This is a genomic window from Streptomyces atratus (assembly GCF_040655115.1).
GTDB classification, from domain to species: domain Bacteria; phylum Actinomycetota; class Actinomycetes; order Streptomycetales; family Streptomycetaceae; genus Streptomyces; species Streptomyces atratus_D.
The window spans coordinates 1-55797 of sequence record NZ_JBFAJH010000036.1 but is presented as its reverse complement, the minus strand read 5'-3'; the positions used below and the strand labels follow the sequence as shown (position 1 = coordinate 55797).

The following is a 55797-nucleotide window of genomic DNA, read 5'->3' as shown; positions in this document are numbered from 1 at the left end:
GTACGCACGGTTGAAAGCGGCGAGGTACGACTGAGTGGCCTGGGTGCGCCATTCCGGATAGCGCGACGGCATTCCCCGGGTGGTGTTCTGTGACTGGTTCGCGAGGATGTTGTAGTCCATCGACAGCACTTCGAAGGTGTGCCCGGGGAACGGCATGCCCTGCAGCGGAAGATCCCATATGCCCTGGCGCTTCGTGGGCCAGATCTGGGTGCCGCCGGGCGAGCTCGCGTCGTAGCGCCAGCCCAGTCGGCGCGCGGTGGGCAGCAGATTGTTCTGGCCGAGCAGACAGGGGGTGCGGCCGCCGACGAGTTCCTTGCGGTAGTCGAAGGGCAGCGGGTCGAGATCGGTCCAGCCGGTGTTGGTGCGCCATTCGGTGACGAAGGAGACCGCCTGATCGATTTCGCTCCGCCACTGATCGGCCGTCCAGTTGGCAACCGATCCGGACCCGGTGCAGAAGTGTCCGTTGAAGTGCGTGCCGATCTCATGGCCTTCGAGCCAGGCCCGACGGACGTTCTTCAGTGTCTCCCTTATGTGACCGTCGGTGAGATAGCCGATGTCGGAGGCGCCGATGCCGTTGTTCGGCGGCCGGTACAGGAATTTCTTCGACTCGGGCAGCAGATAGAGCCCGGAGAGGAAGAAGGTCATCGCCGCGTCGTGTTCCTTGGCGAGTTCGAGAAAACGCGGAAAGAGCCCTGTGCCGAGCTCGCCCGCCCCGTCCCAGGAGAAGATCACGAACTGCGGCGGGGTCTGTCCGGGTTCGAGCGGGACCGGCGCGGAAGGCTGGTGCGGCTGCTCCCCGGTGTCCGCGGTGGAACCGTCACCGATCTCCCCGGCGTCCTTCTCCCCGCCGCCCTTGGCTTTCCCGTCCGCCCCCACGTCCCCCCTGCCAGGGCCCGGCCGACCCCTAGTGGAGCGGTCGGACGAGCTGCAGCCGGCCACCCCGATGGCAGCTGCTGCAGCCCCGAGTCCTGCTCCGAGCAGACTCCTTCGGCTGATGTCGCGCATGGCGTCTCCATCTGCGCTCGTTGTGACTCAGGCCCATACAAACTGACGAATGCTTAGATGGACGAAACACCACGACGGTTCCGCCTAATACCACAAGATTCTTTACATGACCAGACCCCGTTCTTGACTTGACCTTGTCCCTGACCCGAACGCACCACGGGCCCCGGCCGACACATCGGCAGGGGCCCGTGCGGGTCGAGAAGTCCTCGGCTACGCGCCGAACGCCTTGGACTTCCCCTTCACCGGCTTCGCGCCGGCCAGCAGATGCGCGGGGACCAGATCGCGGGCCGGCTCGGTGTAGCCGACCGAGACGATCTTGTCGCCCTGGTACGTGAAGCTGGTCAGCGAGGCCAGCGTGCACTGCCGCTTGCGCGGGTCGTGCCAGAGCCGCCGCCGCTCGACGAAGCTCCGGACGATCCAGATCGGCAGCTGATGGCTGACGCAGACCGCCTCGTGCCCGCGGGCCGCGTCGCGCGCGGCGTCGAGGGCGCCCATCATCCGTACGACCTGCTCGATGTACGGCTCGCCCCAGGACGGTCGGAAGGGGTTGGTGAGGTGCTTCCAGTTGTCCGGCTTGCGCAGCGCGCCGTCGCCGACCCCGAAGGACTTGCCCTCGAAGACATTGGCCGCCTCGATCAGCCGCTCGTCGGTGGCCAGGTCGACGCCGTGCGACGTGGCGATCGGCGTCGCCGTCTCCTGGGCGCGCTCCAGCGGGGAGGCGACGACATGGGTGATGTCGCGCTTCTCCAGGTGCTCGGCCACCCGGTCGGCCATCTTCCGGCCGAGCTCGGAGAGGTGGTAGCCGGGACGGCGTCCGTAGAGCACGCCCTCGGGGTTGTGCACCTCCCCGTGCCGCATCAGATGAACGACCGTGATGTCCTTGCGCGCACTGTCTGTGGTGTCGGCACTGCTGGTCTCGCTCATGCGGTGGCCTCCGAGGCGGCGCGGGCGGCGGCGGGCAGGGCGGCTGCGATCCGCTCGACGGCCTGCGTGTCGTGGGCGGTGGAGACGAACCAGGACTCGAACGCGGACGGCGGCAGATAGACGCCCTGCGACAGCATCGAGTGGAAGAAGGCGTTGAAGCGGAAAGCTTCCTGCTTCTTGGCGTCCTCGTAGTTCCGCACCGGCTGGTCGGTGAAGAACACCGAGAACATGTTGCTCGCCGCCGACACCGTGTGTGCGACGCCCTCCTTGATGAACACGTCGCTCACCAGGGACCGGATCTCCGCGGAGACCGCGTCGACCTTCGCGTACGCCGCGTCGTCGAGCAGCCGCAGCTGGGCGAGGCCGGCGGCGGTGGCGATCGGGTTTCCGGAGAGGGTGCCCGCCTGGTAGACGGGGCCGACGGGGGCGAGGTGCGCCATCACATCGGCGCGCCCGCCGAAGGCAGCGGCCGGGAAGCCGCCGCCCATGACCTTGCCGAAGGTCATCAGATCGGGCCGCACACCGTCGATGCCGAACCAGCCGGCCTTCGAGGTACGGAATCCGGTCATGACCTCGTCGGAGATGTACAGCGCACCACCCTCGGCGCAGAGCTCCTTGAGCCCGGCGTTGAAACCGTCCAGCGGCGGCACCACGCCCATGTTGCCGGGCGAGGCCTCGGTGATCACACAGGCGATCTCACCGGGGTGCGCGGCGAACGCGGCCCGCACGGCCTCCAGGTCGTTGTACGGCAGCACGATCGTGTCGCCGGCCTGCGCGCCGGTGACCCCCGGGGTGTCCGGCAGACCGAAGGTGGCGACCCCGGATCCGGCGGCGGCAAGCAGCGCGTCGACGTGCCCGTGGTAGCAGCCGGCGAACTTCACGACCTTCGCCCGGCCGGTGAACCCGCGGGCCAGCCGGATCGCGGACATGGTCGCCTCGGTGCCGGAGGAGACCAGCCGCACCTGCTCCACGGGCTCGATCCGGGCCACGATCTCCTCGGCGAGCGCGACCTCGCCCTCACCGGGTGTACCGAACGAGGTGCCGCGGGCGACAGCCTCCTGGACTGCGGCGATGACCTCGGGGTGGGAGTGGCCGAGGATCATCGGCCCCCACGAGCACACGAGGTCGACGTACTCACGGCCGTCGGCGTCGGTGAGGTACGGACCGGTACCGGACACCATGAAGCGGGGCGTACCGCCCACGGCCCGGAAGGCACGTACGGGAGAGTTCACGCCGCCGGGCGTCACGAGGGACGCGCGGTCGAAAAGCGTCTGCGAAACTGGGGCTTCATATCGATAAGGCAGTTCGGTCATGACCTGCGACTTCTCCGACTCCGGGGGCTAGTGACCTCCCCAGGGTAGGACAGCGCCCCCGCGCGGACAGGAGCGGAAGATCCCGGCCACCGAAAGCCCCGCGAGCACATCCATCGCGCGACGACCGGGCATCAGCCCCCTCGCGTCTGCGAAACTGGGGCGTCATTGGGAAAGCTCACACAAACCATGGTGTCAGAGCCACCGGCGGTCTTGCGGACAGGTGTTTCACACCACGTCCGTGGGGGAGGTCACTGACACGATGATCGGGTTGCGCGGCGGGGCCTGCGTCTCCTCAGTAGTAGTCGGATGGATGAAATATGCATCGCGGTGGCGAAGTGGGCGAAGGGACCGACGACCTGGGGCCCGAGCCTGCCCGCCGAGGTCGGCACCGGCGTGAGGCCGAGCGTCGGCAGGGCATTCAGGCCGGCAGTGCGCAGTCCGGGAGCGGGAGTGGTGGCCGGGTGGGGGTGACGTACAAATACTTCGGGGCCCCCGACGGGGCCACGGCCGCACGGGTGCCCATTTCCATGCGTCCCGAGGAGCTCGGCGGCGACGAGCTGGGCATGGGCGGCATGTTCACCAAGATCAAGCCGGAGACGGTGGCGGCCATGGTCCTCACCGGCATCCAGGGCATACCCCTGCACAAGGTCCCCCCGCTGGAACTGGTCGTCCTGCACCCCGACTACGCGGTGGTCAAACTCCCCATGACGGTCGTCGACCCGCTGCGCGGCGTCGGCGAGGAGTCGGTCGGCGCCGCGGCCTTCATCTGGTCCACGGTCCCGGACCGCGGCGGCCCGCGCGACGCGTTCAACGTCTACCAACTGCTGCACGAGTGGCAGGATTTCAGCCATCGTCTGCATGATGCGGGGCATCAGGCGTACTGCCTGGTCTGGCCCTGAGCCGGGGCCCGCACGTCCTGACCGCCCCGAGCCGGTTCCGACCCCACCCCGCAGCGCGGCTGTCACCCGTGGGCTCTACGGTTCTCCCCGTGATCCGGTGCACGCCGCAGGCTGCACGTTCGGGAGGGGAACCATGATCACCAGCGCCGTGACCGCGCGTCTTGTCGCCACATTCGCCGCGCCCCTGGACCGGGAGCGCGACGCCGCGTACGCCCCGTCCGTTCTGCGGTGGCCGGACCGGCGCCTGCTGATACAGCGGGGCGATTCCGAGGCGGTCGCCGTCGGCCTGGACGACGGGTCCGTCCCGCGGACCCGCTTCCCTGCGCCGTGGCCTCGCCGTTTCGGTACGTTCACGGTGGCGCCGGGCGGGGATCTCGCGGTCTTCTCGGGGGTCCATGCGGTGCGCGCCGTCGATCCGGCGGGCGTGGTGCGCTGGGAGGTGCGACACGGCTGCTGGGAGGGCAGCTGCCGCATCCTGCACGAGTCGTACGAGGAGTACGCGGACGACAAGGCGCATCTGTACGCGGACAGCGGTTCGGCGGTGTTCTCGGCGGACGGGTCGCTCGTATGGGCCCATGTCCGCGGCCCCGTCGCCTCGGCCGGGCCGGACCCTGAGGCGCTCGACGAGTGGCTGGTCATCGACGCCGCCGACGGTCGGGTGCTGGGGCGGGCGGACGCGGAGACCGTGGCCGCGGGCTCGGAGCACGTACCGCACCCGGATCCGGCGCAGATGGGGCTGAGCGTCGGCGAGGGCCAGGACGGGGCGCCGCTGCTGTGGGGGCGATGGGACGGGGTGGAGCTCTCCGTGGAGCAGTTCGGCGAGCAGGAGCGGATCCTGACGTCGGTGAGCCCCACGGGTGAGTACTTCCTGACCGTGGCCCACGACCTGGACTCGCTCGCCCTGCACCGGGTCGCGGACGGCGAGGTGGTGGCCGAGTTGCAGGCGGAGGACGCCGTGCCCCGTCATCCCGACGCGGATCCGGACGACTGTGACGCCGACGACGTGATGTGGGACTACGAGTGCGGCTTCCTGGACCGGGAGACCGCGATCACCAGCACGGACCAGGAGGAGGAGTTCGGCCCGGTCCGGCACTGGCTGCTGGAGACGGCGGGAATGCGACCGGTCGGGCAGATCGCCTACCCCTTTCCGGTCGCCGGCACGCCCACGGCGCTCGGCGACGGCACCTGGTACACGGTGTCCGCGGACGGGGATGCCCTGCACGTGTGGACTCCGGACAACCGGAGGGCGTCTGATTGACACCCACATCCAGCCATTCATTGGCCGAGGAATGATCTTCAGCCGACCTGCCGGACATGCCGATGCAGCCCATACAGCCCACACAGCTCACATGGTCGCGTACGGGGCATCGACATCGAGGAGGCTGCCATGGGTGACACACTGCCGGCCCTGTCCATCCCCCTGCTGGTCTTCGCCGGCGGGATCTACGCAGGCTGCGAGAGCTGGTGGCGGCGCAGGCACCCTGCGCCGCCGTCGCCGTACACCCATCAGGCGGCCCGCCTCGCCGAGCGCGAGACGGCCGAGGCGGCGAGGGAGATCGTCGATGAGGCGTACGCGACGCTCGCCGAGTTCTACGGCGCCGCGGGAACACCGGAACCGTCCGCGCAGAAGCCGATGCCTACAAAAACCATCAGCACCGCAGGCGACACGGGCCGCCCGGGGGTCACGCCCGGGGCGGCTGCCAGCCCGGGTCGCGGCCAGTCGTACCCAGCAGCCGCTCAAAGGGGCCGGCACTGTCCGGTACGGGAAAGGGTTCGCCGTACACCTTCGCCTTCCGCGCGTTCGGAGCCATGTCGGCGACACCAGGCCCCAGTTCGCTCACCACGGCCTCGTCCGGAACGAATGCCTGCCCGGTGGCGCGCGCCAGGTCCCATGCGTGCACGGTCAGATCGCCCAGCACCATCTGCGCGACCCTTCTGGCGGGGAACCCCATGGAACCCGCGGTCCCCTCGTCCGCACCCGGCGCGCCCCACGCCGCCACCAGCTTGGCCGTCTCCTCGCCGAAGCGGCTGCGCCAGTCGCCGGTGACCGCGGTCGGCTTCGCGCCGAAGTCCGGCTCCTCCCTGGCCGCCAGGGCCTGGAAGTTGACGACCACCTGGAAGAGATGGTCGACCAGGGCCCGCACGTCGTACTCCGTGCACGGCGTGGGGTCGCCCAGCCGGCCGTCGTCGATCCCGCGCACCACAGGAATCGCCCGCTCCGCGGCCATGTCCAGCAATTCACCGATCTTCTTCATGCTTCAACCGTGCATCCGGCAATCGCCCACGTCTTGAAGAAACACGACATGGATGATTCGAACTGTTGTACGTCATAGGATCGCTGTCATGTCAGGTCCTCGACGCGACAACCGGGGCATCGTCGACGCCCGCGAACTCTTCTCGCACGTGCATTTCCGCCGCCGCGAGCCCGCCCCCGGGCTGCGGACGCAGGTGGCCTTCTACTGGCTGATCGACTGGGATCTGCCGGAGCCGTACATCTCGCACGTGGTGCCGCACCCTTCGGTGAACCTGGTCTTCCAGCACTACGAGAGCACCGGCGAGCCCGCCTTCTCGGAGGTCGCGGGCATCGGGCTCGAGCTCTTCAGCCAGAAGCTGGAGGGCCGGGGACGGGTCTGTGGGGTGAAGTTCCAGCCGGGCGGCTTCCGGCCGTTCGCACCGGACCACCCGGTGTCTCGGTGGTCGGGCCGACGGCTCATGGCGGACGAGGTCCTCGCCGTACCCGCGCCCGTGGCGGCCGTGCTGGACCCGGCCGAGGAGGACGCACGGGTCGCGGCGCTGGACGCGTACCTGCTGGCGCTCGCCCCGGAACCCGACCCGCAGGCCGAACGCGCGATGGCGCTGGTCGAGCGTGTCCGCACCGATCGCACGATCCGCCGTGTCGACGAACTCGCCCGCACCGAAGGGCTGTCGGCACGGTCGCTGCAGCGGCTCTTCGCCGCCTATGTGGGTGTCGGCCCCAAGTGGGTCATCCTGCGCTTCCGCATCCACGAGGCACTGGAACGCGCCGAGACCGACCCCGGGGTGGCCTGGGCCACGCTCGCGGCGGAACTCGGATACAGCGACCAGGCGCACCTGGTCAGGGACTTCACAGCGACGCTCGGAGTACCGCCGACGGCACTCGCCGGGCGCTGATTGTCAGTGCCGCGTCCTACTGTTGTCGCATGGAGCGCACCCGCTCGTCATCGGCGTCCCCCGTACGGATCGTGCCCTGGTCGGACGGCGACCTGGACCTCCTCCGCCGGGTCAACGCGCCGGAACTGATGGATCATCTGGGCGGTCCCGAGTCGGAGGAGCAGCTCATGGTGCGCCATGGCCGCTATGTGGAGCTGAGCGCGGACCGGACGGGCCGGGGCAGGATGTTCCGGATCGCCCTTGCCGACGGAAGCGGGGACGGCGGCGGGGGCGAGGCCGTGGGGACGATCGGGTTCTGGGAGCGGACCTGGCAGGGCCGGGAGGTGTACGAGACGGGGTGGGCCGTCCTCGTCGGCCACCAGGGGCGGGGCATCGCCACGGCCGCGACCAGGGCCGTCGTCGAGCAGGCGCGGGCCGAGCGCAAGCACCGCCATCTGCACGCCTACCCGTCCGTCGACAACAGCGCGTCGAACGCGGTGTGCCGAAGGGCGGGCTTCATCCTGGTCGGCGAGTGCGACTTCGAGTACCCGCCGGGCCATGCGCTGCTGACGAACGACTGGCGACTGGACCTCACTCCGGAGCTCGGTTCCGAGCCCGGCCCCGGGGTCAGTCCGAATCCCGGGCCAGCCGCTTGTTGAAGCTGAAGGCGACGATGTCCAGCCGCTCCCGCAGATAGAAGCGGTGGGCATCGGTGCGATGGGTGCCCGAGTCCAGACTCAGGTCCAGGCAGCCGGCCTCCCGGGCGCGCTGCTCCAGATACCCCAGCAGCAGGTGGCCGACACCCGTGGACCGGGCGTGCGCGGCGGTGACCAGATCGTCGACGTACAGCTTGCGGATCTGGCTGGTGTTGTCGACGATCCGCCATCCGGCCGCGCCCACGCACGCGCCGTCGCCGTCATGGACGGCGGTGAAGCGGAGCCCCTGCGGGTACCCCTTGCCGTACACCTCGTGGAAGAGGTCCTCCGTCAGATGCGGACGGAGTTCACGCAGCACGGGAAGAAGGTCCGTGGTCAGTCGGGGGTCGCCGGGTTCGAGGTCGGTGATCTTCATGCGGGAACTGTAGGTGCAGCCCGTAGCCGGGAGCCCTCAGCCGGCGTGACCCGCGGGCCCGCCCACAACGTTTGACAGGCGGGCCCTCGTCATATTCATCTGCACGACGCAGTTTATGTGTTGCACAGCCACCTGGCCGGTTTCCGAAGCGCTCACCGCCGCCGAACAGATCGGCCTGCCGGCGGCGGCTTCGGGGCGGCCCGTCACGGTCAACGCGGCGAGCCGGGGGCCTGGAAGGAGTCCGTGGCCCCGTACGTCTCCGAGGGCATCGCCGAGGGACTGCTCGGTTACTGGGCATCCACGGACGGTTCACCGGCCGAGGTGACCGGCGAGACCGAGAATCTGACCGGCCACCGCGCCCGTACGTTCGCCGCCCGGGGCCGCGGAACACGCGGACGCGTTCCGCGCCTGACCCGCCCACCCGCCCCGGCTGCCCCTCCCCCGTGAATCCCCTGGCTCACGCGGACCACCCAGTGGCATGCTGACGACGTGAACGGACCGGAGATCCACCTCGAAGTCGCCCCTGAACTGCGGCTCTTCGTCGCCCATGAACGCCGCGACGGACGCACGTCCGTGACCACCGACGGCGCCTCGACGCTCGGCCATGTCGTGGAATCGCTCGGCGTCCCGCTCACCGAGGCCGGCCAACTGCTCGTCGACGGCCGCCCCGTCCCCGTCTCGCACATCCCGGGCGCGGGCGAGCTGGTGGAGGTGCGTGCGGTGGCGCGCCCCCAGCTCGTCGAGGGCGCGCCGCTGCGCTTCCTGCTCGACGTCCACCTCGGCACGCTCGCCCGGCGGCTGCGCCTGCTGGGTGTCGACGCAGCGTACGAGAGCGAGGACCTCGGCGACCCGGCACTGGCCGCCCTGTCGGCGAAGGAACAGCGGGTACTGCTCTCCCGGGACCGGGGACTGCTGCGGCGACGGGAGATCTGGGCGGGGGCGTACGTCTACAGCGACCGTCCGGACGACCAGCTGCGGGACGTGCTGGAGCGGTTCGCACCGGAGCTGGCCCCGTGGACCCGGTGCACGGCCTGCAACGGGCCGCTGACCGACGCGGACAAGGAATCCGTCCGGGAACGGCTGGAGCACGGCACACAGCAGTCGTACGACGTCTTCGCGCAGTGCACGGCATGCGGCCGGGTGTACTGGCGCGGCGCCCACCACTCCCACCTGGAGACGATCGTCGCCGACGCGCTGCACGAGTTCGGCGCCCCGGATCAGGCCGACACGGTCCGGTAGGGCTGTCCGGCGGGTCACGGCCGCCACGATCCGCACGACACACCCGACGACTCGCCCTACGGCGCGCCTTGCGCCACGTCGAGGTCCCCGCTCCGCAGCCGCGCGATCCGGCCCGCAGCGAGCTCGACCGTCCGTCGCACATGGGCGATGAGGAGCGCCACCTCGTCGTCGTCATACGCCTCGAACATCGCCGCCCGGTCCCCGTTCAGCCTCTCCCAGACCGCGCCGACCTCCGCCATCCGCTCCGGCACGGTCGCGACGAGCACCCGCCGCCGGTCCGCCGTGTCGCGCTCGCGCGTCACATACCCGGACCGTTCCAACCGGTCGACGAGCCGGGTCGCCGACCCGGTGGTGAGTCCGGTCAGCTCCGCGATGCGTCCTGTGGTGACGGGTTCCGCTTCGAGGCTGAGCAGGTTGAGGCACTGCAGATCGGTGGGGTGGATCCGCAGATGGTCGGCGACGGCTTGGTTGAAGAGGGCGTACGCGGCCATGCAGCGGCGCGACTCGGTGGACAGTTCGGCCAGCAGGGCGCTGCGCCGGGCCGGGTACTTCTGCGGCATGCGGAAAGTGTACGAAGCAGACACTGCCCCGGCGTCATCCCCACGGGGCTCGGCTCCCCGCGCTCACTACGGCTGCCCGGCGGTCAGACAGCGCTGGACGGTGGGCGCGAGCCGGGCGCTCACCTCGTCGCGGGACATCGCGGCAGCGGGCGAGACGCGCAGGACGTAGCGGGTGAGCGCCATCCCCAGGATCTGGGACGCGACGAGTGCCGCGCGGCGCGGGGCCTCGGCGGGGACGGGGCAGACACCCGCTGCTATCGGCCCGAGCTGCTCCGCGAAGACGGCCCGCATGCGCTCGGCCCCCGCGTCATTGGTGACGCCGACCCTGAGCAGCCCCGCCGGCGCGTCGTCCTGCTCCCAGCGGTCCGGGAAGTGCGCGACCAGCACGGCCCCGATGTGCTTCCCGGGCAGCGCCCCGAGCTCCGGCAGCCGCAGACGCGCGCCGTACACGCCGCGCGCCCACCGCGCTCGCGGCCCCCACCGCACCGGTCTCTCGCACCGGGCGTCAGAAGACGTACTCGTCGCCGGTGGCGGGTGCCAGCACCTCGTGCCGGTTGTTGTCGGGGTTCCGGTCGGTCGCACCACCGTTCCAGACGGTGTCGATCCGTACGACCACCTCGTCCGGCCGCTCCGCAAGCTGCAGTTCGAGCGCGAGCTGTCGGCCCGCCGACCCGTCCGTCCGCAGCGGACCCGTCCGGCACAGCACGGTTCGGGCGCTCGCCTGCAGACACGCGACCGGCATCTCCTGCCGACCGCGGAGTGGCACCGAGAAGCGGAACCGTACGGTCACGCTCGCCAGGCTCGACGGGCCGTGGTTCTCGCTGTGCAGCCAGACCCCGAGCCCCCTGCCCCACAGCGAGACATGCCCGTGGTGCGAGACGTCCGCCTCCGGCGCCACCCGCCGGTCCACCGGCACGGGCACAGGCACCATCGCGACCGCCTGCCCCGCCCCCCATGTCCCTGTCCACACCATTGCCGCCATCACCGCTGCGGCAAAGACCGCCGGCCGAACCCTACGCGTGACTACCATGCGCCGAAGATACCGATCACCCTGAATTATCCGTATTTACACACCGGTTCCGCACCCGACTCCACCCGCTTGCCCCACCCGCCCGAACCCACCCGACCCGCATGAAACGCTGCTCCCATGGTCGTCGCCCGCTCTGTCGCACTCTTCGTCGTTGCCGCGCTCTTCGAGATCGGCGGTGCCTGGCTCGTCTGGCAGGGCGTGCGGGAGCACCGGGGCTGGATCTGGATCGGTGCCGGAGTCATCGCCCTGGGTGCGTACGGCTTCGTCGCCACGCTGCAGCCGGACGGCGAGTTCGGCCGCATCCTCGCCGCGTACGGCGGTGTCTTCGTCGCGGGCTCGATCGCCTGGGGCATGATCGCCGACGGCTACCGCCCCGACCGCTGGGACGTCACCGGCGCGCTGATCTGCCTGGCCGGCATGGCCGTGATCATGTACGCCCCTCGCAACCACTGAGAACAGCACCCCACCGACACGCCGACACCCGCAAGGCTCCGGCCGCGCCGGTCCGCAACCCACGTAACCGGTGGGAACCGAAGAGGCGGGAAACCGTGCACTTCTCGCCGAACTCCGACATGTCGAGGGAAATCAGCCGCCTCGGGAAACACGGCCGCCGGCCCCCGTACAGCACGGTCGCCGAACGGAACCTCGGGCCGCCTGCCTATCCTGACCCCGTACCGATCAGATGTCCGAGGAGTCGAGTCCGCATGGCCGCCACCCCCATCGCCGTCATCACCGGAGCGAGCAGCGGCATCGGCGCCGCGACCGCCCGGCAGCTGGCCGCCGCCGGCTACCGCGTCGTCCTGACCGCCCGCCGCAAGGACCGCATCGAGGCGCTCGCCGCCGAGATCAACGAGGCGGGCCACGAGGCCACGGCGTACGCCCTGGACGTCACGGACCGCGAGGCGGTCGACGCGTTCACCACTGCCTTCCGCTCCCTCGCCGTCCTCGTCAACAACGCGGGCGGCGCGCTCGGCGCGGACCCCGTCGCCACCGGCGACCCGGCCGACTGGCGCCAGATGTACGAGACGAACGTCATCGGCACGCTCAACGTCACCCAGGCCCTGCTCCCCGCCCTCACCGCGAGCGGCGACGGCACGATCGTGATCCTCTCCTCGACGGCGGGCCTGTCCACGTACGAGGGCGGCGGGGGCTACGTGGCCGCCAAGCACGGCGAACACGTCCTCGCCGAGACCCTCCGCCTGGAGATCGTCGGCACGCCGGTGCGGGTCATCGAGGTCGCCCCCGGCATGGTCAAGACGGAGGAGTTCGCCACCACCCGCTTCCGCGGCGACACCGAGAAGGCCGCCAAGGTCTACGCCGGGGTCGACGCCCCCCTCACCGCCGACGACGTGGCCGACACGATCACCTGGGCCGTCACCCGCCCCAGCCACGTCAACATCGATCTCCTGGTGGTCCGCCCCCGTGCCCAGGCGTCCAACTCCAAGGTCCACCGCACACTCTGAAGCCATCGGCACGCACGGAAGAGCCCCGGACCACCACCACAGGGTCCGGGGCTCGTCTTCGTAGCGGCGCCAAGGGCACTCAGCCCTTCACGCACACCACCTGCTTCAGCTTCGCGACGACCTCCACCAGGTCCCGCTGCCGCTCGATGACCTGCTCGATCGGCTTGTAGGCACCCGGGATCTCGTCCACGACGCCGGAGTCCTTACGACACTCCACACCCCGCGTCTGCTCCTCCAGGTCCCGGGTCGAGAAGCGCCGCTTGGCCGCGTTACGGCTCATCTTCCGGCCGGCGCCGTGTGAGGCCGAGTTGAACGACTTCGCGTTCCCGAGCCCCTTCACGATGTACGAGCCGGTGCCCATCGAACCCGGGATGATGCCGAAGTCGCCCGAACCCGCACGAATCGCCCCCTTACGGGTGATCAGCAGGTCCATGCCCTCGTACCTCTCCTCCGACACATAGTTGTGGTGGCAGGAGATGACCGGTTCGAAGGTGACCCGGGCCTTCTTGAACTCCTTGCGGACGACGTCCTGGAAGAGCCCCATCATGATCGCGCGATTGTGCTTCGCGTACTCCTGGGCCCAGAACAGGTCGTTCCGGTACGCCGCCATCTGCGGGGTGTCCGCGATGAAGACCGCCAGGTCACGGTCGATCAGACCCTGGTTGTGCGACAGCTTCTGCGCCACCCCGATGTGGTATTCGGCAAGCTCCTTGCCGATGTTCCGGGACCCGGAGTGCAGCATCAGCCAGACCGAACCCGACTCGTCGAGACAGAACTCAATGAAATGGTTTCCGGACCCAAGCGTTCCCATCTGCTTCGAGGCACGTTCGTGACGGAATTTGACCGCATCCGCAATCCCGTCGAACCGCCCCCAGAAGTCGTCCCAGCCCGCGGTCGGGAAGCCGTGCAGCCGGCCGGGGTCCACGACGTGGTCATGCATGCCGCGGCCCACCGGAATGGCCTGCTCGATCTTCGACCGAAGGCGCGACAGGTCGCCCGGAAGGTCATTGGCCGTCAGGGATGTCCTCACCGCGGACATCCCGCACCCGATGTCCACCCCCACCGCCGCCGGGCAGACCGCACCGCTCATCGCGATCACCGAACCAACGGTCGCGCCCTTGCCGTAATGCACGTCGGGCATGACGGCCAGCCCCTTGATCCAGGGCAGCGTGGCAACGTTCCGCAGCTGCTGCATCGCACCGTCCTCGACCGAAGCCGGGTCGGCCCACATGCGGATGGGGACCTTCGCCCCCGGTACCTCTACGTACGACATAGTTCCTCGATTCCCCCGAAAAGTCCGAAAGCGCAAAACCGGTGCCAAGGTCGGCAAAAGAGTCGGCTGACCGGCAATCACAGCGGCGCGTGCGATACACATTGTGTCCACCGGCCGCCATCGAGCGGCAACTTCTTTTCGCTCGAAGGGAGCCCGGACCGTGCGACGAATGGCGTACGTACCCGGCGTCGCACTCCTCGCAGTGCTGACCGCCGGCTGCACCGGTGGCACCGGTACCGAAAGCCACGCCACCGACAGCAAACCCGGCAGCCCGAGCATCGCCGCCGCCCCGGCGGGCAAGTACCGCACGCTCCCCGCACCCTGCAGCTCCATCACGCGCTCCACGCTGAAGGACCTGCTTCCGGGAATCGCCGAACTGCCGGAGAACCAGCAGGAGAAGGCGTACACGGGCACGGCCGCCCTCACCTTTGACACCGACCGCCGGGTCGGCTGCCAGTGGAAGTCGGAGGACCGGTCCTCGTCCCGCTCCGTCGTGCTCGACTTCGAGCGCGTCGTCTCGTACGACACCTCGGTGAGCGACGAGGACCGTACCCGTGAGGTGTACGGGAAGAAGGAGACCGCCGCCCACCTCCCGTCCGGCACCTCCGCCCCCGACGACGCGGGGAAGGGGACCGCCCCACCCTCGGACTCCCCGTCGGGCTCACCCCCCGGCTCGGCACAGGGCGCCGACGGCGACACGGCCGCGGGCTCCGAGGACCTCCGTCCGCGCCCGCTCGACGACCTCGGAGATGCCGCATTTCTGGACGATCTGCTCACTCGGGCAGGTTCCAGTGCACAACACCGGACGGTGAGCGTGGTATTCCGCACATCGAACGTCATCGTGACCGTCCGGTACTCCGAGCAGCCCGCCCTCGCGAGCCAGGTCCCGGACAGCAAGGAACTGCAGGAGAAAGCCCAGTCGCTGGCGCGGAAGCTGGTCGACAAGTTCAGCGAATAGCCGGCTGCCGGGCGCCCCGGACCGGCACGGTCCCGGTCGGCGGGGTGTCCGGCCGAGGCGGCATCCGGCCGCCGTCCGTCGTACCGTGGCCCTCCGGAACACCTGCACCATGCCACCCGCCCGTCGCGCCACCCGAGTGAAGGAACCATGCACCGATCAGCTCCGCGACTCACCCGCATACTCGCCTGCGCCGCCGTTCCGGTGATGCTCGTCGTCGCCGGCTGCTCGTCGGACTCCGGCAGCAAGAAGAAGTCGGGCTCGTCCTCGGCCTCCGCTCCGGGCACGCAGAAGACGGAGGCGACGGTCGCGCCGGCGAAGTTCGCCGAGCTTCCCGACCCGTGTGACGCGATCTCCGCGAAGACGATCACCTCGCTGGTGCCCAAGGCCAAGAGCAAGGCCGGTACGTCGGCCCGGTCCAGCGACACCTCGGCGCGCGCCGGCTGTTCCTGGAACGGCCTCGACGACAACGGCGTCAAGGGCTCGCAGTACCGCTGGCTCGATGTCGGCTTCACCCGCTTCGACTCGGACCAGGCGCTCGGCAGCGGCACCGAGCGCGCCCAGGAGGACCTCGCGAACCAGGTCGCCAAGACCAAGGCGACCGAGGGCGCCAAGAAGGTCGTCGAAGCCCCCGTCAGCGGTATCGGCGACCAGGCGACCACGGTCACGTACGACCTCACCAAGACGAAAGAGGACTTCAAGTACGCGACGGTCGTGGCCCGTACGGGAAACGTCGTCGTCACCCTGACCTACAACGGCGCGGGTTACGCGGGCGCGAAGACGCCGTCCGGCGACGACATCCTGAAGGACGCCGAGAAGGCCGTCAAGGAGGCCGTCGCGGCGGTGGCCGATGCCAACGGGAAGAAGTCGAGCCCGTCCGCGGGCACGTCGAAGTCCCCGACGGCGACGAAGTCTCCGACGGCAACGAAGTCCGCGGCGTCCGCGAAGTCCGGGTCGTCCCCGAAGTCGACGAAGTCGGCGAGCTCCCCCACATCGACGAAGTCCGCGTCGCGCACGGCGTAACACCGCACCACCGCCCGCCGGGCATTCCCGCAAAACCCACGGCAGGTACCTGAACAACCCTGCACAGAAGCGGTTTCACGAAGTCCGGCCCTCTCCCGGGAGCCGGGCTTCGCCCCTCCCCGCGCACCGCACCTCACGCGCATGTGCCAGGCTGTGCCCGCCAGAAGTCGAAGTCGGGAACGCAGGGAGGGGATCGCGGGTGGCCGCGATGCAGCTGACACGCACGCACCGGATACTCATCGGGGTCGTCGTCGCCGGCGCGACACTCATCGCCGCGATCGGCTTCGCGGGCTCGTACGCCGCGGTGCGCGCGCTCGCGGAACAGAAGGGCTTCGGGAACTTCTCCCTGGTCTTCCCGATCGGCATCGACGCGGGCATCTGCGTACTGCTGGCGCTGGACCTGCTGCTGACCTGGATGCGGATCCCGTTCCCGCTGCTGCGTCAGACGGCCTGGCTGCTGACCGCCGCGACGATCGCCTTCAACGGCGCCGCGGCCTGGCCGGATCCGCTGGGCGTCGGCATGCACGCGGTGATCCCGGTGCTGTTCGTGGTCGCCGTCGAGGCCGCCCGGCACGCGGTCGGCCGGATCGCCGACCTCACGGCTGACAGGCACATGGAGGGCGTCCGCCTCACCCGCTGGCTGCTCTCCCCGGTCCCCACGTTCAAACTGTGGCGCCGGATGAAGCTGTGGGAGCTGCGTTCGTACGAGCAGGTCATCAAACTCGAACAGGACCGGCTGATCTACCAGGCGCGGCTCCAGGCCCGCTTCGGACGCAGCTGGCGCCGCAAGGCGCCGGTCGAGTCCCTGATGCCGCTGCGGCTGGCGAAGTTCGGTGTCCCGCTGGCCGACACCGGCCCGGCCGGGCTGGCCGCCGCGGGCATCGAGCCGGCCCTGCTGCCGCCGGCTCCGGCGGCCGTCGAAACGGTCCAGCCTCAGCCCGAGCTGCCGTATGCCGCACAACAACAGCAGTACGCCGAGCCCCGGCAGCACCCGCGGCAGCCCCCACAGCAGTACGCCGCCCATCCCTCCGACCCGGCCGCCGAGGAGTGGCCCCCGGAGGGCCCCGGTTCGCACGAGAGCCCCTGGTTCGCGGCGCCGCAGGTCCCGGAGGGCGCGTACGAGGGTGCGTACAACCCCACGTACGTCGAAGGTCTGGAGCCCACCCCGGTCAAGATCCCGTCGGGCCCGGGCGGCCGCACCCGCCCCCTGGGCAACGTGGGCACGATCGGCGCGGTCCCTCACCCCCGCAGCGCGGAACCCCTGCCGGAACGGCTGGAGCAGCCGCAGGGCCTGCCCCAGGAGGAGCCGCAGCCCCAGCAGGAAGCGGAACCGGCGGAGTGGGCCGAGGCGGAGATCGAGTTCGGCAACATCGCGTACGAGGTGTTCTCCGACCTCACGCACGAGCAGCAGGTCCATCCGAGCGCCGAGGTCCTCGACATAACGCTCTCGGACGTCCACGGCGTCAGCCACCCGCGCAGCACGGCCCTGCTCCGGCGCCTGATCCCCGGCTTCAAGCAGCGCTTCGACAACGAGATGGCCGAGAACCACATCGCGTAACCACCCGGAGTCCGTCCGCCGCACGGGAGCGGACCCGGACCGGCAGAACAAAGGGCCGTCACCCGCATCACCGGGTGACGGCCCTCCGTACGACCGACTCCTACGCGCCCAGCAGCTTCCGCACCCGGTCCGCGCCGACGGCCAGCAGCAGCGTGGGCAGCCGCGGACCGGTGTCACGGCCGACCAGGAGCTGGTACAGCAGCACGAAGAACGACCGCTGCGCGGCCTTCAGCTCGGGCGTCGGCTTGGCGTCCGGCCCCAGCCCCGCGAGGACCTTCGGCACCCCGTAGACGAGCGTCGTGAGCCCGTCCAGCGACCAGTGCGTGTCCAGCCCGTCCAGGAGCAGCCGCAGCGACCGGCGCCCCTGGTCGTCCAGCGAGCCGAGCAGTTCCTTGTCCGGCTCGCTGCGGACGATGGTGCGGGCGTCGGCGGGGACCTGGTTGGTGATCCAGTTCTCCGCGCGGTCGAGGCGCGGCCGCGCCTCGTCGAGCGAGCCGATCGGGTTCTCCGGGTCCAGCTCGCTCAGGATGCGCAGCGTCTGCTCGTCGTGGCCGGCGGTGATGTCGACGACGGACGCGAGCGTGCGGTACGGCAGCGGGCGCGGCGTGCTCGGCAGCTCACCGGCGGCCGTGCCGATGGCACGCGCGTACGCGGCGGCGTCGGCGGGCAGCGCGGAGCCGTCGGCGACCTTGCGCGCCAGCGAGTCCCACTCGTCGTAGAGCCGCTGGATCTCCTGGTCGAAGGCGATCTTGAAGGACTGGTTGGGCTTGCGGCGCGCGTACAGCCAGCGCAGCAGCGGTGCCTCCATGATCTTCAGCGCGTCGGCCGGGGTCGGTACGCCGCCCTTACTGGAGGACATCTTCGCCATGCCGGAGATGCCGACGAAGGCGTACATCGGGCCGATCGGCTGCACGCCGTCGAAGACCTCGCGGACGATCTGGCCGCCGACGACGAACGACGAGCCGGGCGAGGAGTGGTCCACGCCGCTGGGCTCGAAGATCACTCCTTCGTATGCCCAGCGCATCGGCCAGTCGACCTTCCAGACCAGCTTGCCGCGGTTGAACTCGCTGAGCCGGACGGTCTCGGCGAAGCCGCAGGCGGTGCAGGTGTAGTTCAGCTCGGTCGTGTCGTTGTCGTACGACGTGACCGTGGTCAGGTCCTTCTCGCAGTTGCCGCAGTACGGCTTGTACGGGAAGTAGCCGGCCGAGCCGCCGCTGCCGTCGTCCTCGCTCGCCGCGCCGGAGCCCGCCTCGGCCTCCAGCTCGGCCTCGTCGACCTTCTTCTGCTGCTGCGGCTTCTTGCCCTTGCCCGCGGCCGCCGGGTCCTTCTTCGTGCGGTACCGGTCGAGGACGGCGTCGATGTCGGCGCGGTGCCTCATCGCGTGCAGGATCTGCTCGCGGTACACCCCCATCGTGTACTGCTCGGTCTGACTGATGCCGTCGTACTCGACACCCAGCTCGTCCAGCGCGGCCGTCATGGCGGCCTTGAAGTGCTCCGCCCAGTTCGGGTACACGGACCCGGCCGGTGCGGGCACGGACGTCAGCGGCTTGCCGATGTGCTCGGCCCACGACTCGTCGACACCGGGGACGCCTGCCGGGACCTTCCGGTACCGGTCGTAGTCGTCCCACGAGATGAGGTGCCGGACCTGGTGCCCCCGGCGGCGGATCTCGTCCGCGACCAGGTGCGGGGTCATGACCTCGCGGAGGTTGCCCAGGTGGATCGGGCCCGACGGCGAAAGACCGGACGCGACGACGACCGGTTTGCCAGGCGCACGACGCTCCGATTCGGCGATGACCTCGTCCGCGAAGCGGGAGACCCAGTCGGCCTCGGTGCTGCTCTGACTCTGAGCCACGGTCGGCACGTCCTTCTCTCTGGTAGGGCCGTAGGGGCACCACCCATTCTCCCAGGTCCCACCGGCAGCGCGAAAACGGCTTTACAGTGCGTGGGATACTGGGCGTGATCTCTTGTACCCCTACGGAAACGGCAGCCATCCCATGGCCTCGGTCAATTCCCTCGCTTCCACGCTCCAGCAGCAGCTCGCGGACGCCCTGACGGCAGCACTGCCGGATGCCGGCACCGCGGACCCGCTGCTGCGCCGAAGCGACCGGGCCGACTTCCAGGCCAACGGGATCCTGGCCCTCGCCAAGAAGCTGAAGGGCAACCCGCGCGAGCTGGCGTCCCGGGTGACGGCCGCGATCCCGGCGGGCGACCTGATCGAGGAGATCGAGGTCTCCGGCCCCGGCTTCCTGAACATCACGCTCAGCGACAAGGCCATCATCGAGACCCTCGCCGCGCGCGCCGCGGACGACGAGGGCCGGCTCGGTGTGCCGTACGCGCAGAACGCCGGCACGACGGTCGTCGACTACGCGCAGCCGAACGTGGCGAAGGAGATGCACGTCGGGCACCTCCGCTCCGCGGTGATCGGTGACGCGATGGTGCAGATCCTGGAGTTCACGGGCGGGACCGTGGTCCGGCGGCACCACATCGGCGACTGGGGCACCCAGTTCGGCATGCTCATCCAGTACCTGATCGAGCACCCGGGCGAACTGAACCACGAGGGCGACGGCGGCGCGGCGGACGGCGAAGCCGCCATGTCCTCCCTGAACCGGCTCTACAAGGCCTCGCGGGCGCTCTTCGACTCCGACGAGGAGTTCAAGGCCCGCTCCCGGGACCGGGTCGTCGCGCTCCAAGCCGGTGACGAGGAGACGCTGGCCATGTGGCAGCGCTTCGTCGACGAGTCGAAGATCTACTTCTACTCGGTCTTCAACAAGCTCGACATGGAGATCCGCGACCCCGACATCGTCGGCGAGTCCGGCTACAACGACATGCTGGAGGAGACCTGCCGCATCCTGGAGGAGTCGGGCGTCGCCGTCCGCTCCGAAGGTGCGCTGTGCGTGTTCTTCGACGACGTGAAGGGCCCGGACGGCAACCTGGTGCCGCTGATCGTCAAGAAGTCGAACGGCGGCTACGGCTACGCGGCGACGGACCTTTCCGCGATCCGCGACCGGGTCCAGAACCTCAAGGCGAACACCCTGCTGTACGTGGTGGACGCGCGGCAGTCCCTGCACTTCAAGATGGTCTTCGAGACGGCCCGCCGCGCCGGCTGGCTGAACGAGGACGTCAAGGCCGTGCAGCTCGCCTTCGGCACGGTGCTCGGCAAGGACGGCAAGCCGTTCAAGACCCGTGAGGGCGAGACGGTCCGGCTGCAGGACCTGCTGGACGAGGCGATCGGCCGGGCGTCCACCGTCGTGCGCGAAAAGGCGAAGGACCTCACCGACGAGGAGATCACCGAGCGCGCCACGCAGGTCGGTATCGGCGCGGTGAAGTACGCGGACCTGTCGACGTCGGCCGCCCGCGATTACAAGTTCGACCTGGACCAGATGGTGTCGCTGACCGGCGACACGAGCGTGTATATCCAGTACGCGCACGCCCGGTCCCGCTCCATCAAGCGCAAGGCGGGCGAGCTGAAGTCCCAGCCGCACCCGGAGCTGGAGCTGGCCCCGGCCGAGCGCGCGCTGGGCCTGCACCTGGACCTGTTCGGCGAGGTCGTGGCCGAGGTCGCCGCCGCGTACGAGCCGCACAAGCTGGCCTCGTACCTCTACCAGCTGTCGTCGCTCTTCACGACGTTCTACGACCAGTGCCCGGTGCTGAAGCCCGAGGTTCCGGGCGATGTGGCCGAGAACCGCCTCTTCCTCTCGGACCTCACCGCCCGCACCCTGCACCAGGGCATGGAGCTGCTCGGCATCAGGACCCCCGAGCGCCTCTGACCCCCGAGCTCCTCCGAGCCCCGTCCGCACGCGCAGGCACCGGCCCAGTGGCCGTGACCGTTACTCCTTGGTCACCCACTGGGCCGTGTCGTGCCGGTACAGGTACTGCGGCCGCGTCTTGATGCTGCTGGTACGAAACGGCTTCCCGCCGTCGTCGATGCGCAGCGTCCCCTCACGGCCGCCGCTGCTCCACTCCAGCTCCAAGTACCAGCTGACGTCGTGCCCGTCGACGTGTGCATCGAGGTCGAACACCTCCACATCGGTGGAGGACACCCGGAACGGGAAGTCCTTCGGCGGCACCCGCTTGTCCCCCTGCCGCCCCGCAACCGGGGTGAGGGTCGGCCGACTGTCGTCGAGGCCGATATCGAAGGACTGCGGTGTGATACCACTCCCGCAGCCTTCCCCCATCGAGTACGCCGACCACGCCAGCGGTTCCTTGCGGGACAGCGTCCGCACATGCAGCCCCTGGAGCACGACGGCCTGATCGGACTTTCCCTGCACGGTGAGTTCGAGCAGCAGGCTGCCGCCGTCCACCCCGCCGAGCGCCCTGGCCCAGCCACGGGTGTCCTGCGGCGCGGGCGGCGGGGGCACCTCGTTCGGTTTCTGGTCCAGCACGTAGTACTGGCCGCAGGGCGCATCCCAGTTGTAAGAGCTGATGGTGGCGTTCAGGGGTACGCCCCCGCCCGCCTGCGCATCCGGCCCTGCTCCCGCTCCCGCGCTGTGGCCGGTGGACGCGGAGGCGGAGGCGGCACCTGACCCCGGGGACGGGGCGGTCGCCGCGCCGGACTTGCCGGGCTTGGCAGGCTTGCCCGACGGATCCGGCGTGCCGGGTGACGCGGGCGCGCTCTCGTCGTCGGGCAGTGCGGGTACGCCGTCCACGGCGGGAACATCGCTGAGGCTGCCGCTGTCCGTGCCCGAGAGATTGCTGACGATGATCGTGGTGGGCACGGTGAGCGCGACGACGGCGACGGCCGCGAGCAGGACGCGCGCCCGCGGGGAGGACCAGAACCGCCGGGGCCGGCTCGCCCCGGCCGTCGCGACCTCGGGCCGAGCGCGTCGCCGTCCTTGTCCTCGGGCGAAGCCACAGCCTCAGCCACAGCTCCCGGCTCGGGAACGGACTCGGAATCAGAAACGGGAGCAGGAACCGGAACGGAATCGGGAACGGCAACAGGACGCCGTCTCGCCGCATCGGCCACGATCCACCGCCGGTGCAGCTCCACCAGCTCGTCGGGGCTCGCCCCGCACAGCCGCCCCAGCCGCTCCACCGGCGCGTACTCATTGGGCACGGCGTCACCGTTGCAGTACCGGTGGAGCGTCGAAGTGCTGACGTGCAGTCTTCCGGCGAGAACCCCGTAGCTGTGCCCCGAACGGCCCTTCAGTTCCTTCAGCAGAGCCGCGAATTCCTCAGCCTCCGGCGTCGCCACTGCGGCGTTCCCCCTCCTGGTTCGTCCCGGAACACCGTTCCAGGGACGTTCAAACTGCCCAGGTCACAGTACGCGCAAGCATTCCAGCTTCCCCCATGGGCCATTCGGCGTTGCGGCCGGAATCCGCCGTCCCGCAGTCTGTGACCACACCGCAGAGACCACCGGGACGACGCAGTGCGCACCCGTTTCCGCATCGAGCTGATCGATGCCGCGGCAATCGGCGTAGTGATCGTGTCGACCACGATCGTCACGGTCCTGATCTGCCATCACTGACTGAACGACCTCACCCACACATACGGGGAGTACCACCACCATGCGCAACAACCGCGTCCGCACCACCGCCCTCGCCGCGACCGCCCTCCTGGCCGCCCTCTCGCTCACCGCCTGCAGCGACAACGGCAGCGGTGACAACGGCAAGGCGGGAGCGGCGGCTCCGGCAGGGAGCACCGCCGACCAGCAGTCCCCGGCGGCCACCGCGCCGGACTCGGGCAAGGACGCCAAGGACACCGACAGCACGTCCAACGCCCCTGCCGAGAACACGGCGGACCGCTCCAAGGGCTCCACCTCCGGCGCGGGCGGCCAGAAGAGCAACACCGGCGCCACCGGCAACAAGGGCACCGGCAACAGCTCCCCCGTCACCTGCACCGGCGAGAACACCAAGGTCACCGTCAGCAAGGTGAGCCGCCCCATCAACCACCTGCTGCTCACCGCGACCAACACGGGCAACCGCCCCTGCTACGCGTACCACGCGCCGGCGCTCCGCTTCGACGAAGCCCAGGCCGCCTTCCCGGTCCTCCGCGACAGCATCCCGCAGGCCGTGGTCACCCTTGAGCCGGGTCAGTCCGCCTACGCCTCCATCGGGCTGTTCGGTGAGTCCGACGGCAAGGACCTGAACAAGAGCACGCACCTGACGGTGTACTTCACCTCGAAGAGCAACTCGGGCTCCACGGGCTCCCCGGCAGAACTGACGCTCCCGGCCGACACGTACTGGGGCAGCAACGGCTTCGTCACCTACTGGCAGAGCGACATGGCCGACGCCCTCACCCACTGATCCCTCTCGCGCAGCAAGCGCCAACCCGCCTTCCCCCAAGGGCAGTAGATCGTAGAATCCCACCTACCGGATGGAGTCCGGCAAGGCCTGGCCGTTCTCGGCCACCACCTGCTCGGAGACCACCGACTTCGCGATCGATGTGCCGATCAGCCTCGCCGTGCTGGAGGGCACACAGGCGACCGGCGAAGGCTACGCCTGCATGCGCAACCTGAAGCCGCCACACCCCGGAGACCCGGGCGGGGGCGGCGGCCCCAGGATCGAGGTCGGCGACTGCGTGCACAGCGGCCCGAAGAAGAACGACACCATCGAGGAGGTCGCCTGCCGGACCAAGGGCAAGAAGAACGGCGCGACCCACAAGATCACGGAGATTCTTGAGGACAGGTTCGTGGGCGGTTTCAGCGACCCGTGCGAGGGCAAGGCCGACGCGGTCTTCAGCGAGAACCCGCTCTTCGACTCCGACCCGGCCAAGAACGACCGCGTCTCTGCGGCAAGAAGCTCTGACTCAAGCGACGGCGGGCAGCCCCGCCACCGGATCAGTCCCGGTAGTCCGGCGCCACCCGGTCCAGCAGACGCAGCATCGCCGCCCAGGCCAGGTCGTACGCCCCGTCGTCCTGGAAGTCCGCGTCCGCCTCGCCCGCGAGCTGGCGGGCGGTGTACTCGCAGGTCTCGGGAGGGGGGACGATCAGCGGTCCGCCGCCCGCCTGGGCGGTGACCTGGATCTCGCATGCCTTCTCCAGGTAGTACATGCGCAGGAATGCCTGGGCGGCGCTCTCTCCCACCGTCAGCAGACCGTGGTTGCGCAGGATCAGCGCCGGATGGGTGCCGATGTCGTCGACCAGGCGCTTCTGCTCGTCGAGGTTGAGAGCGACGCCCTCGTAGTCGTGGTAGCCGACGCGGTTGTAGAACTCCATCGACATCTGGTTGAGCGGCAGCAGCCCGTCGCGCTGCGCGGCCACTGCGCAGCCGGCCCTGGTGTGGGTGTGCAGCACGCAGTGGGCGTCCTCACGCGCGGCGTGGATCGCGCTGTGGATGACGAAGCCTGCGGGGTTGACCGGATACGGGGTGGGCTCGACCGGGTTGCCCGCCAAATCGATCTTGACCAGGTTGGAGGCGGTGATCTCCTCGAAGAGGAGACCGTAGGGGTTGATGAGGAAGTGGTGATCGGGCCCCGGAAGCCGCAGCGAGATGTGCGTGAAGATCAGGTCGGTCATCCGGAAGTGCGCCACGAGCCGGTATACCGCGGCGAGTTCGCGCCGCAGTCGCGTCTCCTCGTCGGCAGTTGCGTCGGCGGTCTGCACGTCGGTCATGAGGAGGCTCCTTCGAGGGTCGGGTCGACCACGGGGGTGAGGGGTCGCCCGGTGCGGTGCCAGGCGATGACGTTCTCGGCGGGTGCGCACACGTACGCCCGCTGCGACGCGTCGGACAGATAGGCACTGTGCGGGGACAGCTGGATGCGCGGGTGGCTGCGCAACGGGTCGTCGAGCGGCGGGGGTTCGACCGGGAACACGTCCAGTGCCGCCGCCCCGAGCCGTCCGCTGTCCAGGGCGGCCAGCAGGGCCGCTGTGTCGACGAGTTCGCCGCGGGCGACGTTCACGAGGAAGGCGCCGGGCCGCATCCGGGCGAGCAGCGCCGTGTCGACCATGCCGCGGGTCTGCGGAGTCAGCGGTGTGTGCAGGGAGAGTACGTCGGAGCCGGCGACCAGTTCGTCCAGGCCGAGCCGCTCGACACCGTCGGGCCACCCGGCCGCGTCGGCGTGCGGGTCGTACGCGGCGACGCGGCCGAAGACGGGGGCCGCGATCCGGGCCAGGACCCGCGCGATGCGTCCGAATCCCCACAGTCCGAGTGTCAACTCCCCCGCCCTGCGCGGCAGTGCGGCGAATTCGGTGTTCCAGCCGCCACCGCGCACGGTGGCGTCTGCCTGGGGCAGCGCGCGCACCAGGCTGAGCGCACTGGCGAGCGCATGCACCGCGACGTCCTCGGTCGCGGCGTGCGGAAGGTTGCTCACCCACAGCCCGCGGCGCCGCGCCTGCGCCGTGTCGATCATGTCGTACCCGGCGGACATGGTGGCCAGCATCCCGACACCGGGGAGGCGGTCGAGCAGCGCGGCGTCCACGGGCGCGTAGCCGACGATCAGCGCGACGGCGTCACGCGCGGCTACGGCGATCGCGTCCGGGTCGCGGCTGCCGACGACGCGCGTGTCGAATCCCGCGTCGGTCAGCAGCCGTACGCCGGGACCGACGTCGAGCTCCTCGGGGTCCGTGAACACCACCAGGGGCCGGCTCATCCCATCCTCCTCAAGTTGCACAGAGCGTCACGCAATGATGATTCGTTCGCCACGCTCGCGCAGAACCTACGTTTCATCCGAGAGAATTGTCCAGCGATGGTGATGCGATCGTCAGCGATGCGCACCGTCCGGGTCCGGACCCCGAACCCCAGTGTTCGAGAATGGACCCCGCCCCGGGCGCACCCGCCCCGGGCTGTCGAGCCGAGGGGAACCGCTCAGGTGGAGCTGGACCACACCGATCTGGCCGTCGTCCGCGAACTGCAGACGGACGGCCGCCTGACGTACGAGACGCTGGCGCAGCGCGTCGGCCTCTCCCGGCCCGCCACCCGCGCCCGGGTACAGCGACTGCTCGCGGGTGGCGGTGTGCGGGTGGTGGCCGTCGTGCATCCCGCCGTACGGGAGCTGACGGCATCGGCCCACCTGTCGATCGGCGTGAGCGGCCCGGCCGGGCCGGTGGCCCGCGCGATCGCCGCCATGTCGCAGGCACCGTTCGTCACGCTCACCGCGGGCAGCCGCGCCATCATGGCGGAGCTGCGCACCAAGGGACTGGCCGAGCTGGACCGGGCCGTGGAGTCCATCCGCTCCCTGAAGGGTGTGGATGTGGTGGATCCACTGATCTCCCTGGAGCATCTCAAGGATCCGTATCTGCTGGCAGGCCGTCCCGAGGTGCCGGAACTGGACGAGACGGACCGGCTGATCCTGGACGAGCTGGAGCGCGACGGGCGGCTGCCCTTCGCGGAACTCGCCGAGCGCGTGGGCCTCTCACCCGGCGCCGCCCGCGCCCGCACGCTGCGCCTCCTCGACGGCGGCGTCGCCAAAGTGCTCGCACTGGTCCGCCCGGAGTTGCTGGGGCTGGGCTTCCTGTGCGGGTTCGCCGTACGGCTGGACGGCGAGCGGGACCCGGTCGCCCGACACCTGGCGGCCTGGGACCGGGTCTCGTTCCTCTCCGCCTGCGTGGGGCGCGCGGAGCTCGTCGGAACGATCAGCGCGGAGTCGCTCGCGGCGGTGCGCGACACGCTGGAGGACATGCGGGCCTGTACGGGCGTACGGGCGGTGGAGAGCTGGATCCATCTGGAACTGATCAAGGAGCGCTACGACCTCACCAACCACCCGTCCTGACGAGAAACCCCTCCCCCTGCGACCACGCGCCGGACGATACGTAAGTGAAACTCGCCATAACATTCCGAAAAATTTGTGAGTGAAGGGTCTAGGCAAGTCATCGTCTGCTGCATATCGTCCATGCGAACGAATCAGCCGTTGCGGACTCTCCGCGCGTACGGCTCCTCATGGACGTCCCCCGGTCGAAAGCAGGCCCCCTCATGCACCACCCCCTCGACGACGCCGACCGCACGCTCCTGGTGACCGGCGCGGCCGTCGCCGCGCCCGGCACCTCCGTACGCGCCGAGGCGCTGGCCGTCCGCGGCGGCCGGGTCGTCCACGTCGGCACCGCCGACGACGCCCGCGCCGCGCTCGGCGGCCGCGCCGACGACGTCCTCGACCTCGACGGCGGCCTCGTCCACCCCGGATTCGTCGACGCCCACTGCCACCCGGTCATGTACGGGCAGGCACTCGCCTGGGTGGACTGCCGCCCCGAACGCGTACCCGACATCGAGACGCTCGTCGCCGTTCTCACCGACGCCGCCCGCGAACTGCCCGCCGGAGTCCCGGTGCGCGGCTTCGGCTACGAGCACCGCCGGCTCGCCGAGCGCCGCCACCCCACCTGCCACGACCTGGACCGCGTCGCCACCGAACGCGAGGTGTACGTGATGAACGCCTCCGGCCACGGCGGCGTCGTCAACTCCCACACCCTGCGCACCTGCGGTGTCACCGCAGGCACTCCCGACCCCGAGGGCGGCAGTATCGGCCGCTTCACCTCCGGCGAGCCCGACGGCCAGCTCTGGGACGCCGCCTGCGACCTGCTCACCGGCCCCGGCGGCGTGAAGATCGGCAACCACGGCCCGAACTTCCATCTCTCCGAGCCCGACGCCATCATGGCCGACCACCTCCAGCGCGCCCAGGACGTCTTCCTCGCCGCCGGAGTCACCACCGTCGGCGACGCCCAGGCGTCCCGCCGCGAGATGGAGACGTACCTGCGCGCCCGCGCCGACGGCTCCCTGCGCATGCGCGTCTCCGCCTACCTCACCTCCGCCCTTCTCGACACCGCGCTCGACCTGGGCGTGGTGAACGGCTTCGGTGACGACCTGTTCCGCGTCCAGGGCGTCAAGTTCTACGCCGACGGGACGCTCGGCGGCTGGACCGCGTACTTCCCCGAGGGGTACGCCGCCGACTGCTGCCACCACGGGCAGCTGTACCACTCGGCGGAGGAGTACGCCGAGATCGTCGCCCGCGCCCACCGCGCCGGACTCCAGACCGCGACGCACGCCCAGTCCCCGTACGCCATCGGCATGGTCCTCGACGCCATCGAGAAGGCACAGGCCAACCGGGAGCGCCCCGACATGCGCCACCGGATCGAGCACTCGGGCCTGCCCACCGACGAACAGATCGCCCGCATGGGCCGGTTGGGCGCCATCCCGGTCATGCAGCCCCAGCACCACCTGCGCACCGGCGACGGCACCCTGACCGCCGTCGGCGACCTCGGCCACCGCTACAACCCGGCCGGCACCTGCCTCGCCGCCGGAGTCCCCGTCGTCTTCAGCTCGGACGCCCCCGTCGCCCCGCCCGCCCCGCTGGAGGCCGTCTCCGCCGCCGCGACCCGGCGCACCGTCCTCGGCACCGTCCTCGGCGACGCCTCGCTGCGGATGCCGGTGGCGGACGGTCTCCTCGCGCACACCGAGTCGGCCGCCCGGGCCCTGCACCGCGAACACGCCGTGGGCGCCCTGGCCCCGGGCATGCTCGCCGACTTCGTCGTCCTGGACAGCGACCCGCTCACCGCGGACCCGGCCGAACTCGCCTCCGTCGGCGTACGCGAGACATGGATCGGCGGCACCCGCGCCTGGTCCGCCCCCGGCCGCTGACCCACCCCTCCCGCTCTCCACTCTCCGCTCTCCCGCTCGCACCACCCCCCTTCCCCGCCGCCCCTCCCGCCCCCGGAGGCCCCATGTCCCCGCAGCCCAGCACCGGAAAGAGCCCGTACAGAGCCGCCTTCGCGGCACTGGCCGGAACCTCCATCGAGTGGTACGACTTCTACGCGTTCGCCACCGCAGCGGCGATCGTCTTCAACGACGTGTTCTTCCCGCCGGACATGTCGCCGTATCTCAGGACCCTGTCCGCCTTCGCGACCTTCGCCATCGGCTTCCTGCTGCGCCCGCTCGGCGGCATCGTCTTCGGACACATCGGTGACCGCGTCGGGCGCAAGAAGACCCTGGTCATCACGCTGGTGATGATGGGCGTCGCGTCCTTCGCCATCGGCCTGCTGCCCACGTACGCCCAGGTCGGCGCGCTCGCCCCGATCCTGCTGATCGTGCTGCGCCTGGTCCAGGGCATCGCGATCGGCGGGGAGTGGGGCGGCGCGGTACTGATCGCCGTGGAGAACGCCCCGCGCGGCAAGGCCGCCTTCTTCGGATCGTTCGCCCAACTCGGATCGTCCGTCGGCGCACTGCTCTCCACGGGCGCCTTCAGCCTGATGAACCTCTTCGGCGACGACGCGTTCATGAGCTGGGGCTGGCGCGTGCCCTTCCTGGCCTCCGCCGTGCTGGTGATCGTGGGGCTGATCGTCCGGGTCAAGCTGGAGGAGTCCCCGGTCATGGAGGAGGTGCGCAAGGAACAGGAGGCGAAGGAGGACGGGGCGGCCAAGCTGCCCGTCGTGGAGGTCTTCCAGAAGGCCTGGCGGACGGTCCTCATCGGCGTCTTCGCACTGGCCACCGCGACCGGCGGCTACTACGTCGTCACCAGCTTCCTGCTCTCGTACGGCACCGGGGACCTCCACCTGTCGGAGTCCATGCTGCTGAACGGCCTCACCCTGGCGGCCTTCCTGGAACTCCTCGTCACGCCCTGGCTGTCCTGGCTCGCCGACCGGGTCGGACCGCACAAGGTCGTGATCGCCGGCCTCGCGGGCGTCATCGTCCTCTCCGTACCGCAGTTCATGGTGCTGGGCACCGGCAGCGTCTTCCTCATCTGGCTGATGATGCTGGCCATGCGCCTGGTGATGTCCGCGCTGTACGGGCCCATCGCCTCGATCCTCGTCGAGGGCTTCGCCCCGCACGTCCGCTACACCGGCATCTCCCTCTCCTACCAGATCTGCAACATGATCTTCGGCGGCCTCGCACCGCTGGCCGCGGTCTCCCTCGCCGCGGCCGCGGGCGGCCACTACTGGCCCCCGGCCGTCATGCTGATGGTGATCTCGGCGGTCGGCATCGTCTGCACGGCGCGCCTGCGCCGACTCGGCACACCGTCGGCCGGCGAGCAGACGCCGGACCCGACCCGGCAGGCGGTACAGGCCGCCTCGTAAAGGCCTGCGGCCACGCCGTGTCCTCGATCGCCGGACGGGCTTGAATTTCAAGCCCGTCCGGCGATCGAGGCACAACGGCAACCGGACGGACCCGGTCGAGCCATGCGGCCACAGCGCTGGCATCGGCCTCATGGCGATGTTCGTGCACCTGACCCACGCAGCGAATGCGGCCCGCCTCCGCCACCGGCTCGGACAGGACCCGCACCCGGACGTCCGCGAGGCCGTCGAGTTCACCCGGCCCGATCAGCCCTGACCGAACTCGCACCACACCACCTTGCCGGGCTCCCGTTCCCCCACGCCCCACAGATCCGCCAGCGCCTCCACGATCAGCAGCCCCCGCCCCGACTCCCCCTCCGGCTCCCGAACCCCCGGCTCACCGTCACCGCTGTCGTGGACCTCGACCCGCACCTGCTCCTGCTCCCCCAGCCACAGCCGCACCCGGTACCCGCGCCCCGGCGGCACCCCGTGCAACACCGCATTGGTCGCCAGCTCACTCATGCACAGCAGCACGTCGTCCGTCCGCTCCTCGCCGAACCCCCAGTCGGCAAGCGCGGTGCGTACGAACTCCCTCGCCTCCCGGACCGAACGCCGCTCACGCCGGTAGAACCGTTCGCGCAGCAACGGGAGTTCCATCGTCTCGTTCATGAGACGAGAGTCACACTCCGTGACTACGGTGATGCAGTAAGTGCACCCATACAAATTTGTTGTACGGGTCGTACGCGCGTGAAGTACGGACGAGGGTGGGAGTTCGAACCGTATGCACCCCAGGAAGCGGCAGCGCAAGAACGCGTCCTCCATGAAACTCGTGGGCAAACTGGTCGGCGTGTTCCGCACAGCGGCAGACCTGACCCAGACACAGCTCGCGGACCGGGTGGGCCACCAGGTGGAGACGATCGCCTCCATCGAACAGGGCAGGCGCACACTACTGCCGGACCTGGCACGCCAGTTGGACCATCTGCTGGAGACGAAGGGGGCGCTGGAGACGGCGGTGGAGAACATGCCGGAGGTCGATCTGATCCCGGCGTGGGCGGAGCAGTTCTTGGACTTGGAGCGGGACGCACTTGCTTTGTCCTTCTACGAGAACCAAGTGATTCCGGGCCTGCTCCAGACACCGAACTACGCCCGCGCAGTCTTTGAGAGCAGGGTTCCGACCTTCGCTGAGGAGGAGGTCCAAACACTGACCGCAATGCGTCTGAAGCGGCAGGACAGACTGCACCGCAAGACCCCGCCCTGTATTAGCTTCGTAGTCTCCGAAGCCACGGTGCTTGCCCACCTCGGTGGGGCCGAAGTGCGTATGGAGATGCTTCGCCATCTGCGTCACTGCGCCGGCCTGCCGGGAATCACCATCCAAGTCATGCCCCTCGGCCGTCATACCCACGCAGCCCTCGACGGCCCGTTCGTGCTCCTGGAGACGCCGGACCACCAGCACCTTGCCTATGCCGAGACGCAACGTGGCAGCCAGCTCATCGCGGAACCAAACGAGGTCAGCATCCTGGCCCAAAGGTATGCGATGCTGCGGACGCAGGCCCTCAACCCCGAGGACACGAAGGGCCTGTTGGACCGGCTGCTAGGAGAGCAATGAGCACCGCACGTAAGTGGTTCAAGTCCAGCTACAGCGGTAGCGACGGCGGCAACTGCCTGGAAGTCGCATACGACTGGCAGACGTCGAGCTACAGCGGCAGCGAAGGTGGCGCCTGCGTCGAGGTCGCCGCCCACCCCACCGACGTCCACGTCCGCGACTCCAAGAACCCCGACGGCCCCACCCTCACCGTCGCGCCCACCACCTGGACGGCCTTCACCGCGCACATCGGCGCCTGAATCCCGGGCCGGAGGGCCGACTGTCAGTGGCGGCCCTTAGGGTCACCGACATGGCGACGCTTCCGAACCCGCTCCCGTCACTGGCAACCTCCGGGCTCCAGCTCCCGCCCGGCACACTGGTCGACACAACGAACGACGGCCCGTGGCACGAACCCCTGCTCTGGTACGCCGACGGGCCCGCGTCCCCCGGGACGTGGGCCGGGCTGCGCGTCTCGGGGCGGACCGTCGGGCTCCTTCCCGTGCTGATTGACGGCGGGATGCGCGACCAGTGGCCGGAGGACTGGGATCTCGACCCGGCGGGGACCTCGTACCCCGGCGACCACGACGCCGAGGATGTACTGAGTGAGTTCTGGGAGTCGTACGCACCCGACGAACTCGACGCCGCCGACGACGAGTGGCCGGGACTCGCGCCCACCCCGTCCGCGGACGGACCGGACGCCCCCGACGACCTGGCCACCGAGATCGCCAACGAACTCACCGATCCGGACGGTCCGATGGCCGGACTTCGGCCGGCGCTCGTCCCCGCACGGCGCAGTGCGGACATCCCGGCGGCGATCGGCTGGTCGGGCCCGCTCAACCACGAGAACGACGTGGCCCGGCTCTGCGCGGTGCTGCGTTCCTGGGAGGACCGGTTCGGCATACGGGTCGTGGCGCTCGGCTTCGACACCCTGATCGTCTCGGTGGGGCGGCCGCCCACCACCGAGGCGGAGGCTCGGGCACTCGCCGCCGAACACTTCGCGTTCTGCCCGGACAACATCGCCCACAACACCCCGGACACCCTGGGCGCCTACGCGGACCAGTGCGTGCTGGGCAAGGAGTCCTGGTCGTTCTGGTGGGACTGAGAGCCGGGGCCGGGACCTCACCCCAGGTCCCGGCCCCCTCTCCCGCTAGTGGATCCTGAAACTGTCGACGATCATGTAGTCGCCCGTCTTCATGACGCCCTTGAGGGTGTGGATTCCGGGTGTCAGCCCGGTCCTGCTGAAGACGGTCTTCTGGTGCACGCGAGTGGCGTTGTAGTTGTCGATCGTGCCGACGGACCGGCCGTCGAGGAAGAGCTCGACCTCGCCCTCGTCGGTGTTGACCTGGGTGATGAGGTCGATCGCGGTGCCGTTGAAGGCGAGCTCGAAGGAGTCGCCCGGGGCCTGCGTGGCATGCACGTCGTCGGCCCATCCACCGGCCCCGCCCCGGGACCTGTTCTTCCAGTCCCATCCGGTGCCCGTGTACGCAACCCCTGAGGTGTTGTTGATCTGCTCGCCGTCGGCGGGCTTGCGCAGGGTCACGTCGACCGATGCCTGGTTGCGCCAGACCTTCAGTGGAACGTCGGTGCCGGGAGCCGCCTGGTTGTACACGAGCCAGAAGCTGTTGCGGTCGGTGACCTGGCGGCCTCCGATCTCTCTGATGACGTCATTGGCGCGCAGTCCTTGCCGGTACGCCTCCGAGGTGTCGGGCACAGAGGTCAGGTGCAGACCGTTGGTGTCGGTCAGGCCCGTGGCGGACTTGATCGCGTCGGAGTGGATCCGCGTCACCGGTGCGCCCAGCAGCGGTTCCGGGAAGGCGTCGAGGGTGTCGGTGGCGGGAGGCACGGTGGGCCAGGTGAGCGGCGGCGGCGTCGGGGAACCGGCCTTGCCGAAGCCGTCCATCGCGATGTTGCGGAAGCCGAGCGCCAGCGCGGGCGAATCGGACCCGACGGTGTAGTCGAGCTTCTTCGGGTCGTCGAAGGGGGAGACACCCGTGAACTTCGGGTCGGCGATCACCGACCGGGTGTCCAGCCCCTGGGCGCGCCAGGCCTCGCCGAGCCCCTGGACGGTCTTCCCGTTGTTCCAGAACAGGTTGTCGTTGATGACGGGCTTGCTCCTGGCCATGTCGACCTGGATCAGGCTGTAGGGGGTGTCGGTGACGAAGACGTTCTTCTCGACGACATCGCCACTGTCCGCGAACCAGACATGGAAGTGCGCGCCGCCGTTGACGAACACGTTGTTGCGTACGGTCCGGTGGAAGCCTTCGCGCAGCTTGACCCCGCCGTTGAGCAGCAGATTGTCCTCGATGAGGTAGTTGGAGCTGCCGTCGTCGAGGTCGATGTCCCAGTGCGACGAGTGCCGGATCCGGTTGTGGCGGATGACGGTGGTCTCCATGGCGTCCAGTCCTGCGTACGACTTCTTCGTCGCGTCGTCGGCGGTCAGCGGCCAGAAGCGGTCGCGGCCCCAGGAGTTGAACGGCCCGTGGTCGGACGTCTCCTTCACGCAGTTGAAGATGTCGTTGTTCTCGATGAGGTGCCCGCCCCACGTGCCGTCGTTGATGTCGACGCATGCACGGGGACCGTCGTGGATGGTGTTGCCGTCGACGGTGACGCGGCGGCTCATCGATATCTGCACGCCGGAGGTCTGCTTCTCGAACTGACCGTTGTCGTGCATGTAGTTGTCGCGGATGCTGATGTCGCGGGGGTAGTTCTCGGTCTTCGGTCCCGGCTGGGTGTCGCTGATGGTCCTGCGCATGCTGTCCCAGGTGGACGGCTCGCGGACCGCGTCAGGACTGCCGATGACAGCGACATCGGAGGCTCCGGAGTGGCTGAACTCATTGCCCGAGACGGCGTCACGGCTGTTGTACCCGTCGACGAGGACCGCGTTGCCGCCCACCTGGTCGAAGTGCGAGTCGCTCACCACGACGTTCTCGGTGTTCTTCAGATGGACCGCAGCCGCTCGCACGAATGCCCAGTCGCCGAGCTGGAGCTTCTCGTACGGCTGGTTGAACAGCGTGCGATGGGTCTGGGTGAAGGTGAAGCCGGAGAAGGTCAGATGGTGGACGGCATCGCCCGGACCGTTGCCCTCCACTCGGATCAACTCGTTCTGCTCTGCCGTCTCGACACGCGTCTTCGCGGGATCGACGCCCTCGGGGGGATAGAAGTAGAGCTTCCCGGCAGGCTTGTCGTAGAACCACTCGCCGGGCGCGTCGAGCTCCTCGAAGACGTTCTCGACCATGCGGTACGTACCGTGCAGACCGCTGCCCCGGTTGTTGTCACCGACCCAGGCAAGCTCCGGCGTGCCGTCCGCCTTCACGCCCGTGACCTTGAAGGAGTTCCCGCCCCACATGCCGTCGTGCAGACCACGCACGAGAGCCGTCGTCGGATTCTTCCAACCGGCCACGCGTTGCGCGGAGATGGCGTCGGATGCGTACCCACCGAGGATCGCCGTGTCCGGGTCGTGGTTCGGGTACCTGGCAAGCGTCTGCCGCTCCCCGTCGAGGAAGAGCCCGTCGAAGTCGAGACCGGCTCCGATGTCGGCGACCTCGACGGCGCCCGAGTAGGAGCGCCACTGCGGTGCGAGAGAGCGGCCGCCACTGATGACGACGCGCTCGCCGGGCGCCGCGACATAGCGGACCGGGGCTTTCGCGGTACCCGAGTCGGCAACGCCGAATCTCAGCGCGGACTGCACCCGGTACGTACCGCCGTGCACCACGACATCGACCGGTCTCCCCTGACGCACCGCCGTACGAAGCGATGTGCGGACGGCCTTCTGAACCCGCTCCAGCGTCTGGAACGGCTCGGCCGCCGACCCCTTGGCCTTGTCACTGCCGGTGGGTGAGACATGAAAGACGATCGGCGCCCCGCTCCGGGCGGCGGCCGGGGCGACGGGCAGTACAACCAGCCCGACGCCCATCGCGGCGACGGCCACGACGGAAGTCAGCGCTGAGGCCGGGGTTCGGCGGCCGGGACACAGGCCTGGGGCGGTGCGCATGGGCACTCCTCATCGACGGTCACGCGGGTCGGCTTTCCTTGAGTCAGGCATCCAATGTCTGCGCCCAACTTCTGCGAGTTGTACAGGGATTGCCGCACCGAAGCTATAAATACATCGGATGATCGTCAAGAGGTTGGGACGCCCCGGATCGCGACAGAGCCTCCGGAAGAGCTCCGCCCGAACGCACGAAGGCCCGGCCCACGGGGATTCCGTGGGCAGGGCCGCTTCGAGAACGCGTCCGCCCAGCCTGGACCACCCCAAGGGCGAGGTGGGGATCGAGTTCATGGCGGTCACCGACACGTCGGGAGACCAGCCGGTCACGTACCAGGTGCCGTTCAGCTGTCGCGGCGCACCGATCGCGGGCTCCGACGCAGCGCTCATCGGCACCACCTGGACGTCTACGCCGAGAAGATGGTGCTGAACCAGGAGACCTGGTCGTTCCGGTGGGACCGAGCAGGACGTCACGGGACTGAGTACGACAACTCATGCGGCTTTCCCGGAACTCGAGTTGACTCGTACGCATGCCCGAAGACGTCATGAACGCCCGTCCCCAGCGTGCCTGGATCGCGTCGCTGATCTCCACGATCGTGACGCTCCCGCTCGCGTTCCTCGCCCTGGCTTTCGGCGGGATCTCGCCGATGGCCTGCGACTCCTGCTCGCAGGACGATTCCGACCGGTTCGACAGCAGCTTCGGTCCCGCCTGGACCGTTCTCTGCTGCGGTCTGGTTCTGGCACTCGTCGTACTGGTAGCGAGCTGGGTGTTCTGCCGTCGCAAGCCTCCGGCCGGTGTCGTCCTCGCCGTGTCCGCACCCGGAACCGTGTTCTTCGCGTGGGTGACGTTCATGGCCCTGGTCGACTGGCCCTGAGTCTTCGGGAGCCCCCGTCACCGCGCCTGTCGCAACTCCTGTCCAGGGCTCGGCCCCCGCCCCGGGCACAGCCCCCGTACCGAGCCCCGCCCCTACCCCGGGCTCGCCACCGTCCTTTGGTTCGGCCACGGCCCGGTGGTCCTCCGCGTCCAGGTAGGCGTTCCACCATTCGTTGTCGCGCGCGGTACGGGACCAGAACGTGCGGAAGACCCAGCGGACCTGTGGCCTTCGCCAAGGAGCCGTGACCTCCGCCTGGCAGGTGATTGACTACGCCGCATGGACCTCGCGCGAGCGTTGCCTGCGTGGACGGACGTGTTGACGAGCTGTTCCGGTCGGGATGCCGGCCGGTATTCCCTCGCCCGACGGGATGGCCTGTCATGAATGCCGGCGGCATGCCGTCGGAACCCGGCCCCGTCCCGATGGCTTGGGATGCGCCCCCTTTCGACCCCGAACTGAGTGTGGCGCTGGCGGCTTTGGCGGACGAGACGAGGGAGCCGTTCACCCTGGAGAACCTTGCGGCCCGGCAGGAGCGGGATGCTGCGGCCCGGCCCAGGCCGACGGTCCGGGATCTCCAGGCCGACGGCCGCTTCGAGGTGGATGAGCTGCGTGTGCCGGGAGCGTCGGGCGGGCAGGACGTCACACTCGTGAGCGCACGGCCTGCCGGGATCGCCGGGCCGCTGCCGCTGTTGTACTACATGCACGGCGGCGGAATGATCACGGGCAACGCGTGGTCCGTACTTCCGCAGCTGCTTCGCGAATGGGCTCTCACGCTGGAGTTGGCCATCATCTCCGTCGAGTACCGGTTGGCACCGCAGACGCAGTACCCCGGACCGGTGGAGGACTGTTACGCCGGATTCGTCTGGGTGGCTGTGCACGCGGCCGGACTGGGCATCGACACGGACCGCATCATTGTCGGAGGAAAGAGTGCCGGCGGCGGACTCGCCGCGGCGCTCGCCCTGCTCGCCCGTGACCGAGGCGGGCCCACACCGATCGGGCAACTGCTCCTGTGCCCGATGCTCGACGACCGCAACAACACCTTCTCCAGCCACCAGATGGCCGGCATCGACACCTGGGACCGAACCTCCAACGCAACCGCGTGGCAGGCGCTGCTGGGCGACCGGTACGGCGCTGCGGACCTGTCGCCCTACGCAGCTCCCGCCCGTGCTACGGATCTGTCCGAGCTACCCCCGGCCTACATCGAGGTCGGGTCGGCCGAGACCTTCAGGGACGAGGATGTGGCCTATGCCCATGCGATCTGGCGGGCCGGTGGCCAAGCCGAACTGCACGTATGGCCCGGAGCCTTCCACGGCTTCGACACCCTCGCACCACGGGCAGCTCTCAGCCAGGACGCCCGCAACGCCCGTTCCCGCTGGCTTCGGCGCATCCTCACACCGTCCGATGCGAGCAGCGGACCTGCCTGCTGAGCACGTACGGCGGCCGGGCGATCGAAGTCCACCGCTCTGCTTGCCGGGCAATAGGTGACCCCGTACTCCTGGCAAGTACTCCGGTGCTGTCACATGCGACCGCGATGGCGGGGCGTCACGGAGACGCCCCGGCGGCAGGCCCTACGCGCGCCCCAGCCGCTGCGCGACCTCCGTCGACCAGTACGTCAGGATCATCTGCGCACCCGCGCGCCGGATCCCGGTCAGACTCTCCATGATCGCTGCGTCGCGGTCGATCCAGCCCTTCTCGGCGGCGGCCTCGATCATCGCGTACTCTCCGCTGATCTGGTACGCCGCGACCGGCACGTCCACCGAGTCGGCGACCTTCGCCAGGACGTCCAGGTACGGTCCGGCCGGCTTGACCATGACCATGTCGGCGCCCTCTTGGAGGTCGAGCGCCAGCTCGCGCAGGGACTCACGGGCGTTCGCCGGGTCCTGCTGATACGTCTTGCGGTCGCCCTTGAGCGAGGAGCCGACCGCCTCACGGAACGGCCCGTAGAACGCCGACGAGTACTTCGCCGTGTAGGCGAGGATCGAGACGTCCTCGTGGCCCGTCCGGTCGAGCGCGTCACGGACGACGCCGACCTGGCCGTCCATCATGCCGCTGGGTCCGACCACATGGGCGCCCGCGTCCGCCTGGACCTGAGCCATCTCGGCGTACCGCTCCAGCGTGGCGTCGTTGTCGACGCGGCCGTCGGCGGTCAGGACGCCGCAGTGACCATGGTCCGTGTACTCGTCCAGGCACAGGTCCGACATGACGACGAGGTCGTCACCGACCTCTTCGCGCACCGCGCGCAGACCGACCTGGAGGATGCCGTCCGGGTCGGTACCCGCGGTGCCCCGGGCGTCCTTCTTCTCGTCCGCGGGGACACCGAAGAGCATGATCCCGGAGACCCCGGCCGAGACCGCGTCGACCGCGGCCTTCCGGAGGGTGTCCAGAGTGTGCTGCTGGACACCGGGCATGGCCGAGATCGCGACGGGCGCCGTGATGCCCTCGCGTACGAACGCGGGCAGGATCAGGTCCGCCGGGTCGAGCCGTGTCTCGGCGACCATCCGTCGCATCGCCGGGGTCGTCCGCAGCCGCCGGGGGCGGGAGCCGGGGAAGTTTCCGTACACAGTCATTCTTCGACGATAGACCCGTACACATCACCGTCTTACCGACACCCGTGCCGGAAAAACGGACCGGAGAACGGGCAGGGGCCCGGCTGCCGAAGCAACCGGACCCCTGAACACCCCCGAACGGGCCGGTCAGGTCGTCGTACGACGCCTGCGCGCACCCGGACGCCGCTCGCTCGGCCGCGTCACCGGGTCACCGGCCTCCTTCGCCGCCTCCCGGCGCTGCGCGCCGAACTCGGCGAGCGCCGCGGTCAGCTTGTGCACCGACGGCTCCGGGGAGAGCACGTCGACCCGCAGGCCGTGCTCCTCCGCGGTCTTCGCCGTGGCGGGGCCGATACAGGCGATGACAGTCACGTTGTGCGGCTTGCCCGCGATACCGACCAGGTTCCGGACGGTCGACGACGAGGTGAAGAGCACCGCGTCGAACCCACCGCCCTTGATCGCCTCACGGGTGTCGGACGGCGGCGGCGAGGCACGGACCGTGCGGTACGCGGTGACGTCGTCGACCTCCCAGCCCAGCTCGATGAGGCCGGCGACGAGCGTCTCCGTGGCGATGTCGGCGCGCGGCAGGAAGACGCGGTCGATCGGGTCGAAGACCGGGTCGTACGGCGGCCAGTCCTCCAGCAGACCGGCGGCGGACTGCTCGCCGGACGGCACCAGGTCCGGCTTCACACCGAAATCGATCAGTGCGGCGGCGGTCTGTTCGCCGACCGCGGCAACCTTGATCCCGGCGAAGGCACGGGCGTCGAGCCCGTATTCCTCGAACTTCTCCCGGACCGCCTTGACCGCGTTGACGCTGGTGAAGGCGATCCACTCGTAGCGGCCCGTGACGAGGCCCTTGACCGCGCGCTCCATCTGCTGGGGCGTACGCGGCGGCTCGACGGCGATCGTCGGGACCTCGTGCGGCACGGCGCCGTACGAACGAAGCTGGTCGGAGAGCGACGCCGCCTGCTCCTTCGTCCGCGGCACGAGCACCTTCCAGCCGAAGAGCGGCTTGGACTCGAACCACGAGAGCTGGTCGCGCTGGACGGCGAAGCTGCGCTCACCGACCACGGCTATGACCGGCTGGTGCCCGTCCGGCGACGGCAGCACCTTCGCCTGCTTCAGGACCTGGGCGATCGTCCCGAGGGTCGCCGTCCAGGTGCGCTGGCGCGTCGTCGTGCCGGCGACCGTCACGGTCAGCGGGGTGTCGGGCTTGCGGCCCGCAGAGACCAGCTCGCCCGCGGCGGCCGCGACCGAGTCCAGCGTCGTCGAGACGACCGCCGTGGCATCACTCGCTCCGACCTCGGTCCAGCAGCGGTCCGATGCGGTCCGGGCATCGACGAACCGGACGTCGGCGCCCTGCGCGTCACGCAGCGGCACACCGGCGTACGCGGGCACGCCCACGGCGTTCGCCACACCTGGCACGACCTCGAAGGGAATGCCGGCGGCGGCACAGGCGAGCATCTCCGCGCCCGCGTTCCCGTCCAGGCCCGGGTCCCCGGAGACGGCACGGACGACCCGCCTGCCGCCCTTCGCGGCCTCCATGACAAGATTGACCGCGTCCCTGAGAACGGGCACTCCGGCGGTTGTTGACGTCACGTCAACAACCGCCAGCTCAGGCGTGCTCACGCCTGCCCGCGCATGGCCGCGGACAACGCCGAGAACGTCCGGCTCGGCGACAAGGACGTCCGCGCTCGCGAGCGCCTCGACAGCGCGCAGAGTCAGCAGTCCCGGATCGCCGGGACCGGCGCCGAGGAAGGTGACGTGCCCTGCGGACAGGACCGGAAAGTCGGATGCGGCGGGGCCGGTGGGGCTCAAAGTGCTCGCTCCCCCATAAGACCGGCCGCACCCTTGGCAAGCATCTCGGTCGCGAGCTCGCGACCGAGGGCCGCCGCGTCGTCGGGCGACGTGGGGACGGGACCGGTGGTGGACATCTGTACCAGCGAGGAACCGTCGGTGGAACCGACGACACCGCGCAGGCGCAGTTCGTTGACAACCTGTCCGTCGACCAGGAGGTCGGCCAGCGCACCCACAGGTGCGGAGCAGCCGGCCTCCAGGGCGGCGAGCAGGGCGCGCTCGGCGGTCACGGCGGCCCGGGTGTACGGGTCGTCGAGCTCGGCGAGTGCTGCGGCGAGGTCCGCGCTGCTTGCAGCGCATTCGATCGCCAGTGCTCCCTGGCCGGGAGCGGGCAGAACGGTGTCGACCGACAGGAAGTCGGTCGCCTCACCGGTCCGGCCGAGGCGGCTGAGCCCGGCCGCGGCGAGAACCACCGCGTCCAGTTCACCGCTTCGTACAAATCCGATACGCGTATCGACGTTGCCGCGGATCGGCACGGTCTCGATGTCGAGGCCGTGGCTGCGGGCGTACGCGTTGAGCTGCGCCATGCGGCGCGGCGAACCGGTGCCGATGCGGGCACCGGACGGCAGCTGCTCGAAGGTCAGCCCATCCCTCGCCACCAGCACGTCGCGCGGGTCCTCGCGCACCGGCACGGCGGCAAGGACGAGGCCCTCGGGCTGCGCGGTCGGCAGGTCCTTCAGCGAGTGGACGGCGAAGTCCACGTCGCCGCGCAGCAGCGCCTCGCGCAGCGCCGCGACGAACACGCCGGTGCCGCCGATCTGCGCGAGGTGCTCGCGGGAGACATCTCCGTACGTGGTGATCTCGACGAGCTCCACGGCGCGCCCGGTCACCTCGCTGACCGCGTCGGCGACGAGGCCGGACTGCGCCATGGCGAGCTTGCTGCGCCGGGTGCCCAGCCGGAGCGGCGCGTCGGCCTGCGCACGCTGGGATGAGTTGTCGGTCATGACCGCCCTCGATTCGGGTCGTTCAGGTCTGCCCGGGAGACGGCGGCAACCGTCTGCGGGTCGAGGTCGAAGAGTTCCCGCAGCGCATCGGCGTACCCGGCGCCGCCGGGCTCGCTGGCGAGCTGCTTGACCCGCACGGTGGGCGCGTGCAGGAGCTTGTCGACGACGCGGCGCACGGTCTGCGTGATCTCGGCGCGCTGCTTCTCGTCCAGGTCGGGGAGGCGTCCGTCGAGCCGTGCGATCTCGCCGGCTACCACATCGGCGGCCATCGTGCGCAGGGCGACGACGGTCGGGGTGATGTGGGCGGCGCGCTGGGCGGCACCGAACGCGGCGACCTCGTCGGCGACGATGGTGCGCACCTGGTCCACGTCGGCGGCCATCGGGGCGTCCGCGGACGCCTCGGCGAGCGACTCGATGTCGACGAGGCGTACACCGTCGAGGCGCGTCGAGGCGCCGTCGATGTCGCGCGGCATGGCGAGGTCGAGCAGCGCGAGCCTGACCGGTCCGGCGGACCGGTCCTGCGCGGGCACGGTCGCCCGGCGGACGGCCTGTGCCTGCGCGGTCGCGGTGGCGGAGCCGTTCTCCACCCAGGCGGCGTGCTGGTCCAGGTCGGCGGCGGGCACGGCGGGCGCCGGGGGTTCGGCGACGGCCGCGTCGAACGCCAGCCCGAGCGCTCCGGCGACGGCTTCGGCGGTCAGCACGAGACCGGTCGCACCGGTGCAGGAGACGACGACGTCGGCACGTGTCAGTTCGTCGGAGACCGCGGCCATCTCCACGGCGCGGGCCGTCACTCCCGTACCGCCGGGCTGATTGAGGATCTCGACGAGCCGGTCGGCGCGGGCCCGGGTCCGGTTGGCGACGACGATCTCGGCGACACCGGTACGGGCCAGCGTGGCAGCGGCCAGCGAGGACATCGAACCGGCGCCGATCACCAGGGCGCGCTTGCCCTTCGCCCAGACGGCGACATCGGCGCCGTCGGCGAGCTGCTGCAGACCGAAGGTGACGAGCGACTGCCCGGCCCGGTCGATCCCGGTCTCGCTGTGGGCGCGCTTGCCGACCCGCAGGGCCTGCTGGAACAGGTCGTTCAACAGCCGGCCCGCGGTGTGGAGCTCCTGCCCCAGTGCCAGCGCGTCCTTGATCTGGCCGAGGATCTGACCCTCGCCGACGACCATCGAGTCCAGCCCGCACGCCACCGAGAAGAGGTGGTGGACGGCCCGGTCCTCGTAGTGCACATAGAGATACGGAGTGAGCTCGTCCAGCCCGACCCCGCTGTGCTGGGCGAGGAGCGTGGACAGCTCGGCGACACCGGCGTGGAACTTGTCCACGTCGGCGTACAGCTCGATGCGGTTGCAGGTGGCCAGGACGGCGGCCTCGGCCGCGGGCTCCGCGGCGAGGACGTCCTGCAGCAGCTTGGCCTGCGTCCCGGCAGTCAGCGAGGCCCGCTCCAGTACGGAGACGGGGGCGCTGCGGTGACTCAGTCCGACAACAAGAAGGCTCATGCCGGCATCACGGCGGGAACGTCCCCGTCGGGTCCCTTCCGGCTGCTGCCCGTGGCGGCGCGCACGGGCGGCGCGGCCTGGTCGACGCCGGTCCCGCCGACGGTTTCCTCGCCCGCCTTCCGCTGCTCGTGGAAGGCAAGGATCTGGAGCTCGATCGAGAGGTCGACCTTGCGGACGTCGACGCCGTCGGGCACGGAGAGCACCGTCGGCGCGAAGTTCAGGATGGAGGTCACGCCCGCGGCGACGAGCCGGTCGCAGACCTGCTGTGCGGCGCCGGCCGGGGTGGAGATGACACCGATCGACACGCCGTTGTCGCTGACGATCTTCTCCAGCTCGTCGACGTGCTGGACGGGGATCCCGGCGACGGGCGTACCGGCCATCGCGGGGTCGGCGTCGATCAGCGCGGCGACCCGGAAGCCACGGGAGGCGAAGCCGCCGTAGTTGGCGAGCGCGGCGCCGAGGTTACCGATACCGACGATGACGACCGGCCAGTCCTGGGTGAGCCCGAGTTCGCGGGAGATCTGGTAGACGAGATACTCGACGTCGTACCCGACACCACGCGTCCCGTACGACCCGAGGTAGCTGAAGTCCTTGCGCAGCTTGGCAGAGTTGACCCCCGCCGCCGCGGCGAGTTCCTCGGACGAGACCGTGGGGACCGAGCGCTCGGAGAGCGCGGTCAGTGCGCGGAGATACAGCGGAAGCCGGGCGACGGTGGCCTCGGGAATTCCTCGGCTACGGGTCGCCGGTCGGTGAGTTCGGCCAGTTGCCACGGTGCTCCTGCGGGATGAGCGGGGCTGCAGGCGGCCGTATGTTCCAAGACCGCCCCGTCGAATGCAGGCTATGTCTTTGTGAACGTGTGCACAAAGATGGTGTCCGTTTTGTCCGGTCAAAGTGACGGGGGTCACGCACATCCGTCGCGCGATCACGGAACCATGGATCGCATCAGCCCGTTGCGGGCCCGAAGGGGGCAAAGCCGCACACACTCCTCACAACTACGCCCCCGAGACCACTCAAAACGCCCACGATGGTAACCGGGTTTCACTCAGGAAAGCAGCGCGCTGCGCAGCCTCGCCGGATCCACCCGCCAGAACGTGTGCTGTTCGTTATCAATGAGGACGACCGGAATCTGCTCCCAGTACTCCCGGTGCAGCTCCTCGTCCTGGGTGATGTCCTTCTCCTCCCAGGACGCGCCGGTCTCCTCACAGACCTTTCCCACCACCAGCCGCGCGTCGTCGCAGAGGTGACAACCGGGCTTCCCGACCAGGGTCACCACACGGTCCGCGGGCTTCTTCTTCGTACGACGCAGCAAGGCACTCATGCCTTCATTCTGCGCCGCCCGCCCGCCGTTTCCGGAGTTCGTCGGGCGCTGATCCGTTACGCCCCGAATCGCCCGTTTAACAATTCGGTCCCCGAGAGTTCACGCCACCGCATCCCGGGACGTCGGGAAGGGCCGAACGGACTGGCTATGCTCACGACATGGCCGCTCTTGGATGGCTCACACCCCGTAGACGTTCCGCGACAGCACGGAGCGTGCTGGCAGGCGAGGCAGCAGCCGAGGCAGCGCGGAAGTCGTCACTCCCCGCAGACCGGTCCGCCGGACGATCCACCGGCGCGCGTCTCGCCACGACCGTGGAGCCGGAACCGGCCTTCCCGGTCGTCGGCGACGAACGGGCCGCCGCCTTCTTCGACCTGGACAACACCGTCATGCAGGGCGCGGCGATCTTCCACTTCGGCCGCGGGCTGTACAAACGGAAGTTCTTCCAGCGCCGTGAGCTGACCCGGTTCGCCTGGCAGCAGGCCTGGTTCAGACTGGCCGGCGTCGAGGACCCGGAACACATGCAGGACGCCCGCGACAGTGCCCTGTCCATCGTCAAGGGCCACCGGGTCTCCGAGCTGATGTCCATCGGCGAGGAGATCTACGACGAGTACATGGCCGACCGCATCTGGCCCGGCACCCGCGCCCTCGCCCAGGCCCACCTCGACGCCGGACAGAAGGTCTGGCTGGTCACCGCCGCCCCGGTGGAGACGGCCACGATCATCGCCCGCCGTCTCGGCCTGACCGGCGCGCTCGGCACGGTCGCCGAGTCCGTCGACGGCGTCTACACCGGCCGCCTGGTCGGCGAGCCGCTGCACGGACCCGCGAAGGCCGAGGCGGTCCGCGCCCTGGCCACCGCCGAGGGCCTCGACCTGGCGCGCTGTGCGGCGTACAGCGACTCGCACAACGACATCCCGATGCTGTCCCTGGTCGGACACCCGTACGCGATCAACCCGGACACCAAGCTCCGCAAGCACGCCCGGGCCCTGGACTGGCGGCTGCGCGACTACCGCACGGGCCGCAAGGCGGCCAAGGTCGGCATCCCGGCCGCCGCCGGTGTCGGCGCCCTCGCCGGCGGCACCGCCGCCGCAGTCGCCCTGCACCGACGCCGCCGCTGACCCACCGAGGCACCGACGCACCGACCATGTGGCCCGGCCCCCTCTGGGGCCGGGCCACGCCCGGCCGCGCCACCAATCGGGACCCCTTACCCACCGACCGCTCCCGCCAGTCGGATTGCGCGCCCCCGACCACAACCCGTCGCGCCCGCAGCCAGATCACGAAGTAATCCGATCAATAACCGGTCACGATGTGCTACTTGATGCGTCGCATAGTCGCTACAGAAGCGACGGAATCGACGATTTGAGCAACTGGGTGTAGCGCTGCCTGTACGAAGCGTTATTCTCCTCAGACGCATTCCGGAACCCTCCACTCACTACGACGAGTGACGGTTTCGCACTGCACGTGATGGAAGCTCTGCCTCTGGGAGTCCCGTGTACCCACACGTCGGGGTTGACGCCTCGGGCCTGGCTACGCTGCGCGCAACGGTCGCCAACCGCTTGCGCGGCTTCGTCCCCACCGCGTACGCCGTACCCGCCTTTGCCACCCCTGCACCTGTCGGCCCTTGCTACGCCCTGGCCGAACGCGGTGCGGCGGTCGGAAGACGCAGCAACCGCGGCGCAACGACCACGTCCACCGTTCGTCGGCCGACCGCCGACAGCGACAGCGCGCGCATGATGGATCTCGTCGAGCGCGCACAGGCCGGTGAGGCTGACGCCTTCGGCCGTCTCTACGACCAGTACAGCGACACCGTCTACCGTTACATCTACTACCGCGTGGGCGGCAAGGCGACGGCGGAGGATCTCACCAGTGAGACCTTCCTGCGGGCTCTGCGCCGCATCTCCACCTTCACCTGGCAGGGCCGCGACTTCGGCGCCTGGCTGGTCACGATCGCCCGCAACCTGGTCGCCGACCACTTCAAGTCCAGTCGATTCCGACTGGAAGTGACCACCGGCGAAATGCTCGACGCCAACGAGGTCGAGCGCAGCCCCGAGGACTCCGTCCTGGAGTCCCTCTCCAACGCCGCACTGCTGCAAGCCGTGCGGCGACTCAACCCCCAGCAGCAGGAATGCGTGACACTGCGCTTCCTTCAGGGCCTCTCGGTCGCCGAGACGGCCCGCGTGATGGGCAAGAACGAGGGCGCGATCAAAACTCTGCAGTACCGCGCCGTCCGCACCCTCGCCCGGCTCCTGCCGGACGATGCCCGCTGAGAACACTCTCGGCGACGCCCCGATCACGCACTGGTCCGATCATCTTTCCTGCGTAACCCAAGTGCCGCGCCACTCGTTGTGCCGGTTGCAGGCCCCCTGTCGTCACTCCATGTCCGCCTCCACTCACTCATTCGTGTGGAAGCGCTCAAGGTGTGCAACCTTCCGGACCCCCAGGGGAGTCGACCGTCATGACGAGAGGAGGTGCCGCCAGTGATCGCAAACGTTTCGGCACACCGGCGGGCGAACGCCTTCGCCCAGGCCCTGGAGGAGCAGGAGCTCCAGGGTGCGGCGGCCGTACAGCACGAGGAACCGGCCGAACCGGCCGACCACGGAACGCTGTTGGCCCTGGCGAACGGCCTCGGTGAGCTACCGAGGCCGGAGTTGGATCCCGAGGTCAAAGTGGTGCAGCGAGCGCAGCTCGTCGCCGCCATGGAGGCCATGTTCGCCGAAGGCGGCGCGTCCACGGGCCCTACGGTGCCCGAACAACGGAGCAGGGGAGCCCACCGGGCCTCCCCGCTCCGGAAACTGCGCCCCCGCTCCCGCTGGACGAAGGGTCTCGCCGCCGGCGGGCTCACCGTCGGCGTGGCCGCGGGAGCCTTCGGCGGAGTAGCCGCTGCCAGTTCCGACGCCCTTCCGGGTGATTCGCTGTACGGGCTGAAGCGCGGCATGGAGGACATCCACCTCGGTATGGCCAACGGCGATGCCGACCGCGGCGAGGTCTACCTCGACCAGGCATCGACGCGGCTGAGCGAGGCCCGCAGGCTCATGGAACGCGGCCGCGCGGGCGACCTGGACCACGAATCACTGGGCGAGATCAGGCACACGCTGAACGGCATGACGCGCGACGCCACCGAAGGCCACCGCCTGCTCCACGCCGCGTACCAGCGCGAAGGAACACTCGGCCCCATCCAGACCCTGGACTCCTTCTCCCGTAACCACCGCGGGAGCTGGAGCAGCCTGCGCGACCGGCTGCCGGTCCAGCTGACGGACATCGGGGACGAGGTCAGCTCGGTCTTCGAGGCCATAGACGAAGAAGTCGCACCGCTGCAGTCGCTGCTGCCCCGCACCACGGACCGGAGCACCGACTCGCAACAGTCCGGCTCGTCGCAACAGTCCGACGACCCGTCCCTTACGGAGAGCCCGGCACCCTCGTCCCCCGAAACCTCACAGGGCCAGGGGGGCGACACCGAAACCCCGGACCCGTCCGGGTCGGCCTCCACCCCGGCCGACAGCCTGATCGCGGGCGGCGCGGACGGCCTCCTGGACCCCGCGTCACCGGGCGACACCCCGTCCACAACGGGCAGGGGACCCACCTCACCCACCCCGGACGTCACCCTGCCCCCGCTGCTCCCCGGGCTGCTCCCAGGCCTGGGAATCAACAACGAGAGCGCAGACGACTACTAGCCCCAACTGTCCTCAATCGCCGGCACATCAAGCCTGTCCGGCGATTGAGGACAAACCGGCTGCCCCAGCGGCCCGCACTCCCAGCCCGACACCGGCACGATCAAGCCCGTCCCGCGATTCGAGGACAAAGCGGCCCCCGGACGCCCGGGCACACACCCGCCCATCCCCACCGCACCGTCAGAAGAACACCGACCGCCGCTGAACCAACAACTTGTACAGCGTGTGCTGAATCTGCTCCCGCACCTGATCCGTCAGGTTGAACATCAACATCGGATCCTCCGCCGCCTCCACCGGATACCCGTCCGTGGAAATCGGCTCCCCGAACTGAATCGTCCACTTCGTCGGCAGCGGCACCGCCCCCAACGGCCCCAACCAGGGAAACGTGGGCGTGATCGGGAAGTACGGAATCCCCAGCACCCGCGCCAGCGTCTTCGCATTGCCGATCATCGGGTAGATCTCCTCCGCACCCACGATCGAGCACGGCACGATCGGCACCCCGGCCCTCAGCGCCGTCGACACGAAGCCGCCCCGCCCGAAGCGCTGCAGCTTGTATCGATCGCCGAACGGCTTGCCGATGCCTTTGAAGCCCTCCGGCATCACCCCGACGACCTCGCCCTGCCTCAGCAGCCGCTCCGCGTCCTCCGCGCAAGCCAGCGTGTGCCCGGCCTTCCTGGCCAGTTCGTTCACCACCGGCATCATGAACACCAGGTCTGCGGCGAGCAGCCGTAGATGCCGGTCGGCCGGGTGGTTGTCGTGCACGGCGACCTGAAGCATCAGCCCGTCCAGCGGCAACGTCCCCGAGTGGTTGGCCACGATCAGCGCCCCGCCGTCCGACGGGATGTTCTCGATGCCCTTCACCTCGACCCGGAAGTACTTCTCGTACATCGGTCTCAGCACCGACATCAGAACCTGATCGGTGAGCTCCTTGTCGTACCCGAACTCGTCGACCTCGTAGTCACCGGTGACCCGCCGCCGCAGAAAAGCCAGCCCACCGGCGATCCGCCGGTCCCAGCCGCCGCGTCGAGCCCCGTCCCGAGCCTGCGCACCTTCCACGGGCTCCCCGTCCCCCTGCCCCGCCTCCTGGACCTGCAGCACGGCGTCCTGCTGCCCCGGCAGGGCGCTGACGGCCGCGGTGCCCACCGCGGGACCGGCCGCTGCCCGCCGCCGGGCGGACCGCTGCGCGCCACCCGACCGTGAACGGTCGTCATCGAACGGAATGACCTTGGCATCCGCCATCGTCGGTGCGCTCCTCTACCTGACGCTGGGGGTCGGTTGTGTGTCGTCTGCCCCGGTGATCCCCGGAACCTTGCCGGTCCCACCGGCGAACGGCATCGCCGCCAGCCGGTCGACGGCCCTGCCCACCGTCTGGGGCGGCAGCAGTCCGGGGCCCAGACCGCGCGCGAAATCCGCGAACGTCTCCGCGGTGGTGAATCCCGGGTGGAAGCCCAGCGTCTCGCGCATCTGGACGGTGGAGACCACCCTGCCGTGCGTGAGCAACCGGATCTGCTCCGGCGAGAAGTCCGTCATGCCGACCGTACGGAGCGCCTGGCCCACCCAGGTGACGGCGGGCAGCAGCAGCGGCATCGTCGGCCGCCCGAGCCGGCGCGCGCACTGCGAGAGCAGCAGCACCCCGTCGCCCGCGATATTGAACGTGCCACTGTTCAGCGTCCCGCGCCGCGGCTCGTGCGAGGCGATCCTCAGTACGTCGATGACATCGTCCTCGTGCACGAACTGGAGCCGTGGGTCGTACCCGAACACCGTCGGCAGCACGGGCAGTGCCAGGTAGTCGGCGAGCGGTGAGTCCGCGTCCGGTCCCAGGATGTTGGCGAACCTCAGCACGCACACCGCCACGTCCGGCCGGCGGCGCGCGAAGCCCCGTACGTACCCCTCGACCTCCACCGCGTCCTTCGCGAAGCCCCCGCTCGGCAGGGACTTGGGCGGGGTGGTCTCGGTGAAGACAGCCGGATCGCGCGGCGCGGAGCCGTACACACTCGTACTGGACTTGATCACCAGCCGCCGGACCGTCGGCGACTTCTGGCAGACACCGAGCAACTGCATGGTGCCGATGACATTGGTCTCCTTGACGGCGGTCCGGCCGCCCGCGCCGAGCGTCTTGCCGCTGACGTCCAGGTGCACGACCGTATCGACGGCGTGCTCGGCAAGGACTCTGGCGATCGCGGGCTGGCGGATGTCCACACGTACGAAGTCGGCGTCACCCAACTGGTGCGCGGGCGCGATCACGTCGACGGCGATCACCCGGTCCACGTCCGGATCACGCTGGATGCGCCGCACGAACCGTCCGCCCAGTTGCCGGGCCGCTCCCGTGACGAGCACGACCTTCCCCAAGATCAGCGCCTTCCGTCGAAGAGGTTTCCCCTGGCCGTCACCGTAGCGGGTGGATGTTGCCCTGTGATGACTGCGCGGCGGCCTTCTGCCGAGTCTTTGGCCCAAATGTGCGTCACACGGCCCACACACTCCGGCGCAGGCACCGCACGCAAACGCACCGCAGCCCTCCCGCCGTATCGGCGGGAGGGCTGCGGATTCACGAACTGCGTTCGCTTACTTCTTGTTGCGACGCTGAACGCGCGTGCGCTTGAGCAGCTTGCGGTGCTTCTTCTTGGCCATCCGCTTGCGCCGCTTCTTGATAACAGAGCCCACGACTACCCTCGCTCACTTCTCTTCACTGGTGCGGGGCGTCTGGGCCCACACGACCTACGTCGGCCTAGCCTACCCGCCACCGGGTGAGGGACGTAATCCGAGGTGACCGTCAGGCGGACTCCACCCCCACAAAGGACTCGCGGAGATACTCGTGAACCGCTTGCTCCGGGACCCGGAAGGACCTGCCCACACGGATCGCCGGCAGATGACCACTGTGCACCAAGCGGTACACGGTCATCTTCGACACGCGCATGACCTCGGCGACTTCCGCCACGGTCAGAAACTTGACCTCGTTGAGAGGCCTCTCGCTGCCAGCACCAGCCATGACCCACCTGTACCTTCCGCACGAGACGCGCACCGGCTTCCCCTCCGGTGACTCTTCGTCATTGTGCGCTCACTCCCCAGATTAGGGGCGGGTGATGCGAGTGGGGAAGAGGAGGGACCATCGGCCGCCTACTGTGACAGACACGCCCGATTGAGCACATAGCGAGTAAGCGGCCGGTAGTAAGCGGACCGCACGGCGTCATCGAGCGGAACGGCGACCGCGACCCGCCCCTCGGCCTCCCCGACGAACAGCGCGGGATCGTCCGTATCCGCCAGGCCGATTGCCTCAATGCCCAACTGACCTGCGCCGCAGACCCATCCGTGGTCCCCGACGACGAGCTCCGGAAGTCGCCCGTCGACCGCCACCGCCGCCTCCAGCGCGACCCGGACCGGCAGCGGCGAGTGGGTATGTGCGCCCGGCTCACCACCCTGGGGTCGCACGCCCGGTGCCCGCACCAGGGCGACTCCCCGTACGTAGTCGAGCTTGTACGTGCGTACGCCGAACCGGGTCGTTATGTCGATACATCGCCCCTGCGCGGGAGTGAGTACGGCGCACCCCGCCGCCGACAAGGCGTCTGCCAACGCGACGTAGAACCCGAGCAGCCGGTGAGGATGACCGGTCCCGAACAGCACCGGCGCCCGCCGGGCCGCCGCGCTCGACAACCGCTGGGCAAACGCATCCAGACCGGCCAACGTCCGCTCCGGATCGATCACATCAGGACCCACAACGTGAGCGGGATCGTTCGAAACCCCGCACCTATCGGCCATCAGCCGAAGCAGGTCGGGCTCCCCCCACCCCCATTCGGGGTCGAGGCCGAGCATCATCCGCGGATCCCTGGCCGCGAACAGCCGATAGCTCCGCAGACTCACCTCCCGCGAGGTGGCCACGGGCCCGGCCAGCCGGGCCGCCAGCAGATGCGCACGCAGCGCTCCGGTGCTCAACACCCTGCCGATGGTGCCTCAATCACCCGGACGCAGGGTCAAAAGAGACGCTGCACCCCACCGTTGGCGTAACCCGACTGGCCTCAGGCCAGCAGCCCCCGCAACGGGAACGCCGCCCGCCTGGTCGCGCGCACCGCCTGGTCCAGCCGGTCCGCCGGGTCGTACCCCGCCTCCCACGACTGCCACGAAGGCGTACGTCCGTCGGTCATCCGGCCCGGCCCCAGCTGTCGGGTCCGGGCATAGACCTCGTCCCGCCACGAAGCAGGAATCACCGACTCCGGGTCCACCGGTGCATGCGCGGCGATCCCCACCAGATGCGTCCAGGACCTCGGCACCACATCGACGACCGCATACCCGCCACCGCCGAGCGCCACCCACCGCCCGCCCTCCGCATGTGCATGGGCGAGCTCATGGCACGACTCCATGACCGCCCGCTGTGCGTCGAGCGACACCGCCAGATGCGCGAGCGGATCCTCGAAGTGCGTATCGGCCCCGTGTTGGGTCACCAGCACCTGCGGCCGGAAGTCCGCGATCAGCTCCGGCACTACCGCATGGAACGCGCGCAGCCAGCCCGCGTCCCCCGTACCGGCGGGCAGCGCCACATTCACCGCGGCCCCCTCCCCCGCACCGGAACCGGTCTCCTCCGGCCAGCCGGTCTGCGGAAAGAGCGTCCGCGGATGTTCGTGCAGCGACACGGTCAGAACCCGGGGGTCCTCCCAGAACGCGGCCTGCACCCCGTCACCGTGGTGGACGTCCACATCGATGTACGCGACCCGCTCCGCACCCAGCTCCAGCAGCCTGGCAATGGCGAGCGCCGGGTCGTTGTAGATACAGAACCCCGCCGCACCGCCCGGCATCGCATGGTGCAGCCCACCCGCGAAGTTCACCGCATGCGCGGTGTCCCCGCGCCACACCGCCTCGGCGGCCGCCACCGACTGCCCGGCGATCAGCGCCGACACCTCGTGCATCCCCACGAACGCCGGATCATCCACCGTCCCGAGGCCGTAGTTCTGATCGGCCGCCCGGGGATCCGCGGAGGCCGCGCGCACGGCCGCCACGTAGTCCTCACGGTGCACGAGCCGGAGCGTGGATTCCCCAGCCGGCTTGGCGGCCACCACATCCACCGCGTTGTCGAGACCGAATGCCCGGACCAGCCCCATCGTCAGGGCAAGCCTGACCGGGTCCATCGGATGACCGTCCCCGAAGTCGTATCCCGTTACTGCGTCATCCCACATCAACTGTGCGCGGCCGCTCATGCCCGCCACCGTATCGGGCAGGCTCCGAGCCGAACGACTTGGCGTACACGAGGGTCGCGAGCACCAACACCATCGGTACGAGCATCGCGCCCCGGTAACTCCACGCGTCCCCGAGCGCCCCCACGAGCGGCGATCCCACCAGGAACCCCACATAGTTGAAGACATTCAGCCGGGCTATCGCTGTGTCGCTCGCCCCCGGGAACATCCGCCCGGCGGCCGCGAACGTCTGCGGAACAATCACACAGAGCCCGAGCCCCAACAGGGTGAACCCGAGCATCCCGATCCACGCCCCGGAAGCCACCGCCACCACCGCGAACCCGGCCGCGGCCAGCACACTCCCGAACCGCACGACAGCCACAGCCCCGAACCGCCGCACGCCGAAGTCCCCGACCGCGCGCCCCAACAGCGTCGTCACCATGTAAACGTTGTACGGAACGGTCGACAGCTGCTCGGAACTCCCCAGCACGTCCTGCAGATACTTCGCACTCCAGTTGGAGACCGTCGAGTCCCCGATGTACGCGAAGCTCATCACCAGACAGAGCGGCATCAGCAGTTTGACCGAGACCGAGCCCCCGTGACGCTCTTCCCCCTGCCCGTCGCCGTCCGCCTTCCCCTCGACGTACCAGCGGCTCCCGATCAACGCGGCAGGCAGCAGCACGACGACCGCGGGGAGGTACGACACCAGCAGCGTGAGATCCCAGTGCGCCCCGGCCCAGGCCATCGACGCCCCGGCGATCCCGCCCAGGCTGTACGCGGCGTGGAACCCGAGCATGATGCTCCGCCCGTACGCCCGCTGAAGGCTGACCCCCATCATGTTCATGGAAGCGTCGAGCGCCCCGACGGACAGCCCGAATACCCCGAGGGCGACGGCCGCCTCCCACAGTTCGCTGCCGGCCCCGACACCGAGCAACGCCAGCAGCACAACGGGCTGCACCCACCTCAGCACAACCCGCGGCCGTACTCGCGCGATCGCCTTCTCGGTGACCACGCTGCCCACGCCGGCCAGGATCGGCACGGCGGCAAGGAACACGGGCAGCAGCCCGTCGGATATCCCGTACCGGTTCTGAATCGCAGGTATACGCGTCACGAGCAGGGCAAAGGTGACCCCTTGCACGAAGAAGCTCAACGCCAAGGAGGCCCTACCGTGCCGCAACCGCGCATCCCTCATGGCCGCAGCGTAGGGCCCTTACCTACCCGTGGGTAGACGGATCAGGCGAGCAGTTCCCGCAGTTGGGCCATGTCGGAGAAGTGCCCGGTCACGCCGGCGAGCCGGTCGGCGGGCATCATCGACGTGAACCCGTACACATCCATCCCCGCGGCCCGCGCTGCCTCCACCCCGAGCGGGCTGTCCTCGATGACGACACACCTCTCGGGCGGAACGCCCATCCGCTCAGCGGCGAAGAGGAACAGATCGGGTGCCGGCTTCCCGTGCCCGACGTCCTCCGCGCTGAAGATCCACTCCTCCTCGAACCACTGGTCGAGCCCGGTCTTGCGCTGCCCGACCCGGATCCGCTCGTGGTTCCCGGACGAGGCGACGCAGTACGGCACCCCGTCGGCGACGAGCTTCCCCAGCACGTCGGCGACCCCTTCGACCGGCTCCAGCTCTTCCTGGAACGCGGCGAAGATCCGGGAGTGGAGCGTCTCGTCGAAGTCCGCGGGTAGCTTCTCCCCCGTCCTTTCCTCGACGAGGTCGTGCACCCGGTGCACGGCGGACCCCATGTAGTCACGGAGCGATTCCTCGTACGAGGTGGGGTGACCGAGCTCGGTCAGGTAGCCGGAGAGGATGGTGTTGGAGATCGGCTCACTGTCGACGAGCACACCGTCGTTGTCGAAGATGACCAGTTCGTAGCGCATGGTTCGAGCCTAGACGCTCAGAACGCAGAAAAGCCCCGTGCCACAAGGGCACGGGGCTTTCCCGGAATAATTGTTCGGCGGCGTCCTACTCTCCCACAGGGTCCCCCCTGCAGTACCATCGGCGCTGAAAGGCTTAGCTTCCGGGT

General features: G+C 69.5%; 54 protein-coding genes, 1 rRNA gene and 1 pseudogene (1 of these 56 only partly in view). 26 read left to right on the top strand and 30 right to left on the bottom strand.

The features are described 5' to 3' along the window. From AB0I23_RS29290 to hemL, 3 genes are all read right to left on the bottom strand, one after another. Positions 1-1005 carry the 5' portion of a hypothetical protein gene (locus AB0I23_RS29290; protein WP_359113738.1) on the bottom strand. The gene continues 246 nt to the left of window position 1, outside the view, so the window shows 1005 of its 1251 coding nt (coding positions 1-1005); its start codon is at positions 1003-1005; the stop codon falls past the left edge of the window. Between the two features lie 210 nt (positions 1006-1215). Beyond that, on the bottom strand, positions 1216-1929 hold the full coding sequence (locus tag AB0I23_RS29285; protein ID WP_359113736.1) for a histidine phosphatase family protein: 714 nt from the start codon (positions 1927-1929) through the stop codon (positions 1216-1218). Further along, positions 1926-3233, bottom strand: a complete 1308-nt coding sequence (gene hemL, locus AB0I23_RS29280; RefSeq protein WP_359113783.1) for a glutamate-1-semialdehyde 2,1-aminomutase — start codon at positions 3231-3233, stop codon at positions 1926-1928. The genes AB0I23_RS29285 and hemL overlap by 4 nt, the downstream gene beginning before the upstream one ends. Before the next feature lie 326 nt (positions 3234-3559). Between hemL and AB0I23_RS29275 the strand changes: the two genes are divergently transcribed. Beyond that, positions 3560-4141, top strand: a complete 582-nt coding sequence (locus AB0I23_RS29275) for a hypothetical protein (RefSeq protein ID WP_266984526.1) — start codon at positions 3560-3562, stop codon at positions 4139-4141. 133 nt (positions 4142-4274) lie between these two features. After that, the gene (locus AB0I23_RS29270; protein ID WP_359113734.1) at positions 4275-5399 is read left to right on the top strand and encodes a hypothetical protein; all 1125 of its coding nucleotides are present in this window, start codon (positions 4275-4277) and stop codon (positions 5397-5399) included. 424 nt (positions 5400-5823) lie between these two features. Here the strand turns inward: AB0I23_RS29270 and AB0I23_RS29265 are convergent, their stop codons facing one another. Beyond that, complete coding sequence (locus AB0I23_RS29265; RefSeq protein ID WP_359113732.1) at positions 5824-6396, bottom strand: TIGR03086 family metal-binding protein; 573 nt, start codon at positions 6394-6396, stop codon at positions 5824-5826. Positions 6397-6484: 88 nt separating this feature from the next. On the opposite strand from AB0I23_RS29265, the gene AB0I23_RS29260 reads away from it, so the two are divergent. Together AB0I23_RS29260 and AB0I23_RS29255 are read left to right on the top strand one after the other, a co-directional pair. Further along, a complete protein-coding gene (locus AB0I23_RS29260) occupies positions 6485-7291 on the top strand; it encodes a helix-turn-helix domain-containing protein (protein WP_359113730.1) in 807 nt (268 codons plus the stop codon). A gap of 29 nt (positions 7292-7320) precedes the next feature. Then, complete coding sequence (locus AB0I23_RS29255; RefSeq protein ID WP_359113728.1) at positions 7321-7929, top strand: GNAT family N-acetyltransferase; 609 nt, start codon at positions 7321-7323, stop codon at positions 7927-7929. Here AB0I23_RS29255 and AB0I23_RS29250 read toward each other — a convergent pair. After that, on the bottom strand, positions 7898-8341 hold the full coding sequence (locus tag AB0I23_RS29250) for a GNAT family N-acetyltransferase (protein ID WP_359113726.1): 444 nt from the start codon (positions 8339-8341) through the stop codon (positions 7898-7900). The genes AB0I23_RS29255 and AB0I23_RS29250 overlap by 32 nt on opposite strands. Positions 8342-8584: 243 nt before the next feature. On the opposite strand from AB0I23_RS29250, the gene AB0I23_RS29245 reads away from it, so the two are divergent. Next, complete coding sequence (locus AB0I23_RS29245) at positions 8585-8788, top strand: hypothetical protein (RefSeq protein WP_359113724.1); 204 nt, start codon at positions 8585-8587, stop codon at positions 8786-8788. Positions 8789-8830: 42 nt separating this feature from the next. Further along, positions 8831-9580, top strand: a complete 750-nt coding sequence (locus AB0I23_RS29240) for a Mut7-C RNAse domain-containing protein (protein WP_359113722.1) — start codon at positions 8831-8833, stop codon at positions 9578-9580. 56 nt (positions 9581-9636) lie between these two features. Here AB0I23_RS29240 and AB0I23_RS29235 read toward each other — a convergent pair whose 3' ends face one another. From AB0I23_RS29235 to AB0I23_RS29225, 3 genes are all read right to left on the bottom strand, one after another. Next, the gene (locus tag AB0I23_RS29235; protein WP_359113720.1) at positions 9637-10140 is read right to left on the bottom strand and encodes a MarR family winged helix-turn-helix transcriptional regulator; all 504 of its coding nucleotides are present in this window, start codon (positions 10138-10140) and stop codon (positions 9637-9639) included. A 66-nt stretch (positions 10141-10206) separates the two neighbouring features. Next, positions 10207-10590: a hypothetical protein gene (locus AB0I23_RS29230; protein WP_359113719.1), complete on the bottom strand. Its 384-nt coding sequence runs from the start codon at positions 10588-10590 to the stop codon at positions 10207-10209. 55 nt (positions 10591-10645) lie between these two features. After that, on the bottom strand, positions 10646-11071 hold the full coding sequence (locus AB0I23_RS29225) for a hypothetical protein (RefSeq protein WP_359113717.1): 426 nt from the start codon (positions 11069-11071) through the stop codon (positions 10646-10648). 216 nt (positions 11072-11287) lie between these two features. Between AB0I23_RS29225 and AB0I23_RS29220 the strand changes: the two genes are divergently transcribed. Both AB0I23_RS29220 and AB0I23_RS29215 read left to right on the top strand, forming a co-directional pair. Next, positions 11288-11623 carry a YnfA family protein gene (locus tag AB0I23_RS29220; RefSeq protein WP_359113715.1) on the top strand — a complete coding sequence of 112 codons (336 nt, stop codon included), beginning with the start codon at positions 11288-11290 and terminating at the stop codon, positions 11621-11623. Positions 11624-11874: 251 nt separating this feature from the next. After that, positions 11875-12633 carry an SDR family NAD(P)-dependent oxidoreductase gene (locus AB0I23_RS29215; RefSeq protein ID WP_359113713.1) on the top strand — a complete coding sequence of 253 codons (759 nt, stop codon included), beginning with the start codon at positions 11875-11877 and terminating at the stop codon, positions 12631-12633. A gap of 79 nt (positions 12634-12712) precedes the next feature. Here the strand turns inward: AB0I23_RS29215 and AB0I23_RS29210 are convergent, their stop codons facing one another. Then, on the bottom strand, positions 12713-13906 hold the full coding sequence (locus tag AB0I23_RS29210) for an RtcB family protein (RefSeq protein ID WP_359113712.1): 1194 nt from the start codon (positions 13904-13906) through the stop codon (positions 12713-12715). 169 nt (positions 13907-14075) lie between these two features. Here AB0I23_RS29210 and AB0I23_RS29205 point away from each other — a divergent pair, with 169 nt between their 5' ends. From AB0I23_RS29205 to AB0I23_RS29195, 3 genes are all read left to right on the top strand, one after another. Further along, complete coding sequence (locus AB0I23_RS29205; protein ID WP_359113710.1) at positions 14076-14864, top strand: DUF3558 domain-containing protein; 789 nt, start codon at positions 14076-14078, stop codon at positions 14862-14864. Positions 14865-15011: 147 nt separating this feature from the next. Continuing rightward, positions 15012-15884, top strand: a complete 873-nt coding sequence (locus AB0I23_RS29200) for a DUF3558 family protein (RefSeq protein ID WP_359113708.1) — start codon at positions 15012-15014, stop codon at positions 15882-15884. Between the two features lie 199 nt (positions 15885-16083). Further along, a complete protein-coding gene (locus AB0I23_RS29195) occupies positions 16084-17442 on the top strand; it encodes a DUF2637 domain-containing protein (protein WP_359113706.1) in 1359 nt (452 codons plus the stop codon). Positions 17443-17542: 100 nt separating this feature from the next. Here AB0I23_RS29195 and lysS read toward each other — a convergent pair whose 3' ends face one another. Continuing rightward, entirely contained in the window at positions 17543-19303 is a 1761-nt protein-coding gene (gene lysS, locus AB0I23_RS29190; RefSeq protein WP_359113704.1) for a lysine--tRNA ligase, read from the bottom strand. Between the two features lie 133 nt (positions 19304-19436). Between lysS and argS the strand changes: the two genes are divergently transcribed. Beyond that, entirely contained in the window at positions 19437-21209 is a 1773-nt protein-coding gene (gene argS / locus AB0I23_RS29185; protein ID WP_359113702.1) for an arginine--tRNA ligase, read from the top strand. A gap of 60 nt (positions 21210-21269) precedes the next feature. Here argS and AB0I23_RS29180 read toward each other — a convergent pair. After that, a pseudogene (locus tag AB0I23_RS29180) lies at positions 21270-22633 on the bottom strand (helix-turn-helix domain-containing protein). A gap of 313 nt (positions 22634-22946) precedes the next feature. Here AB0I23_RS29180 and AB0I23_RS29170 point away from each other — a divergent pair. After that, on the top strand, positions 22947-23684 hold the full coding sequence (locus AB0I23_RS29170; protein WP_359113700.1) for a DUF4232 domain-containing protein: 738 nt from the start codon (positions 22947-22949) through the stop codon (positions 23682-23684). Between the two features lie 533 nt (positions 23685-24217). Here AB0I23_RS29170 and AB0I23_RS29165 read toward each other — a convergent pair. Beyond that, a complete protein-coding gene (locus tag AB0I23_RS29165; protein WP_359113698.1) occupies positions 24218-24991 on the bottom strand; it encodes a class II aldolase/adducin family protein in 774 nt (257 codons plus the stop codon). Next, positions 24988-25968, bottom strand: a complete 981-nt coding sequence (locus tag AB0I23_RS29160) for a C-terminal binding protein (protein WP_359113696.1) — start codon at positions 25966-25968, stop codon at positions 24988-24990. Before AB0I23_RS29160 ends, AB0I23_RS29165 begins: the two co-directional genes overlap by 4 nt. A gap of 219 nt (positions 25969-26187) precedes the next feature. Between AB0I23_RS29160 and AB0I23_RS29155 the strand changes: the two genes are divergently transcribed. From AB0I23_RS29155 to AB0I23_RS29140, 4 genes are all read left to right on the top strand, one after another. After that, positions 26188-27087, top strand: coding sequence for an Lrp/AsnC family transcriptional regulator (locus tag AB0I23_RS29155; RefSeq protein WP_359113694.1), 900 nt, complete (start codon positions 26188-26190; stop codon positions 27085-27087). A gap of 200 nt (positions 27088-27287) precedes the next feature. After that, positions 27288-28943 (top strand): amidohydrolase, encoded by a 1656-nt coding sequence (locus AB0I23_RS29150; RefSeq protein WP_359113692.1) that lies wholly within the window; start codon positions 27288-27290, stop codon positions 28941-28943. 83 nt (positions 28944-29026) lie between these two features. Continuing rightward, a complete protein-coding gene (locus AB0I23_RS29145; protein ID WP_359113690.1) occupies positions 29027-30376 on the top strand; it encodes an MFS transporter in 1350 nt (449 codons plus the stop codon). Positions 30377-30506: 130 nt separating this feature from the next. Further along, complete coding sequence (locus tag AB0I23_RS29140; protein ID WP_359113688.1) at positions 30507-30629, top strand: hypothetical protein; 123 nt, start codon at positions 30507-30509, stop codon at positions 30627-30629. Here AB0I23_RS29140 and AB0I23_RS29135 read toward each other — a convergent pair. After that, a complete protein-coding gene (locus tag AB0I23_RS29135) occupies positions 30620-31021 on the bottom strand; it encodes an ATP-binding protein (protein WP_359113687.1) in 402 nt (133 codons plus the stop codon). The two genes, AB0I23_RS29140 and AB0I23_RS29135, sit on opposite strands and share 10 nt — an antisense overlap. A gap of 151 nt (positions 31022-31172) precedes the next feature. Between AB0I23_RS29135 and AB0I23_RS29130 the strand changes: the two genes are divergently transcribed. The 3 genes from AB0I23_RS29130 to AB0I23_RS29120 are packed head-to-tail and all read left to right on the top strand — an operon-like array spanning position 31173 to position 33036. Beyond that, positions 31173-31958 (top strand): helix-turn-helix domain-containing protein, encoded by a 786-nt coding sequence (locus AB0I23_RS29130; RefSeq protein WP_359113685.1) that lies wholly within the window; start codon positions 31173-31175, stop codon positions 31956-31958. Beyond that, a complete protein-coding gene (locus AB0I23_RS29125; RefSeq protein WP_359113684.1) occupies positions 31955-32194 on the top strand; it encodes a DUF397 domain-containing protein in 240 nt (79 codons plus the stop codon). Before AB0I23_RS29130 ends, AB0I23_RS29125 begins: the two co-directional genes overlap by 4 nt. A gap of 50 nt (positions 32195-32244) precedes the next feature. Continuing rightward, a complete protein-coding gene (locus tag AB0I23_RS29120) occupies positions 32245-33036 on the top strand; it encodes a DUF4253 domain-containing protein (RefSeq protein WP_359113682.1) in 792 nt (263 codons plus the stop codon). Positions 33037-33081: 45 nt separating this feature from the next. On the opposite strand, the gene AB0I23_RS29115 is transcribed toward AB0I23_RS29120, so the two are convergent. After that, on the bottom strand, positions 33082-35925 hold the full coding sequence (locus AB0I23_RS29115; protein WP_359113680.1) for a PDZ domain-containing protein: 2844 nt from the start codon (positions 35923-35925) through the stop codon (positions 33082-33084). Positions 35926-36043: 118 nt separating this feature from the next. Between AB0I23_RS29115 and AB0I23_RS41780 the strand changes: the two genes are divergently transcribed. The 3 genes from AB0I23_RS41780 (at position 36044) to AB0I23_RS29100 (ending at position 38215) form a co-directional block, all read left to right on the top strand. Then, positions 36044-36346, top strand: coding sequence for a maltokinase N-terminal cap-like domain-containing protein (locus AB0I23_RS41780; protein ID WP_436847011.1), 303 nt, complete (start codon positions 36044-36046; stop codon positions 36344-36346). Positions 36347-36446: 100 nt separating this feature from the next. After that, positions 36447-36791 carry a DUF983 domain-containing protein gene (locus AB0I23_RS29105; RefSeq protein ID WP_359113678.1) on the top strand — a complete coding sequence of 115 codons (345 nt, stop codon included), beginning with the start codon at positions 36447-36449 and terminating at the stop codon, positions 36789-36791. Positions 36792-37183: 392 nt separating this feature from the next. Further along, positions 37184-38215, top strand: coding sequence for an alpha/beta hydrolase (locus AB0I23_RS29100; protein ID WP_359113676.1), 1032 nt, complete (start codon positions 37184-37186; stop codon positions 38213-38215). Positions 38216-38356: 141 nt separating this feature from the next. Here the strand turns inward: AB0I23_RS29100 and hemB are convergent, their stop codons facing one another. The 6 genes from hemB to AB0I23_RS29070 form a co-directional block, all read right to left on the bottom strand. Continuing rightward, on the bottom strand, positions 38357-39355 hold the full coding sequence (gene hemB / locus AB0I23_RS29095) for a porphobilinogen synthase (protein ID WP_359113674.1): 999 nt from the start codon (positions 39353-39355) through the stop codon (positions 38357-38359). A 126-nt stretch (positions 39356-39481) separates the two neighbouring features. Further along, on the bottom strand, positions 39482-41149 hold the full coding sequence (locus tag AB0I23_RS29090; protein WP_359113673.1) for a bifunctional uroporphyrinogen-III C-methyltransferase/uroporphyrinogen-III synthase: 1668 nt from the start codon (positions 41147-41149) through the stop codon (positions 39482-39484). Beyond that, positions 41146-42132: a hydroxymethylbilane synthase gene (gene hemC / locus AB0I23_RS29085; protein ID WP_359113671.1), complete on the bottom strand. Its 987-nt coding sequence runs from the start codon at positions 42130-42132 to the stop codon at positions 41146-41148. Before hemC ends, AB0I23_RS29090 begins: the two co-directional genes overlap by 4 nt. Beyond that, entirely contained in the window at positions 42129-43631 is a 1503-nt protein-coding gene (locus AB0I23_RS29080) for a glutamyl-tRNA reductase (protein WP_359113669.1), read from the bottom strand. The genes hemC and AB0I23_RS29080 overlap by 4 nt, the downstream gene beginning before the upstream one ends. Beyond that, on the bottom strand, positions 43628-44401 hold the full coding sequence (locus tag AB0I23_RS29075) for a redox-sensing transcriptional repressor Rex (protein WP_359113668.1): 774 nt from the start codon (positions 44399-44401) through the stop codon (positions 43628-43630). Before AB0I23_RS29075 ends, AB0I23_RS29080 begins: the two co-directional genes overlap by 4 nt. A gap of 272 nt (positions 44402-44673) precedes the next feature. After that, entirely contained in the window at positions 44674-44949 is a 276-nt protein-coding gene (locus AB0I23_RS29070; protein ID WP_359113666.1) for a glutaredoxin family protein, read from the bottom strand. A gap of 158 nt (positions 44950-45107) precedes the next feature. On the opposite strand from AB0I23_RS29070, the gene AB0I23_RS29065 reads away from it, so the two are divergent. From AB0I23_RS29065 to AB0I23_RS29055, 3 genes are all read left to right on the top strand, one after another. After that, the gene (locus AB0I23_RS29065; RefSeq protein WP_359113664.1) at positions 45108-46064 is read left to right on the top strand and encodes an HAD family hydrolase; all 957 of its coding nucleotides are present in this window, start codon (positions 45108-45110) and stop codon (positions 46062-46064) included. Positions 46065-46436: 372 nt separating this feature from the next. After that, the gene (locus AB0I23_RS29060) at positions 46437-47213 is read left to right on the top strand and encodes an ECF subfamily RNA polymerase sigma factor, BldN family (RefSeq protein WP_037697319.1); all 777 of its coding nucleotides are present in this window, start codon (positions 46437-46439) and stop codon (positions 47211-47213) included. Between the two features lie 210 nt (positions 47214-47423). After that, entirely contained in the window at positions 47424-48617 is a 1194-nt protein-coding gene (locus tag AB0I23_RS29055; RefSeq protein WP_359113662.1) for a DUF5667 domain-containing protein, read from the top strand. Between the two features lie 177 nt (positions 48618-48794). On the opposite strand, the gene AB0I23_RS29050 is transcribed toward AB0I23_RS29055, so the two are convergent. The 9 genes from AB0I23_RS29050 to rrf all read right to left on the bottom strand — a co-directional run. Next, a complete protein-coding gene (locus AB0I23_RS29050) occupies positions 48795-49853 on the bottom strand; it encodes a lysophospholipid acyltransferase family protein (RefSeq protein ID WP_359113661.1) in 1059 nt (352 codons plus the stop codon). A gap of 15 nt (positions 49854-49868) precedes the next feature. Further along, a complete protein-coding gene (locus AB0I23_RS29045; protein ID WP_359113659.1) occupies positions 49869-50963 on the bottom strand; it encodes an NAD-dependent epimerase/dehydratase family protein in 1095 nt (364 codons plus the stop codon). Between the two features lie 213 nt (positions 50964-51176). Further along, positions 51177-51275 carry a 30S ribosomal protein bS22 gene (locus AB0I23_RS29040; RefSeq protein WP_003948845.1) on the bottom strand — a complete coding sequence of 33 codons (99 nt, stop codon included), beginning with the start codon at positions 51273-51275 and terminating at the stop codon, positions 51177-51179. Positions 51276-51384: 109 nt separating this feature from the next. Beyond that, entirely contained in the window at positions 51385-51600 is a 216-nt protein-coding gene (locus AB0I23_RS29035; protein ID WP_359113657.1) for a helix-turn-helix domain-containing protein, read from the bottom strand. A gap of 128 nt (positions 51601-51728) precedes the next feature. Further along, on the bottom strand, positions 51729-52544 hold the full coding sequence (locus AB0I23_RS29030) for a phosphatase (RefSeq protein WP_359113655.1): 816 nt from the start codon (positions 52542-52544) through the stop codon (positions 51729-51731). A gap of 80 nt (positions 52545-52624) precedes the next feature. Further along, a complete protein-coding gene (locus AB0I23_RS29025; RefSeq protein ID WP_359113653.1) occupies positions 52625-53797 on the bottom strand; it encodes an acetoin utilization protein AcuC in 1173 nt (390 codons plus the stop codon). Then, a complete protein-coding gene (locus AB0I23_RS29020) occupies positions 53766-54965 on the bottom strand; it encodes an MFS transporter (protein ID WP_359113651.1) in 1200 nt (399 codons plus the stop codon). Before AB0I23_RS29020 ends, AB0I23_RS29025 begins: the two co-directional genes overlap by 32 nt. 41 nt (positions 54966-55006) lie before the next feature. Then, on the bottom strand, positions 55007-55651 hold the full coding sequence (locus AB0I23_RS29015; protein WP_359113649.1) for an HAD family hydrolase: 645 nt from the start codon (positions 55649-55651) through the stop codon (positions 55007-55009). A 72-nt stretch (positions 55652-55723) separates the two neighbouring features. Then, positions 55724-55797 (bottom strand): 5S ribosomal RNA (gene rrf / locus AB0I23_RS29010); the annotation flags it as partial.

What these genes read in the sequence shown, in the direction of transcription:
- AB0I23_RS29285 (WP_359113736.1), bottom strand. Translation starts at nt 1,929, where the DNA reads ATGAGCGAGACCAGCAGTGCCGACACCACAGACAGTGCGCGCAAGGAC.
- AB0I23_RS29275 (WP_266984526.1), top strand. Translation starts at nt 3,560, where the DNA reads ATGCATCGCGGTGGCGAAGTGGGCGAAGGGACCGACGACCTGGGGCCC.
- AB0I23_RS29270 (WP_359113734.1), top strand. Translation starts at nt 4,275, where the DNA reads ATGATCACCAGCGCCGTGACCGCGCGTCTTGTCGCCACATTCGCCGCG.
- AB0I23_RS29265 (WP_359113732.1), bottom strand. Translation starts at nt 6,396, where the DNA reads ATGAAGAAGATCGGTGAATTGCTGGACATGGCCGCGGAGCGGGCGATT.
- AB0I23_RS29260 (WP_359113730.1), top strand. Translation starts at nt 6,485, where the DNA reads ATGTCAGGTCCTCGACGCGACAACCGGGGCATCGTCGACGCCCGCGAA.
- AB0I23_RS29255 (WP_359113728.1), top strand. Translation starts at nt 7,321, where the DNA reads ATGGAGCGCACCCGCTCGTCATCGGCGTCCCCCGTACGGATCGTGCCC.
- AB0I23_RS29250 (WP_359113726.1), bottom strand. Translation starts at nt 8,341, where the DNA reads ATGAAGATCACCGACCTCGAACCCGGCGACCCCCGACTGACCACGGAC.
- AB0I23_RS29235 (WP_359113720.1), bottom strand. Translation starts at nt 10,140, where the DNA reads ATGCCGCAGAAGTACCCGGCCCGGCGCAGCGCCCTGCTGGCCGAACTG.
- AB0I23_RS29225 (WP_359113717.1), bottom strand. Translation starts at nt 11,071, where the DNA reads ATGGTGCCTGTGCCCGTGCCGGTGGACCGGCGGGTGGCGCCGGAGGCG.
- AB0I23_RS29220 (WP_359113715.1), top strand. Translation starts at nt 11,288, where the DNA reads ATGGTCGTCGCCCGCTCTGTCGCACTCTTCGTCGTTGCCGCGCTCTTC.
- AB0I23_RS29215 (WP_359113713.1), top strand. Translation starts at nt 11,875, where the DNA reads ATGGCCGCCACCCCCATCGCCGTCATCACCGGAGCGAGCAGCGGCATC.
- AB0I23_RS29210 (WP_359113712.1), bottom strand. Translation starts at nt 13,906, where the DNA reads ATGTCGTACGTAGAGGTACCGGGGGCGAAGGTCCCCATCCGCATGTGG.
- AB0I23_RS29205 (WP_359113710.1), top strand. Translation starts at nt 14,076, where the DNA reads ATGGCGTACGTACCCGGCGTCGCACTCCTCGCAGTGCTGACCGCCGGC.
- AB0I23_RS29200 (WP_359113708.1), top strand. Translation starts at nt 15,012, where the DNA reads ATGCACCGATCAGCTCCGCGACTCACCCGCATACTCGCCTGCGCCGCC.
- argS (WP_359113702.1), top strand. Translation starts at nt 19,437, where the DNA reads ATGGCCTCGGTCAATTCCCTCGCTTCCACGCTCCAGCAGCAGCTCGCG.
- AB0I23_RS29170 (WP_359113700.1), top strand. Translation starts at nt 22,947, where the DNA reads ATGCGCAACAACCGCGTCCGCACCACCGCCCTCGCCGCGACCGCCCTC.
- AB0I23_RS29165 (WP_359113698.1), bottom strand. Translation starts at nt 24,991, where the DNA reads ATGACCGACGTGCAGACCGCCGACGCAACTGCCGACGAGGAGACGCGA.
- AB0I23_RS29160 (WP_359113696.1), bottom strand. Translation starts at nt 25,968, where the DNA reads ATGAGCCGGCCCCTGGTGGTGTTCACGGACCCCGAGGAGCTCGACGTC.
- AB0I23_RS29150 (WP_359113692.1), top strand. Translation starts at nt 27,288, where the DNA reads ATGCACCACCCCCTCGACGACGCCGACCGCACGCTCCTGGTGACCGGC.
- AB0I23_RS29145 (WP_359113690.1), top strand. Translation starts at nt 29,027, where the DNA reads ATGTCCCCGCAGCCCAGCACCGGAAAGAGCCCGTACAGAGCCGCCTTC.
- AB0I23_RS29140 (WP_359113688.1), top strand. Translation starts at nt 30,507, where the DNA reads ATGGCGATGTTCGTGCACCTGACCCACGCAGCGAATGCGGCCCGCCTC.
- AB0I23_RS29135 (WP_359113687.1), bottom strand. Translation starts at nt 31,021, where the DNA reads ATGAACGAGACGATGGAACTCCCGTTGCTGCGCGAACGGTTCTACCGG.
- AB0I23_RS29130 (WP_359113685.1), top strand. Translation starts at nt 31,173, where the DNA reads ATGAAACTCGTGGGCAAACTGGTCGGCGTGTTCCGCACAGCGGCAGAC.
- AB0I23_RS29125 (WP_359113684.1), top strand. Translation starts at nt 31,955, where the DNA reads ATGAGCACCGCACGTAAGTGGTTCAAGTCCAGCTACAGCGGTAGCGAC.
- AB0I23_RS29120 (WP_359113682.1), top strand. Translation starts at nt 32,245, where the DNA reads ATGGCGACGCTTCCGAACCCGCTCCCGTCACTGGCAACCTCCGGGCTC.
- AB0I23_RS29115 (WP_359113680.1), bottom strand. Translation starts at nt 35,925, where the DNA reads ATGCGCACCGCCCCAGGCCTGTGTCCCGGCCGCCGAACCCCGGCCTCA.
- AB0I23_RS41780 (WP_436847011.1), top strand. Translation starts at nt 36,044, where the DNA reads ATGATCGTCAAGAGGTTGGGACGCCCCGGATCGCGACAGAGCCTCCGG.
- AB0I23_RS29105 (WP_359113678.1), top strand. Translation starts at nt 36,447, where the DNA reads ATGCCCGAAGACGTCATGAACGCCCGTCCCCAGCGTGCCTGGATCGCG.
- AB0I23_RS29100 (WP_359113676.1), top strand. Translation starts at nt 37,184, where the DNA reads ATGCCGTCGGAACCCGGCCCCGTCCCGATGGCTTGGGATGCGCCCCCT.
- hemB (WP_359113674.1), bottom strand. Translation starts at nt 39,355, where the DNA reads ATGACTGTGTACGGAAACTTCCCCGGCTCCCGCCCCCGGCGGCTGCGG.
- hemC (WP_359113671.1), bottom strand. Translation starts at nt 42,132, where the DNA reads ATGACCGACAACTCATCCCAGCGTGCGCAGGCCGACGCGCCGCTCCGG.
- AB0I23_RS29080 (WP_359113669.1), bottom strand. Translation starts at nt 43,631, where the DNA reads ATGAGCCTTCTTGTTGTCGGACTGAGTCACCGCAGCGCCCCCGTCTCC.
- AB0I23_RS29070 (WP_359113666.1), bottom strand. Translation starts at nt 44,949, where the DNA reads ATGAGTGCCTTGCTGCGTCGTACGAAGAAGAAGCCCGCGGACCGTGTG.
- AB0I23_RS29065 (WP_359113664.1), top strand. Translation starts at nt 45,108, where the DNA reads ATGGCCGCTCTTGGATGGCTCACACCCCGTAGACGTTCCGCGACAGCA.
- AB0I23_RS29050 (WP_359113661.1), bottom strand. Translation starts at nt 49,853, where the DNA reads ATGGCGGATGCCAAGGTCATTCCGTTCGATGACGACCGTTCACGGTCG.
- AB0I23_RS29035 (WP_359113657.1), bottom strand. Translation starts at nt 51,600, where the DNA reads ATGGCTGGTGCTGGCAGCGAGAGGCCTCTCAACGAGGTCAAGTTTCTG.
- AB0I23_RS29025 (WP_359113653.1), bottom strand. Translation starts at nt 53,797, where the DNA reads ATGAGCGGCCGCGCACAGTTGATGTGGGATGACGCAGTAACGGGATAC.
- AB0I23_RS29020 (WP_359113651.1), bottom strand. Translation starts at nt 54,965, where the DNA reads ATGAGGGATGCGCGGTTGCGGCACGGTAGGGCCTCCTTGGCGTTGAGC.
- AB0I23_RS29015 (WP_359113649.1), bottom strand. Translation starts at nt 55,651, where the DNA reads ATGCGCTACGAACTGGTCATCTTCGACAACGACGGTGTGCTCGTCGAC.